Annotated in this window: 45 protein-coding genes and 7 pseudogenes (2 of these 52 running past the window's edge); 27 read left to right on the top strand and 25 right to left on the bottom strand. The window is 69.0% G+C overall.

Going from position 1 to position 57,671, the window contains the following annotated elements; all coding sequences use genetic code 11:
- The 3 genes and pseudogenes from OG390_RS35755 to OG390_RS35745 form a co-directional block, all read left to right on the top strand.
- Nucleotides 1-2,898, top strand: a pseudogene (locus OG390_RS35755) (DNRLRE domain-containing protein) (its annotated part extends 4,037 nt beyond the left edge of the window); the annotation flags it as partial.
- 120 nt (nucleotides 2,899-3,018) lie between these two features.
- A complete protein-coding gene (locus OG390_RS35750) occupies nucleotides 3,019-3,666 on the top strand; it encodes a nucleic acid/nucleotide deaminase domain-containing protein (RefSeq protein WP_406178047.1) in 648 nt (215 codons plus the stop codon).
- A gap of 98 nt (nucleotides 3,667-3,764) precedes the next feature.
- Nucleotides 3,765-4,136 carry a hypothetical protein gene (locus OG390_RS35745; protein WP_406173630.1) on the top strand — a complete coding sequence of 124 codons (372 nt, stop codon included), beginning with the start codon at nucleotides 3,765-3,767 and terminating at the stop codon, nucleotides 4,134-4,136.
- Between the two features lie 355 nt (nucleotides 4,137-4,491).
- Here the strand turns inward: OG390_RS35745 and OG390_RS35740 are convergent.
- Nucleotides 4,492-4,707 (bottom strand): annotated as a pseudogene (locus OG390_RS35740) (recombinase RecQ); the annotation flags it as partial.
- A 215-nt stretch (nucleotides 4,708-4,922) separates the two neighbouring features.
- Here OG390_RS35740 and OG390_RS35735 point away from each other — a divergent pair.
- Nucleotides 4,923-5,141 (top strand): hypothetical protein, encoded by a 219-nt coding sequence (locus tag OG390_RS35735; RefSeq protein WP_406178395.1) that lies wholly within the window; start codon nucleotides 4,923-4,925, stop codon nucleotides 5,139-5,141.
- Nucleotides 5,142-5,281: 140 nt separating this feature from the next.
- Nucleotides 5,282-5,839 (top strand): glycoside hydrolase family 25 protein, encoded by a 558-nt coding sequence (locus OG390_RS35730; RefSeq protein ID WP_406173628.1) that lies wholly within the window; start codon nucleotides 5,282-5,284, stop codon nucleotides 5,837-5,839.
- Here OG390_RS35730 and OG390_RS35725 read toward each other — a convergent pair.
- On the bottom strand, nucleotides 5,813-6,499 hold the full coding sequence (locus OG390_RS35725; RefSeq protein WP_406173627.1) for an HAD-IA family hydrolase: 687 nt from the start codon (nucleotides 6,497-6,499) through the stop codon (nucleotides 5,813-5,815). The genes OG390_RS35730 and OG390_RS35725 overlap by 27 nt on opposite strands.
- Nucleotides 6,500-6,525: 26 nt before the next feature.
- Here OG390_RS35725 and OG390_RS35720 point away from each other — a divergent pair, with 26 nt between their 5' ends.
- Nucleotides 6,526-7,074: an MOSC domain-containing protein gene (locus tag OG390_RS35720; RefSeq protein WP_406173625.1), complete on the top strand. Its 549-nt coding sequence runs from the start codon at nucleotides 6,526-6,528 to the stop codon at nucleotides 7,072-7,074.
- Between the two features lie 90 nt (nucleotides 7,075-7,164).
- Here OG390_RS35720 and OG390_RS35715 read toward each other — a convergent pair.
- Both OG390_RS35715 and OG390_RS35710 read right to left on the bottom strand, forming a co-directional pair.
- Nucleotides 7,165-7,848 (bottom strand): annotated as a pseudogene (locus tag OG390_RS35715) (NADPH-dependent F420 reductase); the annotation flags it as partial.
- A gap of 78 nt (nucleotides 7,849-7,926) precedes the next feature.
- Entirely contained in the window at nucleotides 7,927-8,922 is a 996-nt protein-coding gene (locus OG390_RS35710) for a zinc-dependent alcohol dehydrogenase family protein (protein WP_406173623.1), read from the bottom strand.
- Between the two features lie 101 nt (nucleotides 8,923-9,023).
- Between OG390_RS35710 and OG390_RS35705 the strand changes: the two genes are divergently transcribed.
- Nucleotides 9,024-9,944: an AraC family transcriptional regulator gene (locus OG390_RS35705; RefSeq protein ID WP_406173622.1), complete on the top strand. Its 921-nt coding sequence runs from the start codon at nucleotides 9,024-9,026 to the stop codon at nucleotides 9,942-9,944.
- A 65-nt stretch (nucleotides 9,945-10,009) separates the two neighbouring features.
- On the opposite strand, the gene OG390_RS35700 is transcribed toward OG390_RS35705, so the two are convergent.
- Together OG390_RS35700 and OG390_RS35695 are read right to left on the bottom strand one after the other, a co-directional pair.
- Nucleotides 10,010-10,222 carry an EF-hand domain-containing protein gene (locus OG390_RS35700; protein WP_189188843.1) on the bottom strand — a complete coding sequence of 71 codons (213 nt, stop codon included), beginning with the start codon at nucleotides 10,220-10,222 and terminating at the stop codon, nucleotides 10,010-10,012.
- Nucleotides 10,223-10,270: 48 nt separating this feature from the next.
- The gene (locus tag OG390_RS35695; RefSeq protein WP_406173620.1) at nucleotides 10,271-11,185 is read right to left on the bottom strand and encodes a MerR family transcriptional regulator; all 915 of its coding nucleotides are present in this window, start codon (nucleotides 11,183-11,185) and stop codon (nucleotides 10,271-10,273) included.
- Between the two features lie 81 nt (nucleotides 11,186-11,266).
- On the opposite strand from OG390_RS35695, the gene OG390_RS35690 reads away from it, so the two are divergent.
- The gene (locus tag OG390_RS35690) at nucleotides 11,267-11,905 is read left to right on the top strand and encodes a GNAT family N-acetyltransferase (RefSeq protein ID WP_406173618.1); all 639 of its coding nucleotides are present in this window, start codon (nucleotides 11,267-11,269) and stop codon (nucleotides 11,903-11,905) included.
- Nucleotides 11,906-11,981: 76 nt separating this feature from the next.
- Here the strand turns inward: OG390_RS35690 and OG390_RS35685 are convergent, their stop codons facing one another.
- From OG390_RS35685 to OG390_RS35655, 7 genes are all read right to left on the bottom strand, one after another.
- Nucleotides 11,982-12,590 (bottom strand): ADP-ribosyltransferase, encoded by a 609-nt coding sequence (locus OG390_RS35685; RefSeq protein ID WP_406173616.1) that lies wholly within the window; start codon nucleotides 12,588-12,590, stop codon nucleotides 11,982-11,984.
- 89 nt (nucleotides 12,591-12,679) lie between these two features.
- Nucleotides 12,680-13,867, bottom strand: coding sequence for a YncE family protein (locus OG390_RS35680; RefSeq protein ID WP_406173614.1), 1,188 nt, complete (start codon nucleotides 13,865-13,867; stop codon nucleotides 12,680-12,682).
- On the bottom strand, nucleotides 13,867-14,739 hold the full coding sequence (locus OG390_RS35675) for a polysaccharide deacetylase family protein (protein WP_406173612.1): 873 nt from the start codon (nucleotides 14,737-14,739) through the stop codon (nucleotides 13,867-13,869). Before OG390_RS35675 ends, OG390_RS35680 begins: the two co-directional genes overlap by 1 nt.
- Before the next feature lie 1,007 nt (nucleotides 14,740-15,746).
- Nucleotides 15,747-16,250, bottom strand: a complete 504-nt coding sequence (locus OG390_RS35670) for an ATP-binding protein (protein ID WP_406173610.1) — start codon at nucleotides 16,248-16,250, stop codon at nucleotides 15,747-15,749.
- Between the two features lie 331 nt (nucleotides 16,251-16,581).
- A complete protein-coding gene (locus OG390_RS35665) occupies nucleotides 16,582-17,349 on the bottom strand; it encodes an enoyl-CoA hydratase/isomerase family protein (protein ID WP_406173608.1) in 768 nt (255 codons plus the stop codon).
- A gap of 80 nt (nucleotides 17,350-17,429) precedes the next feature.
- Nucleotides 17,430-18,677 carry an Ig-like domain-containing protein gene (locus OG390_RS35660; RefSeq protein ID WP_406173606.1) on the bottom strand — a complete coding sequence of 416 codons (1,248 nt, stop codon included), beginning with the start codon at nucleotides 18,675-18,677 and terminating at the stop codon, nucleotides 17,430-17,432.
- Nucleotides 18,678-18,856: 179 nt separating this feature from the next.
- A complete protein-coding gene (locus OG390_RS35655) occupies nucleotides 18,857-20,074 on the bottom strand; it encodes an Ig-like domain-containing protein (RefSeq protein WP_406173604.1) in 1,218 nt (405 codons plus the stop codon).
- 151 nt (nucleotides 20,075-20,225) lie between these two features.
- Between OG390_RS35655 and glgX the strand changes: the two genes are divergently transcribed.
- Nucleotides 20,226-22,493 carry a glycogen debranching protein GlgX gene (gene glgX, locus OG390_RS35650; protein WP_406173602.1) on the top strand — a complete coding sequence of 756 codons (2,268 nt, stop codon included), beginning with the start codon at nucleotides 20,226-20,228 and terminating at the stop codon, nucleotides 22,491-22,493.
- Between the two features lie 90 nt (nucleotides 22,494-22,583).
- Here the strand turns inward: glgX and OG390_RS35645 are convergent, their stop codons facing one another.
- The 3 genes and pseudogenes from OG390_RS35645 to OG390_RS35635 all read right to left on the bottom strand — a co-directional run bounded on the left by OG390_RS35645 (nucleotide 22,584) and on the right by OG390_RS35635 (nucleotide 24,599).
- Entirely contained in the window at nucleotides 22,584-22,913 is a 330-nt protein-coding gene (locus OG390_RS35645; RefSeq protein ID WP_406173600.1) for a hypothetical protein, read from the bottom strand.
- A gap of 26 nt (nucleotides 22,914-22,939) precedes the next feature.
- A complete protein-coding gene (locus OG390_RS35640; protein WP_406178045.1) occupies nucleotides 22,940-23,674 on the bottom strand; it encodes an ABC transporter permease in 735 nt (244 codons plus the stop codon).
- Nucleotides 23,675-23,697: 23 nt separating this feature from the next.
- A pseudogene (locus OG390_RS35635) lies at nucleotides 23,698-24,599 on the bottom strand (ATP-binding cassette domain-containing protein).
- A gap of 183 nt (nucleotides 24,600-24,782) precedes the next feature.
- Here OG390_RS35635 and OG390_RS35630 point away from each other — a divergent pair.
- From OG390_RS35630 to OG390_RS35615, 4 genes are all read left to right on the top strand, one after another.
- Nucleotides 24,783-26,729 carry an ABC transporter ATP-binding protein gene (locus tag OG390_RS35630; protein WP_406173598.1) on the top strand — a complete coding sequence of 649 codons (1,947 nt, stop codon included), beginning with the start codon at nucleotides 24,783-24,785 and terminating at the stop codon, nucleotides 26,727-26,729.
- Nucleotides 26,726-28,591: an ABC transporter ATP-binding protein gene (locus OG390_RS35625; protein WP_406173596.1), complete on the top strand. Its 1,866-nt coding sequence runs from the start codon at nucleotides 26,726-26,728 to the stop codon at nucleotides 28,589-28,591. The genes OG390_RS35630 and OG390_RS35625 overlap by 4 nt, the downstream gene beginning before the upstream one ends.
- 208 nt (nucleotides 28,592-28,799) lie before the next feature.
- Nucleotides 28,800-30,731 carry an ABC transporter transmembrane domain-containing protein gene (locus OG390_RS35620; RefSeq protein WP_406173594.1) on the top strand — a complete coding sequence of 644 codons (1,932 nt, stop codon included), beginning with the start codon at nucleotides 28,800-28,802 and terminating at the stop codon, nucleotides 30,729-30,731.
- Entirely contained in the window at nucleotides 30,728-32,485 is a 1,758-nt protein-coding gene (locus OG390_RS35615; protein WP_406173592.1) for an ABC transporter ATP-binding protein, read from the top strand. Before OG390_RS35620 ends, OG390_RS35615 begins: the two co-directional genes overlap by 4 nt.
- Before the next feature lie 177 nt (nucleotides 32,486-32,662).
- Here OG390_RS35615 and OG390_RS35610 read toward each other — a convergent pair whose 3' ends face one another.
- The gene (locus OG390_RS35610) at nucleotides 32,663-32,944 is read right to left on the bottom strand and encodes a hypothetical protein (protein ID WP_406173591.1); all 282 of its coding nucleotides are present in this window, start codon (nucleotides 32,942-32,944) and stop codon (nucleotides 32,663-32,665) included.
- A gap of 266 nt (nucleotides 32,945-33,210) precedes the next feature.
- Here OG390_RS35610 and OG390_RS35605 point away from each other — a divergent pair, with 266 nt between their 5' ends.
- From OG390_RS35605 to OG390_RS35570, 8 genes and pseudogenes are all read left to right on the top strand, one after another.
- Nucleotides 33,211-35,256 carry a M4 family metallopeptidase gene (locus OG390_RS35605; protein ID WP_406173589.1) on the top strand — a complete coding sequence of 682 codons (2,046 nt, stop codon included), beginning with the start codon at nucleotides 33,211-33,213 and terminating at the stop codon, nucleotides 35,254-35,256.
- Between the two features lie 301 nt (nucleotides 35,257-35,557).
- Nucleotides 35,558-37,216: a M4 family metallopeptidase gene (locus tag OG390_RS35600; RefSeq protein ID WP_406173587.1), complete on the top strand. Its 1,659-nt coding sequence runs from the start codon at nucleotides 35,558-35,560 to the stop codon at nucleotides 37,214-37,216.
- 70 nt (nucleotides 37,217-37,286) lie between these two features.
- Nucleotides 37,287-37,790, top strand: coding sequence for a DUF1990 family protein (locus tag OG390_RS35595; RefSeq protein WP_406173585.1), 504 nt, complete (start codon nucleotides 37,287-37,289; stop codon nucleotides 37,788-37,790).
- 390 nt (nucleotides 37,791-38,180) lie between these two features.
- Nucleotides 38,181-38,405 carry a hypothetical protein gene (locus tag OG390_RS35590; protein WP_019888794.1) on the top strand — a complete coding sequence of 75 codons (225 nt, stop codon included), beginning with the start codon at nucleotides 38,181-38,183 and terminating at the stop codon, nucleotides 38,403-38,405.
- On the top strand, nucleotides 38,402-38,812 hold the full coding sequence (locus OG390_RS35585) for a type II toxin-antitoxin system VapC family toxin (protein ID WP_406173582.1): 411 nt from the start codon (nucleotides 38,402-38,404) through the stop codon (nucleotides 38,810-38,812). Before OG390_RS35590 ends, OG390_RS35585 begins: the two co-directional genes overlap by 4 nt.
- Before the next feature lie 993 nt (nucleotides 38,813-39,805).
- Nucleotides 39,806-40,690: pseudogene (locus OG390_RS35580) on the top strand (reverse transcriptase N-terminal domain-containing protein); the annotation flags it as partial.
- A gap of 594 nt (nucleotides 40,691-41,284) precedes the next feature.
- Nucleotides 41,285-42,574 carry a group II intron reverse transcriptase/maturase gene (gene ltrA, locus OG390_RS35575; RefSeq protein ID WP_406170409.1) on the top strand — a complete coding sequence of 430 codons (1,290 nt, stop codon included), beginning with the start codon at nucleotides 41,285-41,287 and terminating at the stop codon, nucleotides 42,572-42,574.
- Nucleotides 42,575-42,687: 113 nt separating this feature from the next.
- Nucleotides 42,688-43,551, top strand: coding sequence for a group II intron maturase-specific domain-containing protein (locus OG390_RS35570; protein WP_406173580.1), 864 nt, complete (start codon nucleotides 42,688-42,690; stop codon nucleotides 43,549-43,551).
- A gap of 302 nt (nucleotides 43,552-43,853) precedes the next feature.
- On the opposite strand, the gene OG390_RS35565 is transcribed toward OG390_RS35570, so the two are convergent.
- The gene (locus OG390_RS35565) at nucleotides 43,854-44,285 is read right to left on the bottom strand and encodes a winged helix-turn-helix domain-containing protein (RefSeq protein WP_406173572.1); all 432 of its coding nucleotides are present in this window, start codon (nucleotides 44,283-44,285) and stop codon (nucleotides 43,854-43,856) included.
- A 309-nt stretch (nucleotides 44,286-44,594) separates the two neighbouring features.
- On the opposite strand from OG390_RS35565, the gene OG390_RS35560 reads away from it, so the two are divergent.
- The 3 genes from OG390_RS35560 to OG390_RS35550 are packed head-to-tail and all read left to right on the top strand — an operon-like array spanning nucleotide 44,595 to nucleotide 47,814.
- On the top strand, nucleotides 44,595-46,322 hold the full coding sequence (locus tag OG390_RS35560; RefSeq protein ID WP_406173579.1) for a replication initiator: 1,728 nt from the start codon (nucleotides 44,595-44,597) through the stop codon (nucleotides 46,320-46,322).
- Entirely contained in the window at nucleotides 46,319-46,507 is a 189-nt protein-coding gene (locus OG390_RS35555) for a helix-turn-helix domain-containing protein (protein WP_406173577.1), read from the top strand. Before OG390_RS35560 ends, OG390_RS35555 begins: the two co-directional genes overlap by 4 nt.
- Nucleotides 46,507-47,814 carry a tyrosine-type recombinase/integrase gene (locus OG390_RS35550; protein WP_406178043.1) on the top strand — a complete coding sequence of 436 codons (1,308 nt, stop codon included), beginning with the start codon at nucleotides 46,507-46,509 and terminating at the stop codon, nucleotides 47,812-47,814. Before OG390_RS35555 ends, OG390_RS35550 begins: the two co-directional genes overlap by 1 nt.
- A 218-nt stretch (nucleotides 47,815-48,032) precedes the next feature.
- On the opposite strand, the gene OG390_RS35545 is transcribed toward OG390_RS35550, so the two are convergent.
- The 5 genes and pseudogenes from OG390_RS35545 to OG390_RS35525 form a co-directional block, all read right to left on the bottom strand.
- Nucleotides 48,033-48,422, bottom strand: a complete 390-nt coding sequence (locus OG390_RS35545) for a hypothetical protein (RefSeq protein WP_406173575.1) — start codon at nucleotides 48,420-48,422, stop codon at nucleotides 48,033-48,035.
- A gap of 514 nt (nucleotides 48,423-48,936) precedes the next feature.
- A pseudogene (locus OG390_RS35540) lies at nucleotides 48,937-49,152 on the bottom strand (helix-turn-helix domain-containing protein); the annotation flags it as partial.
- A 35-nt stretch (nucleotides 49,153-49,187) separates the two neighbouring features.
- Complete coding sequence (locus tag OG390_RS35535) at nucleotides 49,188-49,526, bottom strand: helix-turn-helix domain-containing protein (protein ID WP_103815984.1); 339 nt, start codon at nucleotides 49,524-49,526, stop codon at nucleotides 49,188-49,190.
- Entirely contained in the window at nucleotides 49,523-49,906 is a 384-nt protein-coding gene (locus tag OG390_RS35530) for a type II toxin-antitoxin system RelE/ParE family toxin (RefSeq protein WP_019886780.1), read from the bottom strand. Before OG390_RS35530 ends, OG390_RS35535 begins: the two co-directional genes overlap by 4 nt.
- Nucleotides 49,907-50,562: 656 nt before the next feature.
- On the bottom strand, nucleotides 50,563-50,994 hold the full coding sequence (locus tag OG390_RS35525) for a winged helix-turn-helix domain-containing protein (protein ID WP_406173572.1): 432 nt from the start codon (nucleotides 50,992-50,994) through the stop codon (nucleotides 50,563-50,565).
- 309 nt (nucleotides 50,995-51,303) lie between these two features.
- Between OG390_RS35525 and OG390_RS35520 the strand changes: the two genes are divergently transcribed.
- The 3 genes and pseudogenes from OG390_RS35520 to OG390_RS35510 all read left to right on the top strand — a co-directional run bounded on the left by OG390_RS35520 (nucleotide 51,304) and on the right by OG390_RS35510 (nucleotide 54,497).
- Complete coding sequence (locus tag OG390_RS35520; RefSeq protein WP_406173570.1) at nucleotides 51,304-53,004, top strand: replication initiator; 1,701 nt, start codon at nucleotides 51,304-51,306, stop codon at nucleotides 53,002-53,004.
- Nucleotides 53,001-53,192 (top strand): helix-turn-helix domain-containing protein, encoded by a 192-nt coding sequence (locus OG390_RS35515; protein WP_381947264.1) that lies wholly within the window; start codon nucleotides 53,001-53,003, stop codon nucleotides 53,190-53,192. Before OG390_RS35520 ends, OG390_RS35515 begins: the two co-directional genes overlap by 4 nt.
- Nucleotides 53,192-54,497: pseudogene (locus OG390_RS35510) on the top strand (tyrosine-type recombinase/integrase). Before OG390_RS35515 ends, OG390_RS35510 begins: the two are co-directional and overlap by 1 nt.
- A 194-nt stretch (nucleotides 54,498-54,691) precedes the next feature.
- Here OG390_RS35510 and OG390_RS35505 read toward each other — a convergent pair.
- Together OG390_RS35505 and OG390_RS35500 are read right to left on the bottom strand one after the other, a co-directional pair.
- Nucleotides 54,692-55,111, bottom strand: coding sequence for a hypothetical protein (locus OG390_RS35505; protein WP_406173569.1), 420 nt, complete (start codon nucleotides 55,109-55,111; stop codon nucleotides 54,692-54,694).
- Between the two features lie 28 nt (nucleotides 55,112-55,139).
- Nucleotides 55,140-57,671, bottom strand: partial view of an RHS repeat-associated core domain-containing protein gene (locus OG390_RS35500; protein ID WP_406173567.1) — the 3' portion only. It continues 4,440 nt past the right edge of the window; 2,532 of the gene's 6,972 nt are visible here — the last part of the coding sequence; its start codon lies beyond the right edge, outside the window; its stop codon occupies nucleotides 55,140-55,142.

Genomic DNA, 57,671 nt, shown 5'->3' with positions numbered 1-57,671 from the left:
AACAACGTGACCACGTCGACGGCGCCCAACGGTGCGGTCTCGACTGCCGCGTACGACGACGCGGACCAGGTCACATCGGCCACCGCGCCGAAGGACACCTCCACCTCCGACGAGCGGACGACGACCTACACCTACGACAAGGTCGGCAACCTGAAGTCGGCGACGGAGCCGAAGGGCACGCTGACCACGACGGACCCGGACGACTACGTCACAAGCAACGCCTACGACGCGATCTACCAGCTCACGTCAGTGGTCAACGCGGCAGGCGACACCATCTCCTACGCGTACGACAACGTCGGCAATGTCACGACGGTCGTCGACCCGAAGAAGAACGCCACGTCCGACCCGGACGACTACACGTCGAAGACCGCCTACGACCTGGACCACCGGGTCACGCAGGTCACCGACGCGGCGGGCAACGTCACCGAGCGGGGCTACGACAAGGACTCGCTGGTCACGTCGACCACGGACGCCGAGAACAACACCACCACGATCACCTACGACGAGCGGGGCAAGCAGACCGAGGTCAAGGTCCCGCACGTCGGCACGTCGACCATCACCTATCGGACGACGAAGTACGAGTACGACCAGGTCGGCAACACCACCAAGGTGATCACCCCGCGCGGCACGGAGACGTCGACGGCCGACGACTTCGCCTCCCGGACCGAGTACGACGCGCTGAACCGCCCGGTCAAGCAGTACCAGCCGTACGACCCGAACGACGCCCGCTACAACAAGCCGGACGTCTACACCCAGACGTCGTACGACGCGGTGGGCCGGGTGGCGAAGACGTCGCTGCCGCCGTCGGAGGGCCAGACGGTCCGCAACGACACGACGCACAGCTACTTCGACAACGGCTGGGTCAAGTCGTCCACGGACCCGTGGGACATCGACACCACCTACGACTACAACGACCTGGGCGAGCAGACCAAGCGCACGCTGACCTCGGCCGGCGGGTCCTCGAACCGGACCATGACGTGGTCGTACTACCCGGACGGCAAACTGAAGTCGAAGTCCGACGACGGCGTGCCGGTGGGCAGCGCGGTGGTCCTCGTCGACAACTCCGATACCCAGAACACCTCCTCGACCGGTACCTGGACGAAGGGAGATATCACCGGTCAGCAGGGCTACGACCACGCCACGCATGCGGCGGGCAGCGGCACGGACGCGTTCACGTGGATGCTCAACATCCCGACGGACGGCACGTACACCGCGTACGTGAAGTACCCGACGGTGGATGGCGCGGCGACGGCGGCGAAGTACACGCTGACGCACGCGTCGGGTTCGGTGGACAAGACCGTCGACCAGACGAAGTCGACCGGCTCGTGGGTCTCGCTCGGCTCGTACACCTTCACGCAGGGCAATGACGCTAAGCTGGAGCTGGCCGAGAACAGCGGCGGCACGGTCGTCGCTGACGGTGTGAAGCTGGTCCGCGACAACTCCGGTGAGACGGACGACGAGAAGCACAACTTCAGCTACGGCTACGACGTCAACGGCAACCTGACGTCGATCGACGACCTGTCACCGGGCGCGAAGATCGACGGCTACGCGGTGGCGTACGACGGCCTGAACCAGATCCAGAAGGTCGCCGAGTCGACGTCGGGCACTGAACAGACGTCCACGTCGTACACGTACGACGCGAACGGCCAGCCGGAGACGGTCGACCACCCCGACCAATACAGCAAGTACACCTACGACTTGCGCGAACTGGTGAAATCGGTATCGGTCGGCAAGACTGCGTCGGACGCCTCACCGAAGGTCACGTCGTACACGTACACGCCGCGCGGCCAGAAGCTCCAGGAGACCAAGGCCAACAACAACACAGTCGACTACACCTACTACCTCGACGGTGCACTGAAGTCGACGACGGAGAAGAAGGGCTCCGGCACTCTCGTCTCCTCGCACACCTACGCCTACGACCCGAACGGGAACAGGGCGCAGGACGTGGCGAAGAAGATGAACGCCGACGACCACGCCGCATATCTGTCCTCGACCACGGACTACACCTATGACCCGGCCGACCGGCTGGCGAAGTCGGTGAAGACCGGCAACGGCGCCGGGACGGACACGTACGTCCACGACGACAACGCCAACGTCATCAACCAGACGGTCAAGGGCACGACCAGCACCTACACCTACGACCGCAACCGGCTCCTCTCGGCGAGCACGGGCGGCTCGACGGCGAACTACAACTACGACCCGTTCGGCCGCCAGGAATCGGTGACCTCGGGCGGCGAGATCATCTCCCGGAGCGTGTACGACGGCTTCGACCACGTCGTGGAGTCCCAGAAGATGGACGACACGGGTGCGATGAAGTCCACCACGTACACCTTCGACCCGCTGGACCGCACCGCCTCGAAGACGGCGGACGGCAAGACCACCGACTTCGACTACCTGGGCCTCTCCAGCGAGGTCCTGGACGAGAAGGTCGTCGGCGAGCTGACCAAGTCCTACCAGTACAGCCCGTGGGGCGAACGCCTGTCGCAGGTCAAGCACAACACCGACGGCACGACCGAGGACGGCTACTACGGCTACAACAGCCACACCGACGTCGAGACCCTCACGGACGACAACGGCGACACGAAGGCCACGTACGGCTACACCGCGTACGGCAGCAACGACGACTCCGAGTTCACCGGCATCGACAAGCCGGACGCCGCCGACCCCACGAAGGAGGAGTACAACCCGTACCGCTTCAACGCCAAGCGGTGGGACGCCCAGTCCGGCACGTACGACATGGGCTTCCGCGACTACAACCCGGGCCTGAACCGCTTCACCACCCGGGACATGTACAACGGAGCCCTCGCCGACATAAACCTCGGCAGTGATCCGTTCACCGGTAACCGATACGCCTTCACCGGCGGAAACCCCACCAGCCGCATCGAGCTGGACGGACATGGCTGGTGCGACTGGTGCTCGGACGCCGCGTCCTCCGTGGGCGACTGGTTCTCCGAGAACTCGGACACCTTGAGCGATGCCGCCAGTGATCTGGGCGGATTGCTGCTCAGCGGCGGGGGCATGATCGGAGGCGCTGGCGCCGTGGTCCTGGGCGGTGCCGAGTGTGTTGCGGGCGGGATCGAAACACTCGGGCTCGCTTGTGGGCTCGGCGCTGCGACAGCAGTATCCGGGGCCGGCCTCGCAGCCGCGTCGGCCAAGGGCTTCTGGGACAGCGCCTCCGAACTCGGCAAGGATCTTGGCAACCTCCGCAGTGCAGATTCGGATTCTTCGTCCGGCGGGTTTTCTGCATCCAGTGGAGAGATTTCGTACAACAGCGACGACCTGAGTCGCGCGGCTTTCAATGCCCGTACGAAATCCGGAGTCGGCGATGGGCGAAATGTTGCCGCAGCGTGGGTGGAGGGCCTGGATGAGCCCGTGGTCGGGTTCAGTAAGGGCAAGGTAAACGGCAAGGAATATCACTCGGAGGATGATGTTCTGGCCCAACTCAAGGCCATGAAGATCGACCCGAGTAAAATCAGGGCACTGTACAGTGAACGGCAGCCGTGCCCTGACAAGTGCGACCCCATGCTGGCAAAGGTTCTGGACAACGGAACGCCGATCTCCTGGTCCGTTCCGTGGCATACCAAGACAACAGAGTTGGGACGCTTGATGAACGAGCAATCGAACGAATTGCTCAGTGAGATGATCAGGCGGGCAAAGGGGTACTAGTGGTACCGGAGTGACCGGGCCGTGAATCCTTGGGGTTCGGTGGCAGGAATGTTATTCCTGCCACCGAACCCCTCAGTCGACGGAAAAGGAGATTTGCTGTGGTCAACCGTATGGGTGAAGACGCCCTCCGCCACGTTCAGGAATTGGCTGACCTTGCCGTAGAAGCACTCAAGGCACATGGTTTCAACTTGGCGTCGGAAGGGTCTGGAGGGCTGGTTGTGGAGGTCGATGCGGGCGACGACGAGGCAGGAGGTGTGTACATCAAGTGGAAATCCCCTCTTTCAATTTCTTCGAAGGTGACAGAATTGATCCGATCTCAAAATCTGGAGTCCCCCTTCCTGGCGCAGGCCACCCAGTATTCATCCGGAATGCAGAAGGCCCTCTCGAATGCTCTGTCGCTAAGTGGTTTTCTAGTCGAACTTGAAGACGATCTTCGCCCGTTTGGGATTCGCGTGGTTTCCCGCGGATGACCAATTCCGCCCGACGTGCGGGGACGAGGCCCCGACCTGCGCGACGTCCTGACGCGCTGTCGGCGTGAGGGGAGGAGACGGACGCGCTCTCCGCTACCGCGCGGAAACGGAATTCGGCGCCGGGGACGGGGCCCGCCAGGCATGTAGCTGTTCAGCAGGGGTGACGGATCTTCAGGCTGCTGCGGTGAGGTGACCGGGTGTGAGGGCAGGCGGGAGCCACGCGCCGGTGGTGAAGAACTCCTCCAGTGCGTCTGGATCCGTGGACCGGCGAGCCGGATCCCTACGCCGGCATGTACGACGACTGACCGCTCACAAAGCCCCTGCTCAGTGGTTCCGGTCACCTGCGATGACCGGAACCACTGAGCCGGAACCAGTGGCCGTCCACGTCCAGCACCTTCAGCATCGTCTCCAGCCGGCTGCGCCGCAGATCCACCGAGGCCTCCAAGGCCGGCATGGACAGCGGCCGACCCGCCTCAGCGAGGACCGCGAGGGTCTGGCGTACCTCTCCCTCCGGCGGGAAGGCGGTCTCGGCGAAGTACCGCCAGATCGCCTCGTCCTCCTTCCCCGGAAGCCGGCCTCATTGAGGCTGTGGGCGAGAAGGTCCGCGAAGACGGTGGCCGGATCCGGCGGAGCCCGATCTACGCCGCGCCGCGTGGGTACATGTTCCATGTCCTGCGGCAACACCTACGCCAGCGTGCAGTTGGAGGCCGGCGAGTCGATCGTGAGCCTGTCCAGGGGCTCGGACACTCCACACCGAAGGTCACCCTCGACCACTACGCTCATTTCATGCCCGGCGCTGGACATCGCGGCCAGGACGCCATGGACGCATGGCTGGAGCGAGATCAACTACGGATTCTCCCCCAGGACTCCCCAACAGCCGAGTTGATCAAGAACGTGACGCCGAATCTGCAGGTCAAAAGGGTGATCGCCTCCGGCGCCAGCATGAACGTCAAGTACAAGGAGACGGCGCGGGGCGGGCTGGCGGTCAACATCATCGAGTGCTGAGGCACCGACAAGCCGTCGGACCGCGATCGGTGGCCACCAGAGGCTGAGGTTCCCACCGCGAGCGGGGATCGCGCGTGCCAGGGTGGGGCAGGAATCAACCACAACTCCTGCTCCCCCCACCGGCACTTCAGGGAGTCCCCATGCTGCGCGGCATCGACGTGAGCGCATACCAGTCCTCTTCGTACGACACCGACGGCCTCTCCTTCGTCTTCATCAAGGCGACGGAGGGCCGCTCGTACGTCAACCCGAAGCTGACCGCCCAGGTGAAGACGGCCCGCGACGCCGACTGCGTGGTCGGCTTCTACCACTTCCTGTGGCCCGGCAACATCACGGCGCAGGCGAAGTACTTCGTCGGCAAGGCCCCGGAGAAGGCGGGCGACCTGCTCGCCGTCGACTGGGAGACGACCGGCGACGGCACCCACGCGAGCAACGCGGAGAAGGACCGCTTCCTCCGCAAGGTGAAGGAACTCCGCCCCGATCACCGGGTCGTGCTCTACACCAACCGCAACTACTGGCTGAACGTCGACACCACCTCGTACGCGGGCGACGGCCTGTGGATCGCCGACTACGTGACCGCGGGCAAGCCCCGCATCCAGGCGAAGTGGCGCTTCCACCAGTACACCGCCGACCCCCTGGACAAGGACGTCGCCGACTTCGCCGGCAAGGCGGCGCTAGTCGACTGGGCGGGCGGCGGCTGAGCGCTCCCCGGCCGCGAAGGCCAGGATCTCGGGTACGGCCTCGCGCAGGCTCCCGAAGTGGCGGTGGACGCCGTCCACTTCGGGAGCGTTGACTCCCCACACCGTCATGCCGGCGCGCAGCCCGGCCTCCACTCCCGACGGCGCGTCCTCCACCACGAGACAGTCCGCCGGCTCGGCGCCGAGGAGCTTCGCCGCCAGCAGGTAGGGCACCGGCGACGGCTTGCCCTCCTCCACGGCGGCGGCGTCGACGACCACCTGGGGAACGGGGAGATGGGTCCGGGCGAACCGGCCGCGCACCCGGTGCTCGTAGTTCGACGTGACCAGCGCCCAGCACCCGGGCGGCAGTACGGCGAGCAGTTCCGCGGCACCCTCGAAGGCGGAGTAGACGCCGGTGCGTACGTCCTCGTCCTCCAACTCGTGCAGGGCGGCCAGGCACTCCCGCGGGTCGCGATCCGGGGCGACGGTCGCGAAGGTCTCCATGGGGCGGGTGCGCAGCGCCACGCGGTGGACCTGCTGAGGGTTCAGCCCGTAACGCGTCGCCCACGATCCCCAGACACGGCGCTGGTTGTCCACCGCGTCGATCAGCGTGCCGTCGACGTCGAACAGGACGTACTTTTTGGTGGCGTGCCTTACGGTTTCGCTGGTCACGGACGTGATCATGCCATCAGCCGAGCGGGGAGCAGGACATGGGTGGGACCGTCACAGCGGTCAGCAGCAACGGAACGTACTCGTTCACCAAGCCGAATCGGGAGAGCATCAGGCTGCTCGCCGGGCTCGGGGTGGAGGGGGACGTGCATGCCGGCACGACGGTGAAGCACCGGTTCCGGATGGAGAAGGATCCGTCGCAGGTGAATCTGCGACAGGTGCACCTCATGCACGAGGAGCTGTTCGACGAACTGCGCGAGGCCGGATTCGTCGTCGCTCCCGGGGAGCTCGGGGAGAACGTCACCACTCGGGGGGTCGATCTGCTGGGGCTGCCGGTCGGGGCGCTGCTGCGCCTCGGGGACGAGGCCGTCGTCGAGATAACCGGGCTGCGGAATCCGTGCGCGCAGATCGACAACTTCCGGAAGGGGCTGCTCAAGCAGGTCGTCGGGAGGCAGGACGGGGGCGACGGAGGCGTCGTCCACAAGTCCGGTGTCATGAGTGTCGTACGGGAAGGCGGCGTGGTGCGGCCCGGGGACCCGGTCGAGGTCGAGCTGCCGGACGGGCCGCACCAGCCCCTGCGCATCGTCTAGGGCCTGTCCGACGGATCAGGTCGGAGGGGAGCTGCGACGCCTCATCACCGTCCACAACCTCCCGGGACAGAACACCTGGAGCGCCCGGGATCAGGCTCGGAAGTCCGCCGAGCGCTCCCGGGGTGCCTCGGCGAGGGCCTTCGTCACCGCGTCGAGGCCCTCCTGGAGACCGTAGACCGGGGTGCCGGGCTGCTGGCGCCAGGAGTCGTCGAGGCCGCCGGCATCGACGGTGTCGAAGCCGAGGTCGTCGATGAGGGCGCGGACGACGCGCTTGGCTGCCTCGTCGTCGCCGGCGACCGGGAGGGCCATGCGGTCGGGGGCGCCCGCCGGTCGGGGGCGGTCCAGGATGTCCTGGGCGTAGGTGCCGTTGAAGGCCTTGATGACGGTGTGGCCGATCTGCTGGGCCGTCCAGCGGCTCTCGGTGAGGCCCTCGTCCTCGATCGCGGCGATCCTGCCGTCGCGCTGCTGAGGGTAGTAGTTGCCGGTGTCGAGGACGGCGACACCGTCCGCCGCCTCGTCGAGCAGCCCGGACGGCAGGTCCGGGACCGCCTTCACCGGGACCGTGATCACGACGAGCTCGGCGCCGCGTGCCGCGTCCTCGACCTTGACGGGTGTCGCCCCGGTCTCCTCGGCGAGCGGGGTGAGTGTGTGCGGACCGCGGGAATTGGCGACGGAGACGTCATGACCGAGGGCGGTGAGCCGCCGGGTGAGGTTGCCGCCGATGTTGCCCGCGCCGATGATGCCGATCTTCATGAGTGCCAGGCCCTTCCGGGGTTGATGGTCCTGATGGGGGTCACCAACCCCGGGGGCGCACTGGCTATTCCGGGGTGTACGGCACCCGGGTGACCGCCCTCAGGGTTTCACCACGATCTTGCCGAAGTGCGCGTTGCTCTCCATCAGACGATGGGCGTCCCCGATGCGGTCGAGCCCCTCGAAGACCTCGGCCACCGGTGGCCGGAAGCCGCCGTCGCGCAGGCCCGCGTTCAGGAAGGCCGTGGAGCGGCGGCGGCCTGCCGGCGTCGAGGTCAGGGCGGCATTGGCGTACGTGTGGACGGTGAGCGGCCAGTTCCAGGGGAGTACGGCCGGTCGCTGGTCGAGCCAGCCGTAGACGAGCATCGCACCGCCCTGCGCGAGCGCCTCGCCCAGTGGGCGGAAGCCGGGACCGCCGATCGCGTCGAAGATCACCTCGGCCCCGCGCCCGCCCGTGAGCCGCCGGGCCTCCTTCGGCACGTCCTCGTCGTCGGACACGATCACATGCTCCGCGCCGATCTCGAGGAGCCGACGCTTCTTCGTCTCGGACCGGGTGGTGGCCAGCGGAACGGCGCCGATGCGGCGGGCGACCTGGATCGCGGCGGTGCCGACACCGCTGGACGCGCCGGTGATCAGGACATGGTCGCCGGGCTTCAGTCCCGCGGTCTCGAGGAGCGCGCCATACGCCGTCGTGTACGTCAGCCACGCCGCTGCGCCGGTGACCGCGTCCACCGTCTCCGGGCGCGGCACGACCGCGGTCTCGGGCAGCACGACACGTTCCGCGTACACGCCCTGGGCGCTCATCTCGATGCCGGGTCCGGTCGTCACGGGGTCGCCCACGGCGAAGGCGATGACGCCCTCGCCCACCGCCTCGACGGTGCCGGACGCCTCGTAGCCGAGCCGCGAGCCGGGCAGGGTGGGCTGGTAGTAGTACGTCCCCGCGCGGAACAGGGCCTCGGCGCGGTTGAGGCCCAACGCCTCGACGCGGACGAGGACTTCGCCGGGACCGGGGGCGGGCACCTCGACCTCCTCGATCTTCAGGACGTCCGGGCCGCCGAGTTCGTGAAAGAGCACGGTGCGTGAAGTGGTGGATGGCATACCCATGACGCTAGGAGCGCGATGCGAGACGATCCATGCCTGCAGGTCTCGCTTTCCTGTCCGTTCGTCTCACCTCGGTGCCCACGCGCTACGGTATGGGCATGGACGTACTCAGCGACGCCATCGCCACGATGCGCACCGGGCGCCCGCACTCCTCGCGCCGGGACGAGTACGCGCCCTGGGGAATGCGCTTCGAGTCCTCGGACGGGGCCGGGTTCCATGTGGTGCTGCAGGGTTCGGCGTGGCTGCTTCCCGCGGAGGGGGAGCCGGTGGCGCTCGGACCCGGCGACGTGGCCTTCCTCGCACACGGCCGCGGTCACGCGCTGGCCAGCGGCGTGGACGTACCGTTGGAAGACGTACGGCTGCGGCCTGACGGTACGTGGCCGGAACCTCCGCCTCCACGACCGTTGACCGGCACGTCCACCGTTCTGCTCTGCGGGGCCTACCAGTTGGACCGGGCCCGCGCGCATCCGCTCCTGTCCGAGTTGCCCGACGTGGTCCACCTCCCCGCCCGCGTCGGCGCCCACCGCTCGCTGCGGGCCGCGGTCGAACTGCTCGGCATGGAGCTGGAGGAGCCCCGGCCGGGCTCCGACACGATCGTCACCTCGCTCCTGGACACACTCCTGCTGTATATCCTGCGCGCCTGGTGGCAGCGCGAGCGGCACGGCTCCGGGCACCCCACCGGCTGGTCGGCCGCCCTCGCCGACCCGGCGGTCGCGGCGGCCCTGCGCGCCGTCCACGGCGCCCCGTCGCACCCCTGGACGGTCGAGGAACTCGGTGCCCTCGGCGGCCTCTCCCGCGCAGCCTTCGCCCGACGGTTCACCACGCTGGTCGGCGAGCCCCCGCTCACGTACCTCACCTGGTGGCGCATGACGACCGCGGGCCGCCTGCTGCGCACCGACGACATCCCCCTGCGCCAGGTGGCCCAACGCACCGGCTACACCTCGGAGTTCGCCTTCGCCAAAGCGTTCAAGCGGGAGTACGGGGTGGCACCGGGACAGTACCGCAGGCGCGCCTCCTGAGCGCCGCCCGCACCGCATGACGAAGGGGCGCCCGCCGGATCACCGGGGGCGCCCCTTCGCGGGTGTCACTTGCTCAGGTGGGTCCAGAACTCGTCGAACGAGAGGACCTTGTCGCCGTTGAGGTCACGGCTGGCGATGATGGCCTCCGCCACCGACTCGGTGACGTTCCAGTCGCCGCCCTGGGCGAGGGCGGTCTTGAACTCGGCAGCGGTGATGAAACCGTCACCGTCCGTATCGATCCGCTCGAACTGCTTGCGTGCTTCCTCGATGTCCGCCACCGATCCGCCCCTTCGTAGTGCATTACTGCCATGTGTACGGAGGTCAGATTAACGGGCGGGCCGAGCGCGCAGTGCGGCGACCACCCAGGCGAACTCCGCGCGGTGCGCGGACAGCGGCTCCATGCCGCGGACCAGCGCGTTCAGCTCCCGAAAGCGCGCCATCTCGACATGCGCCGCGGACTCCAGGCGTTCCAGTACGGCCGCCCGGTCGGCGTTGCCGAGCAGCGGGCCCAGCACCTCCTCGGCCTCGGGCGACTCGGGGTCGACGTCCTGCTCCAGCGCCTCGCCCGCGAGCTGCACCAGGCGGCTCATGAACCACAGGGAGGTGCCGGCCGGCACGTCCGGCCCCCGGTCCGCCGCGTTGAACTCGATCATCTTCCGCATACGCCGCCGAAAGCCCTTGTCCTGCAACAGCTCGGCCAGCTCCACCCACGCGTCCACCTGCTCCGGCGTGGGGTCCTCGGGCAGCTCGGCGAGGCCGAACCGCATCCTGGTGCGGATGTCGGGGTCCGCGGTGTCGAGGCCCCCGAAGGTCTCCTCCATGAAGTCGTCGGCGATGCGCTTGCGCTCCGCGGCCGAGAGCCGCGCCAGCTTGTTCATGAGTGTCATCTCCTCCGCGGTGGAACCGCGTCGCGCCACGGTCGACAGCACCGCCCGGGTCACCTTCAAGGACCGGATCTGTGCGTCCAGCGCCACCACATGCGCGGCCGCCACCTCCGCGACCGTCGTCTCGCCCGCCAGCACCTTGCGTACGTCGTCCAGGCCCAGGCCCAGTTCTCGCAGGGTGCGGATCAGCTCCAGACGGGCGACGGACGCGGCGTCGTACAGGCGGTAGCCGCCCGAGGAGCGGGCCACCGGGGGCAGGGCGCCCTCGTCCGACCAGTAGCGGATGGTGCGGACGGACAGGCCGGTGCTCCGGGACAACTCTCCGATGGTGAAAAGTCCGGTGCCGTCGTCGATCATGTCTGGGAGTGTGGGCCTTCCAGTGGGTGGAGACTCAAGGTGAGCACTCAACTCGGTGACTCGAGGTGCGGGGGCGCGGTCGTGGCTGACACTCTGCTGAACATTCTGAATGCGGCGGCTCGTGGTGTCTTTCCGCCTCCCGACGGCTGCGTCACCGTCGTGCGTCAGCATTCCCACCGGGACGCCGGGGTCACCGCCTTCACCGCCCATAACGTCGTCTTCACCGACGAGGATCCCCGGTGGGTGCGCGAGGCGCTGGCCTCCGTCGACTGCGACGCCCTCGCCGCGCCGATGAACGCGCGGTTCCTCGCGGCGCTGATGGAGCGCACGGGGCGGGCGAGCGACACCATCGACGTGCTCACGGTCGGCTCCCCGCTCCCGGGTGAGCCGCCGCTCGAGCTGAAGGAGATCCACGACCCCGACCATCCACGGGTCGTCAGTTCCCGCAGGCGCCGCGACGACGTGCGGGTGTGGGCCACCGAGGGCGGCGTGCTCGTGATGGGGCGCGGGGTCGCCGGCCGCCTGGAGGTCGCGGTCGAGGTCGATGAAGACGTACGGCACCGGGGGCTGGGGCGTGCGCTCGTCACGGCGGCCCGGCAGCTGAGCGGGGGCGAACCGGTGTGGGCCCAGATCTCGCCGGGGAACGCCCGCAGTCTGCGGGCGTTCCAGGCAGCCGGTTACCGTCCGGTGGGGTCGGAGGCGCTGCTCATCACCCGCTGAGCGGGTGATGAGGAAGTGCGGGTGCGTGCCCGCGTCGATCCGTGCGTGCCCGCACTTCCCCGGGATCGCCCGGAGGTCAGTGCCAGGGCTCGTAGTTCGGGTTGCTCTCGCAGTCGCTCATGATCTCGGTCTTGGTCTTCTTGTCGACCGGGCAGACGCCGATGATGTACTGGCTCGCGATGCCGCCGGGGAAGGCGACCTCGACCTGGTCGGCCCACTTGTGGGTGTCGCCGATGGTCTTGTTGACGTCCACGCCGCCCGGGGCGTCGATGTAGTAGTTGTAGCCGGACTTGTACCAGGTCTTGTACAGGTCGTGGTCGTACGTCGTCGACACGTACGGCGAGGGCTGGTTGACGAGGACGTACTGCTCGATGTCGTACTGCCCGTCGACGACGTCCCTCGGGTAGAAGCCCTGCTCGAAGACGGTCGCCGGGCCGCGGCTGTCGCTGCGGTATAGCGTGCCGCAGGTCTTGCGCCAGACCGGTTCGGGGGTGATGCGTCCGATGTCCACGCGACGGTCGGCGGCCGCCTTGATCGGGTCGGCGAACTGGGGACAGGCGGGTGCGGCCGCCTTGGTGGCCGTCTCCGGGGCGGGAGAGGCGGGGGTCGCGGCGGACGTCGCGAAGACCGCCCCGAGGGAGAGGACGACAGCAGCGGCCCGCCGCCGCAGACGAGTTGTGATCATGGGAGCACGATCTCGGTTCCGTAGCGGCGGGTCGGGGATCATCACCCGTACGGCGGCGTGTCATCCGCCGGAGGTCAACTGCGGTCCCGTCAGCGGAAGATGCCCGTGTGGCCGAGCGAGTAGCGGCCCGGCTGCGGGTACACCGCGAGGCCGTGCGGGCCATCGCCGACCGGGATGCGGGCGAGCTGGACGCCGGTGCGGGTGTCGATGGCGTACACCTCGGAGTTGTAGCGGCCGGAGAGCCACAGGACCTTGCCGTCCGCGGAGACGCCGCCCATGTCGGGGCTGCCACCCTGGGGCAGATACCACTTCTTGGTGAGCCTGTTCTGCGTGAAGTCGAAGATGGAGATGGTGCCTTCGCCTCGGTTGGAGATGTACATCTCGCGCGAGTCGCGACTGACGTACAGGCCGTGGGCGCCCTTGCCGGTGGGCAGGAGGGTCGGCTTGGTGAACTTGTCGCCGTCCAGGGCCCATACGCCGTTGGCCATCATGTCGGCGATGTAGAACGTCTTGCCGTCCGGTGAGATCTTCACGTCCTGCGGCATGGAGCCGTGGAACGGCAGTTTCTGCTGCGCGACCACCTTCATGTTCTGCGTGTCGAGCTTGAGCAGTTCGCCGCTGAACTCGCACGACACGATGAAGTAGCGGCCGTCGAGGGAGAAGTCGGCATGGTTGACGCCGTAGCAGTTGACCGGCACGGTCTTCACACGCTTCATGGTGTGCGCGTCGCGGAAGACCAGTTCGCGGTCGAGCGAGGCCATCACGATGGCGTACTTGCCGTTGGGCGTGAAGTAGAGGTTGTACGGGTCGTGCGCGCTGACCGGTTTGCCTGCCTTGCCGGTCTTGGGGTCGATGGGCGTGAGGGTGTTGCCCTTGTCGTTGTTGACCCACAGGGTCTTCATGTCCCATGAGGGGACCACGTGTTGGGGCAGGGCGCCGACCGGGATCGTTCCGATGACCCGGTACGTACTCGGGTCGATGACCGAGACGGTGTTGGACTGGGTGTTGGGGACGTAGACGCGGGCGGGGAAGTCCTTGACCACCGGGGAGAGCCTGTTCGGGCGGTCGGCGGCGTAGACGTCCGTCGGGTCCAGCACAGGGGGCATGCCGGGCAGCCCTTGGACCGCCTTCTTCGTCGGCGGGGCGGGCTGGACGGCGGCTTTGGTGTCAAGGGCCTCGTGCGCTGACCCCTTGGGCTCACTGTCACAGCCCGCGAGCGCGGCGAGGACGGCGCCGGCGATCAGCACGCGCTTGATGGTGGTGTGGTGCTTCTGCATCAGCTCAGCAGCTCCGTGGTGGTGACCGCGTGCAGGCCGCGGCGGTGGAGTTCTTCGAGGACAGCAGGGAGCGCGGCGACCGTGTCCGCGTACCCGAAGTGCAGGCTCACGATCGATCCGGCGCGGACTTCGCCCATGACGTTGCGGGTGACGGCGGGCGCTCCCGGTGAGGTGAAGTCGCGCGAGTCGACGTCGTAGGAGAGCGTGTGCGGGTAGCCCGCGGTGCGAGCGAGCCGTGCCACGAGAGGTGAGGCGCGGGGAGTGCGGGACGGTCGGAACCAGGTGCCGATCGAGCCGGTGAGCCGCGCCAGGCGCTCCGCGCAGCCACGGATCTCCGCGTTCGCGTCCGCCTCCGACATCGCGTTGATGTCCAGGTGGCGCAGGGTGTGGTTGCCGAGGTCGTGGCCGCCGTCGAGGATGCGGTGGGCGATGTCGGGGTGCTCGTCGAGCCAGGTGCCCACCGCGAGCACGGTGACGCGGGCGCCGCCCTTCTCGGCCTCGCCGAGGAGCGCCTTGGCGATGGTGGGATCGCCCTGGCCGTGGAAGGTGAGGGCTACTTGGGGGCGGGTGCGGGGGCCGTGGGTGATCTGCTCGGGCTGCTTGGGGAAGCTGCGCGGGGTGGGGGCGGAGGCTGGGGTCGGGGCCTGGGACGCGGTGTGGGTGGCTGGGGTGGCCGGGGATGCGCTGTGGGCCGCGGGGGATGGCGCTACGGCGCCTGCCGTGGAGCAGCCGGCGGTAAGTGTTCCGGCGGCGAGCGCGACGCCCGTGCGCAGCGCCGTACGTCGATCCGGTGCGGGGCGGGCGGCGTTGTCGTCCTCGCCGGACGACTGAGGGGGGTGCGCGGGGCGCGCGGGCGTGGTCACTCGCACCATTTAAGGGCGAGTTGGCCCCAAAAGCGGCGATTGGCCCGACCGGAGGGCTGCGCGGGTCGCGTTCCGCTGGTGTGTGGGTCGGGGCCGTGCCGGTACATCCGCCCCGTCGCCGGCGGCAGATCGGTCGGGCTTCACAGCTCTGCCTGTCGGCAACCACGTAAGCGACGGGGCATGTGATGTACCGGCACGGCCCCTCCCGTGCGTCGGCGGCTGCGGGTGCGTGGGGAGTGCCGCCCCTTCCAGCCGGGGGCGCGCGTCGCGACTGCGGGCGGGCACATCGGGCCTGCGTGGGCGGCTGCGGGTACATGGGGGCGCGTCGTAACTGCGGATGCGTGGGGGCGTGCGTCGCCGACTGCGGGCGGGCACATCGGGCCTGCGTGGGCGGCTGCGGGTACATGGGGGCGCGCGTCGCGACTGCGGGCGGGCACATCGGGCCTGCGTGGGCGGCTGCGGGTACGTGGGGGCGTGCGTCGTGGCCGCGAGTGCGTGGGACGTGCGTGGGGTAACTGCGGGAGCTCGGGATGCGCCTGGGCGGTTGCCGGTGCGTGGGGGCACAGTCCGCCGGGGGGCGTTCGCAACTGCGGGGTCGTGGGGGCGTGCGTCTGCGACTGCTTGTGTGCTCCCTCCACCCCGGGTGCCCCCCGCACCCCGGCCGGCAAGCCTTCAGCCTGTCCGGCGTTCGAGGACGAGGCCGTCAAGGCCGATACGGGGGTCCGGGGGCGGAGCCCCCGGGTACGGGACGGGTAGGGGCGGAGGGGGCGAAAAACCCGGGGCGCAGCCGGAGGCGTCCGGGTACAGGGTGCGCAAAGTTCCTGCACAGACATGTGGTTGGGCGGGCGGTGCTTTTGGATCAATCGACCGCGTCTGCGATAGTCAGCGGTGCGACCTCCACCCATTGACCCGGGCCATGGTTGTCGCCGGTGCCGCGGTTCACACCCCAATTCGTTCCGCGGCGCCCAGGAGCCCCGGCTGCTCAGCGGCCGGGGTTTCCGCGTGCCGGGGAGAGTTCAGCGGTCGGCCACGCGCATCTCGAACCAGGTGGTCTTGCCGCGGGGCAGGAGATCGACGCCCCAGCGGTCGGAGAGTTTGTCGACGAGGAAGAGGCCTCGGCCGCTCAGGTCCAGCTCCTGGACCGGCATCAGACAGGGCAGGCCACGGGAGGGGTCGCGGACCTCGATGCGGATCCAGCCCCGGCGGCGGCGCATCCGGAGCCCGAAGACGCGGGCACCCGTGTGGCGTACGGCGTTGCCGACGAGCTCGGACACGAGTAAGACCGCGTCCTCCGTCATCTTCGGCGACAGCCCCCAGTGCCGCAGGACCACGACCTGCGTGAGCCGGCGCGCGGTGGCCGCGGACTCCGGGCGGGACGGCAACGGCACCTCCGCCTCTGTCGGATTGCCGAACAACTCCAGCGCCTTGAGCGCCCGTTCGTCTTCGAGCGCAGGCGTCCAGCGCGCCGCGGTCGCACCCCCGTGCCGCCGCGGCTGGTCGATACCCTCCAACCCCGCCATGCCCCCATCATGGCCGCCCAGAGCCCCCTTCGGGGCCGTTCCGAAGGAATACGCCCCCCGGAAGGCATCATTCCGCACCATCCGATCGGCATATGCCGCAGGCAGTTCGGGGGGCATCGGAGCCCGTCCGACCTGCTCATACTGACCGCTTGGGGGCAATCACCAGCGCCCCCCGACAAGCCAGGCTTAAGGCTGCCTTAAGGCTCGCATAAACCGCCCCTTCGGGGGACAACGGGTAAGACATCGCGTCAACTGCAAGTGGATCAGCGGAACTTGGAGAGTGACTTTCGCCGTATCGGCGAGGGGTTCGGGGCCGCCGGGCGCCGCCCGCTCAGAGGAACTTCGCCTTTCCCGGCCCCTCCTCCACGAAGCTCCGCATCCCCCGCTCACGGTCCTCCGTCGCGAACAGGCCCGCGAACCAGTTCCGCTCGATGGCGAGTCCGGTCTCGATGTCCGTCTCCAGGCCCGCGTCGATCGACTCCTTGGCGGCGCGCAGCGCGATCGCCGGGCCCTGCGCGAGCTTCGCGGCCCAGGCGTGCGCGGCAGCGTACACCTCGTCGGCCGGGACGATCCGGTCCACCAGGCCGAGTGACAGGGCTTCGTCGGCCTTGACCATGCGGCCGGTGAAGATGAGGTCCTTGGCCTTGGAGGGGCCGATCAGACGCGACAGGCGCTGGGTGCCGCCGGCGCCGGGGATCAGGCCGAGCAGGATCTCCGGCTGGCCCAGCTTGGCGTTGCCCGCGGCGATGCGGTAGTCGGCGCACAGCGCCAACTCGCAGCCCCCGCCGAGCGCGTACCCGGTGACGGCGGCGACGACCGGCTTGGGGATGCGGGCGACGGCGGTGAAGGAGTCCTGCAGGGCCCGGGACCGCACCACCATCGCGGCGTGGTCCATCGCCTGCATCTCCTTGATGTCCGCGCCCGCCGCGAACACCTTCTCCCCGCCGTACAGGACGACCGCGCGGACGTCCGCCCGGCCCGTGGCCTCCTCGGCGAGCTCCTTGAGCCGGTCCTGCGTCGCGACGTCCAGCGCGTTCATGGGCGGGCGGTCCAGACGGATGGTGCCCACGCCTTCGGCTACTTCGAGATGCACAGTCATGGGAGCAGGTTAGTGGGCGTTAACGCCGACGGGCCGGGTGTGCTGGGTCACAGCGCACCCGGCCCGTACCGGTGGAGCGACTACTTCGTCCAGTCGGACCAGGACATGTTCCAGCCGTTGAGGCCGTTGTCCGGGGCGACCGTCTTGTCGTTGGAGTTCTTCACGACCACCACGTCACCGATGATCGAGTTGTCGTAGAACCAGGCGGCCGGCACCTTGCCGTCGTAGCCGCCGCGCACATCGCGTACACCGATGCAGCCGTGGCTGGAGTTGTAGTTGCCGAAGGCGCCGCCGCCCCAGTAGTTGCCGTGGATGAAGGTGCCCGAGTTGGTCAGGCGCTGGGCGTGCGGCACGTCCTTGATGTCGTACTCGCCGCCGTAGCCGACCGTTTCGCCGTTCATGCGAGTCACCTTGAGGCGCTCGCTGATGACCAGCTGGCCGTTCCAGGTGTCGTAGCCCGGCTTGCCCGTGGTGATCGGGATGGTCTTGATGACCTTGCCGTCGCGCTTGACGACCATCTTGTGCTTCTTGGCGTCGACCGTGGAGACCTGGCTGCGGCCGATGGTGAAGTTCACGGTCTTGGCCTGCTTGCCGTAGACGCCCGGCCGGCCCTCGACGCCGTCGAGGTTGAGGGTGACGCTGACCTTCGTGCCGGCCTTCCAGTACTGCTCGGGACGGAAGTCGAGACGGTCGTTGCCGAACCAGTGGCCCTCGACGTCGACCGCCGGCTCGGTCTTGATCTTGATGGCCTTCTCGACGTCGTCGGGGTGTGTGATGCCCCGCGTGAAGTGGATCGAGAAGGGCATCCCGACGCCGACCTTGGACCCGTCGTCGGGCGTGTAGATGCCGACGAAGGTGTTCTTCGGGGTGAGCGTGGTGAAGGCGGAGTCCTCGGCGGCCTCACGGCCGTCGGTGTCCTTGGCCACCGCGTGCACCTTGTACTTGGTGGCCGAGGCGAGGTGGGTCGAGGGCGTCCAGCTGGCGCCCCCGCCCGTTATCTCGCCGTCGACCGCGTTGCCCTTGGTGTCCTCGACCTCGACCTCGGTCAACTTGCCCTTGGCAGCGGTCACCTTGAGGGCGCCGCTGGTCTTCACATCGTCGGCGCCGTCCTTGGGGGCGATGGTCACGACGGCCTGCGAGGCCTTGGTGTCCGCCGTACTTGAGCCCTTGCCCTTGCCGTCCCCCGAGCCGGACCCCGAGTCCTTGCCCCCTCCACCGCCGCAGGCGGTCACGGCGAGCAGCAGGGCGGCAAGGAGCAGTGCCAGAACCCCCCGCTTCCCGTGTGTCCGCGCGCCAACCGACGCCCCCGATATCGGTCGCCCGTTCAAAGTCGTTCTCCCCTCGCACGGCCTGATCAGGCCCGCACTCCAGCGCGTCCCACGCGCGTATCGCGCTAATTAATCACACGACCTGGAGCGATGGCTCCCCGGGAATGTCACTGTTCAGTCCCAACTTCGGCCGAACGGGGCGCCGCTGGAGTGCGTCGTGCGCGTACCCCCAAATCGGGTTACTTCACCGCGCCCCCCGCTTTCCACTCCTTCCATCCCATGTTCCACCCGCCGAGCCCGTTGTCGGGAGCGACCTTCTTGTCATTGCTGTTGACGACCTCGATGACGTCCCCGATGAGACTGCGGTCGAAGAACCAGCCCGCCGGGCTGTCCGAACTGCCGCCCTTGACGTCCTCCAGGCCCACGCAGCCGTGGCTGACATTGGCGTTGCCGAAGACACCCGGCGCCCAGTAGTTGCCGTGCAGGAAGGTCCCGGAGTCGGTCAGGCGCATCGCGTGCGGGACGTCCGCGATGTCGTACTCGCCGCCGAAGCCGACCGTGCGGCTGTTCATCCGCGTCACTTCCAGCATCTCCATGACGACCATCTTCCCGTTGTACGTCGCCTTCTCGGGGGCCCCCGCCGTGATCGGCACAGTGGCGAGGAGGTCGTCGTCGCGGCGTACCTCCATGGTGTGCGTGGCGGCGTCGACGAGGGAGACCTGGCTGCGTCCGATGGTGAACGAGAAGGTCTTGTCCTGGAGTCCGTAGACGCCGGGGGCAGCCTCGACGTCCCGCAGATGCAGCCCGACCGTGACCTTCGTGCCCGGCTTCCAGTACTGCCGGGGACGGAAGTCGAGGCGGCTCTTGCCGAACCAGTGCGGGCGGACCTCGACAGCGGGTTCGGTGTTCACCTGAATGGCGCGCTCCGCCGCGGCCCGGTTCTGGATCTCCCGGTTGAAGGAGAGCGAGACAATCATTCCGGTGCCGACGGTGGATCGGTTCTCCGGGGTGACGTAGGCGATGAACCGCTCGCCGGGGACGGCCGTCGTGAACGTGGTGTGCCGCGCCGAGCGCCGCCCGCGTCCGTCGAGGGCCACCGCGTCGACGGTGTACTTGGCCGCCAGCGCGACCCGCGCGTCGTCGGGCTTCCAGGTCAGGCCGTCGTCAGTGATGTGCCCCGGCACCGGGGACTCCTGCGCGTCCTGGGACTTGACGACCTTGACGGATTCCAGGCGCCCGTCGGGCACCCACACCTTGATCGCCTCTTTTGGGCGTACGCCCTTGGTGTTGTCGGCCGGCGAGACGCGGATGACGTCCTCGGACGACTGCGGTTTGCCGAACACCTCGTCGAACCCGTCCGAGGTGCAGCCGGAGGCTCCGGCCAGCAGGCCGGCCCAGGTCAGTACGGCGGCCAGCGCGGCCCCTGCGCGCCGCGCGCGCGTCTGTACATGCTTCACAGGGGGCCCAACGACTGTGCCCCTCCGGGGAAACGTGAGTGCGAGCCACGCTCTGGGCAGAACAGTGGGGAGGACGACGCGAAGGGGAGCCGCGGCCGGGACGCCGCACGCTTCTTTCCGGGTCGTTCCACGAGCCGCGGGAGGCTGACCGGTGTCGAGCGCACCCGAGCAGGAGGCAGTCCAGGAGGGACGTGCCGCGGGCGGCGGGCTGCCCGCGCAGCCGGCCCCCGGGCTGAACGGCGCCCGGCGGACGCCCACGCCCGCCGTGTCCGTGTGGCCGGGCGCCCCGACCCCGCTCGGGGCGCGTTTCCGCGTCGGCCCCGACGGCGCCGCGGGCACCAACTTCGCCCTCTGGGCGGGCGGCGCGGAGGCCGTGGACCTGTGTCTCTTCGACGAGCGGGACGGCGAGGTCCACGAGACCCGGGTCCCGCTCACCGAACTCACCCACGAGATCTGGCACGGCTTCGTCCCCGGCGTGCTGCCCGGCCGCCGCTACGGCTATCGCGTGCACGGCCGCTGGGATCCGTGGACCGGAGCCCGCTGGAATCCGGCGAAGCTGCTCCTCGACCCGTACGCCCGTGCCGTGGACGGCGACTTCAGTCTGCCGCCCGAGGTGTACGGGCACGTCCGGGACTGGCCCCAGCAGCAGGTCGCCGACACGGTGCGCGACGACCGCGACTCGGCGCCGTACGTCCCCAAGGGTGTCGTGGTCCATGACGACGACGACTGGTCGGACGACCACCGGCCGAAGACGCCGTGGGCGGACTCGGTCATCTACGAACTGCATGTGCGGGGGTTCACCCGCCTGCACCCCGGGATCCCGGAGGAACTGCGGGGCACATACGCGGGACTGGCGCACCCGGCCGCCATCGAGCATCTCGTGAAGCTCGGGGTGACCGCGGTGGAGCTGTTGCCGGTCCACCAGTTCGCGCACGAGGACCATCTGCTGCGCAAGAGCATGCGCAATTACTGGGGCTACAACTCGATCGGCTATTTCGCGCCGCACGCGGGGTACGCCGCCTCCGGGACGACCGGGCAGCAGGTCGGCGAATTCAAACGGATGGTGCGGGCGCTGCACACCGCCGGCATCGAGGTCATCCTCGACGTGGTCTACAACCACACGGCGGAAGCGAGCGAATTGGGCCCGATGCTGTCGCTGCGCGGTATCGACAACCGGGGGTATTACCGGCTGCAGTCGGACGCCCGCCGGTACGCGGACTACACGGGGTGCGGGAACACGCTGCATGTGGTGCAGCCGCATGTGCTGCGCCTGATCACCGATTCGTTGCGGTATTGGGTGACGGAGATGGGGGTGGACGGCTTTCGGTTCGATTTGGCTGCCGCGCTGGCGCGCTCGATGCACGACGTCGACATGCTGTCGCCGTTCCTCGCCGTCATCGCCCAGGACCCGGTGCTGCGGCGGGTGAAGCTGATAGCGGAGCCCTGGGACGTGGGCTCCGGTGGATATCAGGTGGGATCCTTCCCACCCCTGTGGACGGAGTGGAACGACCGGTATCGGAACGCCGTGCGGGATTTCTGGCGTGGGGCGCTGCCCGATGTGCGGGATCTGGGATATCGGCTGTCCGGGTCGAGCGACCTCTACGCCTGGGGTGGGCGGCGGCCGTACGCCTCGGTGAATTTCGTGACCGCCCACGACGGGTTCACGCTGCGGGATCTCGTGTCGTACGAGCGCAAGCACAACGAAGCGAACGGGGAAGGGAATCGGGACGGTTCCGACGACAATCGGTCGTGGAACTGCGGGGCGGAGGGGGAGACGGCAGACGACCGGGTACGGGCCCTGCGACGGCGGCAGTTGAGGAATCTGCTGACGACGCTGTTGCTGTCGACCGGGGTGCCGATGCTGGTCGCCGGGGACGAGTTCGGGCGGACCCAGCGGGGCAACAACAACGCGTACTGCCAGGACAACGAGATCAGTTGGGTCGACTGGTCCCATCTCGACGATCCCGGGTGGCGGGCCCTGTTCGATCTGACGTCCCGGTTGATCGCCCTGCGGCACGAGCATCCCGTGCTGCGGCGGCGGGCGTTCTTCTCCGGGCGGGCCCATTCCGCCGACGGGTTGCGGGATCTGGCGTGGTTCACCGCGCGGGGGACGGAGATGACGGAGCGGGACTGGTACGCGCCCGCGGCGACGCTGGGGATGTATCTGTCCGGGCGGGACATTCCCGGACGGGACGAGCGCGGGGTACCGGTCGTGGACGACAGCTTCCTCGCCGTGCTGCACGCCGGGGACCGGCCGGTGAGTTTTCTGCTGCCGGGGTCGCCTTGGGCGGAGCGGTACGAGGTGGTCGTGGACACCTCTCGGGAGGAGCAGGGGGCGGCGCCGGGGGTCGTGCACCGGGCGGGGGCGGGGGTCACGGTGCCGGCCCGGGCGGTGTTGCTGCTGCGGGTGGTGGGGTGAGGGTTTTCGCCCCCTCCGCCCCTACCCGTCCGGTACCAGCCTTTCGGCTGCGGGTGGGTGGGAGCTTGTCGCGCAGTTCCCCGCGCCCCTTCAGGGGCGCGGGGAACTGCGCAGTCCGAAATGTCCCGTCGGGCCTTCGGTGGTCTGCTCGGTGGTGGTGCCGTCACCGCCGTCGCCGGTACGGCCACCGCCGCCGAAGCAAGACGGCCCGCGCCGAGAATCGGCGACGGTCCCCCACCACACCTGGAGCACCAGCCCGGCGGCGACCAGGCCGCCGACCGTGTACCAGTCGCCCGGCCCCATGTCGAACAGGCCCCCGGTCGGCACCGCGAGGAGCGCGCCGACCATCAACAGCAGGTACGGCCCCCGGTGGTCGATCGCCGCCCACCGCTGCTCGACTCCCGCCACGTCCTGCTCCATGGGCCCAGTCTCGGGCACGCGCGTACTCACTCCCAGCGGAACCAGCGGCTCGCCGCGCCCGTCAGCAGCAGGATCCACACCGCCAGCACGCCGAGGTGGGTCCAGCTCGGCCAGTGACCGGCCGCCGCCTGGTTCAGGGCCTGTGCGGCGGCGCCGAACGGCGTGCAGCCGACGATCCGGGCGAGCACGTCCGGCATGGCCTGCACCGGCAACCACACGCCCGCGCAGAACATCGCCGGGAAGAACACGGCCGATCCGATCGCGCCCGCGATCTTCGTCGTACGGGACAGCGCCGACACCACCGATCCGAGAGCGAGGGCGGCCAGTAGGGCCAGGAGCAGGGCGAGGACGTATCCGAAGGGCTGTTTCGGCAGTCGTACGTCGAAGCCGAGCCGCCCGACTGCGAGGACGAGCAGCGCCGATGCCAGGGCGGCGCCGCCGTACACCAGCATGTGCGAGGACAGCAGGGCGCTCGGTCGTACGGGCGTGGTGGACATCCGGCGCAGGATGCCGCGTTCGCGGTAGCCGGTCAGGGTCTGCGGCATCGACTGCAGTGCACCCACGATCAGACCGAGCAGCACGGCCACCGGGACGTAGGCGTCGACGGTGCGCAGGCCGCCGAAGTCGTCGTTGGGCTGCCGGAAGGACGGAATGGAGCCGAGGATCACCAGGAGGAGGGTGGGGAACACCAGGATCCAGAAGATGCCGCCGGGTTCGCGGCAGAAGAGCCGGACCTCGGTCCTCAGGACCGCGGATTTCACACGGGGGCGGGTCAGGGTGCTGCTCATGCTGCGGCCTCCGTCAGGTCCAGGAAGGCGTCGTCCAAGGTGGCCTCGGAGACGCGGAGTTGGTGGGCGGTGATGTGGTGGCGGGCGAGCAGCGTGATGACGGCGTTGACCGTCTCGTCGGCGCCGGACAGGGTGATCCGGCCGTCCTTGTGCTCCACCGAGGCGAGCGCGGGCAGCGCGGTCAGCTCCCGCTCGTCCAGCGGCGCCGACGGCGTGAAGCTGATGACGGTCGAGCCCGCCGAGCGACGGATCAGGCCCGCCGGGCTGTCCAGGGCGGCGACCCGCCCCTTGTCGATGACCGCGACCCGGTCGCACAGGCGTTGCGCCTCCTCCATGAAGTGCGTGACGAGCAGGACGGTGACGCCCTGCGCGCGGACGTCCTCGATGAGTGCCCAGGTGTCGCGGCGGGCCCGCGGATCGAGTCCGGTGGTCAGCTCGTCGAGCACTACCAGCGCGGGTTGCCGATGAGCGCGAGCGCGATGAACAGGCGCTGCTTCTGGCCGCCGCTGAGCTTGCCGAAGCGCGTGGTGAGCTTGGCGGTGAGACCGAGGCGCTCGGCGAGCGGGCGCCAGTCGGCGGGGTGCGGATAGAAGGCGGCGTACAGCTCCAGCGCCTCGCGCACGGTGAGCTTGGCCTGGAGTTCGCTCTCCTGGAGCTGGGCGCCGAGGACGCGGCTGGTGGCCTCGTGGTCGGCGACGGGGTCGAGGCCGGTGACCCGGACGCGGCCCGCGTCGGGGACCCGGAGGCCCTCGACGCACTCGACGGTGGTGGTCTTGCCGGCGCCGTTGGGGCCGAGGATCCCGAAGATCTCGCCTTCCTCGACTGCGAGGGAGACGCCGTCGACGACGGCCCGGCCGCCGTAGGACTTGCGCAGTCCGCTGACTTCGATGACTGACATGATCCGAGGGTCCCGGCCAGGCGCCAGGAGGCACATCGCCCATCGCGCTCGAAGCGGCATCAGCCGATCGGTTGGCGCGGCGGTACGACCCCTCGAACGGCCCGGTCCCAGCGCCGTCGAACGATTCAGGTCCGGCCAAAACTCGGTGGGCGCTGTCAGTGCCGAACCGTAGGCTCGCCGGTGATGCCCACAACAGATGCAACGACCAAGGACCGTGCCGACAGCCAGGTCGACCGTACGGGGACCGAGGGCCGTGCCGGCCGTTCGACCGTACGCAATCTGCTGCGCCTGTGGCCGTATGTGCGGCCGGTGCGGGTGCGGCTGCTCAGCGCGGCGTTCGTCGCGGTGGTCGCCTCCTGTACGGGGCTGGTCTTCCCGCTCGTCCTGAAGTGGATGGTGGACGGTCCGGTGGCCGGCCACGATCCGGCGGGCGTCTGGCTGGGCGCGCTGTATCTGCTGCTGATCGGGTTCGCCGAGGCGGGGCTGTTCGGGCTGCGGCGGTGGCTGGTGGCGCGGCCACTGGCCGGGGTCGAGGCGGGGATGCGGGCGGATCTGTACCGGCATCTGCAGCGCCTCCCGGTCGCTTTCCACGACCGCTGGGCCTCGGGTCAGCTGCTGTCCCGGGGCACCACGGACCTCATGCTGCTGCGCATGTTCCTGGCGTTCCCGCTGACGTTCCTTCTGGTCAACGCCGTGACGATCCTGGTGGGCGTGGCCATCATGCTGGCCCAGGAGTGGACACTCGGGCTGGTGCTGCTCGCTCCCGCCGTCCCCGTCGTGATCGTGTGCTGGATCTTCGAGCGGCGCTACTCGGAGGTGGCCCGGCGCTCGCAGGACCAGGTCGGCGATCTGACGACGGTCGTCGAGGAGAGCGTGCTCGGCATCCGCATCATCAAGGGCTTCGGCCGCCATCGCAGCCAGGCCCGCGCCTTCCGCGAGCTGTCCCGCACCCTGCGCGGCACGGAACTCGTCAAGGCCCGGCTTCTCGCCTCCATCTGGGCCGTCATCGTCACCCTCCCGGAACTCGCCATCGGCGCCGCCCTCGTCCTCGGCACCGTCCAGGTCGCCGACGGCCACCTCTCCGCCGGCACGCTGGTGGCCTTCCTCTCGACGGCCCTCGCGCTGCGCTGGCCCATCGACTCCATCGGCTTCCTCCTCGCGATGAGCCAGGAGGCGGCGACGGCTACGGAGCGGTATTTCGAGGTGATGGACGCGGAGCCGGAGCCGGAGTCGGAGTCGGAGTCGGCTGAAGCCGCCCCGGCTGCGGGCCATCGTGCCGTTGGAGCGGCACCCGTCCCCGAGGGAGCGGCACCCCGCGAGCGCCCGGTTGCGCACCCACCCACGCCCAGTCCCGATGCCGGGCCATCGCACGCCCATGCCGGCCCCGGCGGACTGCGGTTCCACGACGTCCAGTTCCGCTATCCGGATGCCCCCGCGGACGCGAGCCCCGTGCTGGAGCACATCGACCTCCACATCCGCCCCGGCGAGAGCATGGCTCTGGTCGGCGCCACCGGCACCGGCAAGACCACCCTCACCGCCCTCGTCCCCCGGCTCCACGAGGTGACGTCCGGCCGCATCACCCTGGACGGCCGGGACGTCACCGCGATGCCCCGCGAGGAACTGCGCGAACTCGTCGCCGTCGCCTTCGAAGAGCCCACCCTCTTCTCTGCGACCGTCGGCGAGAACGTCCTCATGGGCGGGAACGACGACGCAGGCCGGCCGGAGCTGGACCGCGCCCTCGCCGTGGCCCAGGCCGACTTCGCGCACGCCCTCCCGCAGGGCACCGCGACCCAGGTCGGTGAACAGGGCCTGAGCCTCTCGGGCGGCCAGCGCCAACGGCTCGCCCTGGCGCGGGCGGTGGTCGGCCGCCCCCGCTTCCTGGTGCTCGACGACCCCCTGTCGGCCCTGGACGTCCACACGGAGGCCGCGGTCGAGGCCGCCCTGCGCCGCGTCCTGGCGGAGACGACCGCGCTGATCGTGGCGCACCGCCCGTCCACGGTCCTGCTCGCCGACCGCGTGGCCCTGCTCTCCGGCGGCCGCATCGCCGCGGTCGGCACCCACCAGGAACTGCTGCGCACGAACGCCGAGTACGCCCATCTGATGTCAGGCGACGAGGAGGCCAACCGATGACGGCGCCCACAACGACCGCGCCGGACAAGGACAGGGACAGGGATGGGCCGGCGCAGAACCCCGCGGAGTACAAGGACCCTTTCGACCGCGATGTCCTGCCCACTCCGCCGGGCGCGACCGCCGCTCTCCTGCGCTCCCTGCTCGCCCCGCTCAGGGCCCGCGTGGTCGTGACCACCCTCCTGCTGCTGCTCCAGCAGGCCGCGGTGCAGGCGGGCCCGCTGCTCGTCGCGTACGCCCTCGACCGCGCCGTACCGGAGTTCCGGCACGACGACCACGGCCCGCTCATCGCGGTGGGCGTCGCGTACCTGCTGTGTTCGCTGGCCTCCGGCGGACTCCAGTACGCCTTCATCATCGCCTCGGCCCGCGTCAACCAGGACGTACTGCTCGAACTGCGCGGCCGGATCTTCCGCCATGCGCAGGCGCTCAGCATCGACTTCCACGAGCGCTACACCTCGGGCCGGCTGATCTCCCGCTCCACGACGGACGTCGAGTCACTGCGCGAGCTGCTCAGCGAGGGCCTGCAGGAGCTCGTCACGGTCATCCTGTCCTTCGTCTACATCTCGGCGATGCTGCTCTGGCTGGACCTCGGCCTCGGCGCGGTGGCGGTGGCGTCCTTCGTACCGCTGTATCTGCTCATCCGCCTCTACCAGCACCGCGCGGGCCGAATCTTCGCCCTGCGGTCGACCGCGATCGCCGCCGTGATCGTGAAGTTCGCGGAGACGATGAACGGCATCCGCCCGGTGCGCGCGTTCCGCCGCGAGGCCGCCAACGACGCGGACTTCCGGGTGCTCAACGAACGCCACGAGAAGACGAACGGCGACGCCCTGCTGGAGATGGCGCGCTATGTCGTCGGCTCCCGCCTTGTCGCCAACACGGCGGTCGCCGGGATCGTGCTGTGGGGTGCGTACCGGGTGGCCTCGGGTTCGCTGGCGCTGGGTGTGCTGGCCGCCGCGGTGCTCTATCTGCGCCGCCTGTACGACCCCATCGACCGGCTCGGCATGTTCCTCAACTCCTACCAGTCCGCGGCGGCTTCGCTGGAGAAGATCGCGGGCCTGCTGGCCCAGACGCCGACCGTGCCGGAGCCGTCCTCGCCGAAGCAGCTGCCCGCTCTCGCCTCCGAGCACCCCGGCCGCGCGGTCGTCTTCGACGGCGTCCGCTTCGCCTACCGGACCGGCGGCGAGGTCCTGCCCTCCTTCTCCCTCACGCTGCCCGCCGGGCAGACGGTGGCCGTCGTCGGCTCGACGGGCGCGGGCAAGTCGACGCTGGCCAAGCTCCTGGCCCGCTTCTACGACCCCTCACAGGGCCGGGTCCTCCTCGACGGCGTCGATCTGCGCGACCTCTCCGTGCCCGAACTGCGGCGTGGTGTGGTGATGGTGACCCAGGAGGCGTTCCTGTTCTCCGGCACGGTCGCCGAGAACATCGCGATCGGCCGCCCCGACGCGTCCCGCGAGGAGATCGAGCGGGCCGCGAAGGCGATCGGCGCCCACGACTTCATCAGCGCCCTGCCCGACGGCTACGACACGGACGTCCGCAAACGGGGTGGCCGCATCTCGGCCGGCCAGCGCCAACTGGTCGCCTTCGCACGGGCGTTGCTCGCCGACCCGGCGGTCCTCATCCTCGACGAGGCGACCAGCTCGCTGGACATCCCCGGCGAACGGGCCGTCCAGCGCGCCATGTCGACGGTCCTGCGCGGCCGTACGGCCGTGGTCATCGCACACCGCCTGTCGACGGTGGAGATCGCGGACCGGGTACTGGTGATGGAGCACGGCCGGATCGTGGAGGACGGAGGCCCGGCCGAACTGATCGCGGGGACGGGACGGTTCGCGGATCTGCATCGAGCCTGGCGGGACAGTCTGGCCTGAGCAAGGTTTTTGCGCTCCCTCCGCCCCTCCCCGTCCCGACCTGGGGGGGCTGCCGTCCCCAGACCCCCGCATCGGCCTTGGCGGGCTTGCCCTCCCACGCCGGACGGACTGACATCAGCCCCTCCGGCGTTCGAGGAGCGGGGTCCGGGGCGGAGCCCCGGGTCGGGACGGGAAGGGGCGGAGAGGGCGGGAAGAGAAGGGGGAGCTGATGATCGACGCGTACGAGGATCCCGGGACGCCGGACTGTCGTGGCGGCTGGTGGTATCTGTGGTGGCTGGTCACCCGGCAGGCGGGGCGGTCGGCCGCTGGCGCGTTGATCGCCAGCGTGTGGATGGCGCTCCTGGCGCTGACGCCGTATCTGCTGTCCCGTGCCATCGACGACGGTCTGGAGCCGGGCGACCAGTCCGCGCTGGTCGGCTGGACCGCCGCCGTGCTGGGCATCGGGGTGTTCAACGCCTGGCTGGGCGTGATGCGGCACCGCACCATGACCAAGCTCCGGATGGACGCCAACTTCCGTACGGTCAAGGTCGTGGTCGAGCAGTCGACCCGGCTGGGAGCCGCGCTGTCGCACCAGGTCGGGGCCGGGGAGGTGGTCACGATCGGCGTCGGCGACGTGCAGACGATCAGTACGTCGCTGACCGTCGTGGGCCCCGGTCTGGCCGCGCTGTTCACCTACGGCGTGGTGGCGGCGCTGCTGCTGTCGGTCTCGCTCCAGCTGGCCGTGGTGATCCTGCTCGGAGTGCCGCTGATCGCCGTGCTCATCGGACCGCTGATGAGTCGGCTGCAGGGCACGGAGACGGAGTACCGCGAGCGACAGGGCGTGCTGACCGCCCGGATCGGCGACCTCGCCGGCGGCCTGCGCGTTCTCAACGGGCTGGGCGGCAAGGGGCTGTTCGCCGACGCCTTCCGCCGCGACTCGCAGGCGCTGCGGGTGCAGGGGTACCGGGTGGGGTCCGCGACCAGCTGGCTCCAGGCGCTGGGTACGGGTCTGCCGACACTGTTCCTCGCCGTGGTGACATGGCTCGCGGCCCGGCTGGCCGCCCAAGGGGACATCACCATCGGCGAGTTGGTGTCGGTGTACGGCTATGTCGCGGTTCTCGTGATGCCGGTGGCCTTCTTCATCGATTGCGGCTACCAGCTCAGCCGGGGCGTGGTCGCCGCCCGGCGTGTCGCACGGTTCCTGGCCCTGCGGCCCGCCGCCGGACGCCCGGACGCACTGGACGCGCCCTCGTCGCCCGCGGTGCTGCACGATCCGGAGTCCGGCGTCCGGGTGGTGCCGGGGCAGCTGACCGCGCTGGCCGGTGCCCGCCCCGCGGAGTCCGCGGCCGTGGTGGACCGCCTCGGCCGGTATGCGCAATCGGCGGTGACCTGGGGCGGCGTACGGCTCGACGAGATCGCCCTGCCGCAGGTGCGCGAGCGCATCCTGGTGGCGGACAACGAGGCCGACCTGTTCGCGGGCACCCTGCGCGACCTGGTCTCGGGCAGTCGGGCGCACGGCGACGAAGCCCTGGCACGGGCCGTGCACGCGGCTGTGGCGGACGACATCGTCCTCGGACTGCCCGACGGTCTCGACTCGGCCGTCGACGCGCAGGGCCGCAGTCTCTCCGGCGGTCAGCGGCAGCGGGTACGTCTCGTGCGGGCGCTCCTCGCCGATCCCGAGGTGCTGCTCGCGGTCGAACCCACCTCGGCGCTCGACGCGCACACCGAGGCGGCCGTCGCGGCCCGGCTGCGCACCGCGCGCACCGACCGCACCACGGTCGTCACCAGCACCTCTCCGCTGCTGCTGGAGCAGGTGGACAGCGTGTGCTTCCTGGTCGACGGGAAGGTCACGGCCGTGGGAACCCATCGCGAGCTCCTGGACGGGGAGCCGGGTTACCGCGCGCTGGTGGCCCGCGACGCGGACCTGGAGACGGAAGCGGAGGTGGACGCGGCCCCGGAGGCGGACGCGAACCCGGAGACGGACCCGAACCCGGAGACGGACCCGAACCCGAACCCGGTGACGGGCGCGAACCCGGAGACGGACGCGGGCCTGGAGACGGACGCGAACCCGGAGGCGGACGCGAACCCGGAGGCGGACGCGCACCCGGAGGCGGACGCGCACCCGCGGCCCGCCGTCAAGGCCGAGGAGGCCGTGCGATGAGTGCGCACCTGCCGATCGCCGAGCCCGCCGATGTGCGCCGGGCGTCCGTGCGGCTGATCCGGGCGGACGGGCGGGCCTTCGTCGCCGTGCTCGGCCTCAACGTGCTGGCCGCCGGGGCCGGTCTGGTCAGCCCCTGGCTGCTCGGACGGATCATCGACGACGTACGGGCCGGGGGCGGTGTGGACGCCGTGGACCGGCTGGCGTTCGTCATCCTGGTGTGCTCGCTGGCGCAGCTGCTGCTGGCGCGGTGGGCCCGGTATGTGGGGCACCGCTTCGGGGAGCGCACGCTGGCGCGGGTGCGGGAGGAGTTCGTCGATCGGGCGCTGTCACTGCCGGCCTCGGTCGTGGAGCGGGCGGGCACGGGCGACCTGACCGCGCGCGGCACCGCAGACGTCACCGTGGTGGGCAACACCCTGCGCGACGCGGGGCCCGAGCTGCTCATCGCCTCCGCCCAGGCGCTGTTCATCCTCGGCGCGGTCTTCGTCATCGACCCGCTGCTCGGCGGCTGCGGGGTGCTCGGCCTGGTCGGTATCCGGTTCGCGCTGCGCTGGTATCTGCGCCGGGCCCGCACCGGCTATCTCGCCGAGGGGGCCGCCACGTCGGAGGTCGCCGAGATCCTCGCGGCGACCGCGTCCGGCGCCCGCACGGTCGAGGCGTTCGGACTGCAGGAGCGCCGGATCGCCGCGAGCCGGGACGCGCTGGAGACTGCCCGCCGGAAGCGGATGTGGACGCTGTTCCTGCGCAGCGTGTTCTTTCCGGCCGTGGAGATCTCGTATGTCATTCCCGTGGTCGGCGTGCTGATGGTGGGCGGCATCCTGCACGCGCGGGGTGCCATGAGCCTGGGTGTCGTCATCTCCGCGGCCCTGTACATGCGCCAGCTGGGTGAGCCGCTGGACCAGATCCTGATGCGGGTCGAGCAACTGCAGAGCAGCAGCGCCTCCTTCGCCCGTGTGGAGGGCCTCGCACGGGCACCTCGGGCCGTCCCGTCCGGCTCCCCCACCCCGGTGGACGACCGGATCGACGTGACTGGTGTGCGCTACTCCTACGACCGCGGGGGCGAGGTGCTGCGCGGGGTCGATCTGACCGTGCGGCCCGGGGAGCGGCTGGCCGTGGTCGGCCCCTCCGGCGCCGGGAAGACCACCCTGAGCCGACTGCTGGCGGGCGTGGACGCGCCGGGCACCGGCACGGTGACGGTCGGCGGGGTGCCGATCGTCGCGCTCGACCCCGAGCAGCTGCGCCGACAGGTCGTCCTGGTCACGCAGGAGCACCATGTGTTCCTCGGGACGGTCCGCGACAACCTGCTGATCGCCGAACCCGCCGCCACCGACGCCGAGTTGTGGGCGGCTCTCGCCGCGGTCGGCGCCGAGGACTGGGCCGAGGAGCTGCCGGCGGGCCTCGACACCCGGCTGGGCCCCGAGGGCCATCGGGTGGACGGCTCGCGGGCTCAGCAACTCGCCCTGGCTCGGGTCGTGTTGGCCGACCCGCACACGCTGATCCTCGACGAGGCCACGGCGCTTTTGGACCCGACGACCGCCCGTCATACGGAACGCGCGCTGGTCGCCGTACTCGAAGGACGCACCGTCATCGCCATCGCGCACCGTCTGCACACCGCGCACGACGCGGACCGGGTGGCCGTGATGGAGGACGGCCGCCTGACCGAACTCGGCACGCACGACGAGCTCGTGGCGGCCGAGGGGGCGTATGCGGCGCTGTGGCATTCCTGGCACGGGGAGCGACGGCCTTCGGGCGGCTGACGTGCGGCGGGGCCCGGCCGGAGCCTCGTTCGCCCCCTCCGGCGCCGGCCCCGCCACCGCCCTCTCCGCCGGAGACGCCTCCTCCTCGCGCACCGCGGCGTCTCCGCCCTCCAGGACCCCGGCCGACGTCCGCAAATTTCACGAACAGGCCAATCGCGCGCAGAACGAGGAAAGTCATCACGGCGTCGCCGCGAGCACCGCGCCCGTGACCCCCGCCTGCTTCCACAGCTGGTCGAGCCTGCCGTACCGCCGGCCGCTGGTGGACCAGGCCGTGGAGCCGTCCTTGTCGAGGTGGACGCCGTCGCGGGGTCGGTCAGGGTCGCGACGAGCATGCCGCCCGCGAGACCCGCGACGACGTGGGTGCGGACGCCCCCCGAGCGCGTCGTCGACCGTGATGGTCCCGGAGCATGTCGGCGGAGCGAACTCCTCCTCACATGCCGGGGAAGATCCGCACACCATCCAACAAAGGGTTCGTATACCGAACATGACTTCCCGGACAACGAACCATTTCCGGCCAAGTTCTTGATGCGCTCCTGACAGAAAGCGTGATCCCCTGCCACTCTTCCCACGGCTGCTTCACAGCAACCCCACAGCTGTGCCGCTGTGTTGTGCCGCACGACCCCATGCACCTGGTTCCGCGTACCGCCCTGTTCTGCCCGGACGGGTCACCCATCGTCCGGTCTCCCCTGGCCGCGCGACCCGCGGCCACGCAGAAGGAGTCAGTGTTGAGTAGCAGTTCTCCCCACAGACGCACCTCCCACATCACCAAGCGCCGTGTCGCGGGCGTCGCCCTCGTCGGCGTCTCCGCCCTGTTGGCCGCGGCCGTCCAGTCGGGCGCGGCGAGCGCCGCCCCGGAGAAGGCACCTCGGGCCGGCAAGATCAACCCGGGTGCGGTCGCCATGAAGCTCACAGCGTCGCAGCGCGCCGAGCTCATACGCGACGCCAACGCCGCCAAGGCGACCACCGCCAAGGACCTGAGCCTCGGGGCCGAGGAGAGCCTGGTGGCGCGCGACGTCATCAAGGACCACGACGGCACCGTCCACACGCGCTACGAGCGGACCTACGCCGGACTCCCGGTCCTCGGCGGCGACTTGGTGGTCGACACCGCCAAGTCCGGCAGGACCGAGCACGTCTACAAGGCGACGAAGGCCGCTCTCAAGGTCGCCACCCTCAAGCCCGCGGTAGCCGCTGCCGAGGCGGAGCAGCAGGCACTGTCCGCCGCCAAGGCCGCGGGGTCGAAGAAGACCGACGCGGACCGCGCGCCCCGCATGGTGATCTGGGCCGCGAGCGGCAAGCCGGTCCTGGCGTACGAGACGGTCGTCGGCGGCCTTCAGGACGACGGCACCCCGAACCAGCTGCACGTCATCACCGACGCGGCCACCGGCAAGAAGCTCTACGAGTACCAGGGCATCAAGAACGGCATCGGCAACACCCAGTACAGCGGCCAGGTGACCCTGACGACCACCCAGTCGGGCTCCACCTTCACGCTGAACGACGGTGCGCGCGGCGGCCACAAGACGTACAACCTGAACCACGGGACGTCCGGCACCGGCACGCTGTTCTCCCAGACGAACGACACCTGGGGCAACGGCACCACGTCGAATGCCGCGACCGCCGGTGCCGACGCGCACTACGGCGCCGCGGAGACCTGGGACTTCTACAAGAACACCTTCGGCCGCAGCGGCATCAAGAACAACGGCGTGGGAGCGTACTCGCGCGTCCACTACGGCAACGCGTACGTCAACGCGTTCTGGGACGACGGCTGCTTCTGCATGACGTACGGCGACGGGTCCGGCAACGCCGACCCGCTGACCTCGCTGGACGTGGCCGGCCACGAGATGAGCCACGGCGTCACGTCGAACACCGCGGGTCTCAACTACTCCGGTGAGTCCGGCGGTCTGAACGAGGCGACCTCCGACATCTTCGGCACCGGCGTCGAGTTCTACGCCAACAACTCCTCCGATGTCGGCGACTACCTCATCGGCGAGAAGATCGACATCAACGGCGACGGCACCCCACTGCGCTACATGGACAAGCCGAGCAAGGACGGCGGCTCGGCGGACTCGTGGTATTCGGGTGTCGGCAACAAGGACGTGCACTACTCGTCCGGTGTCGCCAACCACTTCTTCTACCTGCTGAGCGAGGGCAGCGGCGCCAAGGTCATCAACGGCGTCAGCTACAACTCGCCGACCTCGGACGGTCTTCCGGTCACCGGCATCGGCCGCGACAAGGCACTGCAGATCTGGTACCGGGCGCTCACCACCAAGTTCGTCTCCACCACCAACTACGCGGCGGCCCGCACCGGCACGCTCGCGGCGGCGGGTGAGCTGTACGGCACGACGAGCGCCGAGTACGCGGCGGTCCAGGACGCGTGGGCCGCCGTGAACGTCGGTTCGCGGTCGGGCGGTGGCGGCGGTGGCGGCACCTCCTTCGACAACTCCACCAACGTATCGATTCCGGACAACGGCGCGGCGGTCTACTCCTCGGTCAGCGTCACCGGCATCAGCGGCAACGCGCCGAGCAACCTCCAGGTCGGCGTCGACATCAAGCACACCTGGCGCGGTGACCTGGTCATCGACCTGGTGGCCCCGGACGGTTCGACGTACCGCCTGAAGAACTCCAGCTGGTCCGACTCGGCGGACAACGTCATCGAGACGTACACGGTCAACGCCTCGTCCGAAGTCGCCAACGGCACCTGGAAGTTGAAGGTCCAGGACGTCGCGAGTTACGACACCGGCTACATCGACGACTTCAAGCTGACGTTCCCGTAGACCCCTCGCTTCCCGCAGGGCAACAGGACAGGGCGCCGTCCCGGAGGTTCAACTCCCCGGGGCGGCTCCCTCTTTGCGCTGCCAGGAGTTTGCGTCGACTCCCCTTTGGCGCAGATCGGCGCCCCGCGTCCGCACCGCACTGTTCACCCAATGATCGACTTTCGGCCAAGGTCGTTATGGACTCCTGACATGTACGCGCCCCAGATGACACTCTTCCACCGCACGGCTCACCCGCACCGCAACTTCACACTTCCGTTCGGCTACCCCACGCCGTTCGGTCGCCCCCACAAAAGGAGCTTGCGTGACCCCCCTCTACGCGCGTCACAAGCGCACCACTCTGGCCATAGCCACCGCTGTCGCGGCCGGAGCCCTGCTCACCACCGGTATGACCACCGGTGCGTCCGCCCAGACCGAGCCGACCCCGTCCGGCACGACGACCCTCGCCGGCGCCCCGGTCCAGCTGTCCTCGGCGGCGCGTACGACCCTCATCCAGCAGGCCCAGGCCGCCAGCACCGAGACGGCCAAGGAGATAGGCCTCGGCGCCAAGGAGCAGCTGGTCGTGCGCGACGTCCTCAAGGACGCCGACGGCACCGTCCACACCCGCTACGAGCGCACGTACAACGGCCTCCCGGTCCTCGGCGGCGACCTGGTCGTCCACCAGAAGCCCGGCAAGACCCAGAGCGTGACCAAGGCGACGAAGGCCACCATCAAGGTCGCCTCCCTCAAGCCGCAGATCGCCGCCGCCAAGGCCGAGAAGCAGGCGCTGACCGCCGCGAAGTCCGCGGGCTCGGGCAAGACCACCGCCGACAAGGCGCCCCGCAAGGTCATCTGGGCGGGCAGCGGCAAGCCGGTCCTCGCCTACGAGACCGTCGTCGGCGGTCTCCAGGACGACGGCACCCCGAACGAGCTGCACGTCATCACCGACGCCGCGACCGGCAAGAAGCTCTACGAGTACCAGGGCATCGAGACCGGCACCGGCAAGAGCCTCTACTCGGGCACGGTCAGCCTCAACACCGCCCTGTCGGGCTCGACGTACCAGCTGTACGACACCACGCGCGGCGGCCACAAGACCTACAACAAGTCGCACCGCACCAGCTCGTCGGCCGGCACCCTGTTCACCGACTCGGACGACACCTGGGGCACCGGCGCGGCCTCCAGCTCCTCCACCGACCAGACCGCGGCCGTCGACGCCGCCTACGGCGCGCAGGAGACCTGGGACTTCTACAAGAACACCTTCGGCCGCAGCGGCATCAAGAACAACGGCGTCGCCGCCTACTCCCGCGTCCACTACGGCAGGGCGTACGTCAATGCGTTCTGGGACGACAGCTGCTTCTGCATGACGTACGGCGACGGTGAGAGCAACACGCACCCGCTGACTTCCCTGGACGTGGCCGGCCACGAGATGAGCCACGGCGTCACGTCCAACACCGCCGGCCTCAACTACAGCGGCGAGTCCGGCGGCCTCAACGAGGCCACCTCGGACATCTTCGGCACGGGTGTGGAGTTCTACGCCAACAACTCCAAGGACGTCGGTGACTACCTCATCGGCGAGAAGATCGACATCAACGGCGACGGCACCCCGCTGCGCTACATGGACAAGCCGAGCAAGGACGGCGGTTCGGCGGACTCCTGGTCCTCCGGCGTCGGCAACCTGGACGTCCACTACTCGTCCGGCGTCGCGAACCACTTCTTCTACCTCCTCTCGGAGGGCAGCGGCGCCAAGACGATCAACGGGGTCAGCTACAACTCCCCGACGTCCAACGGCTCCACGGTCACCGGCATCGGCCGCGACAAGGCGCTGCAGATCTGGTACAAGGCGCTGACGACGTACTTCACGTCGACGACGAACTACAAGTCCGCCCGCACGGGCACGCTGAGCGCGGCGGCGGCCCTGTACGGCTCCAGCAGCACCGAGTACAAGGCGGTGGCCGCGGCCTGGTCCGCAGTCAACGTGAGCTAGCTCTCCTCAGTCGAACGACGGCGGTACCCGGGGCGAAGGCAACCCCGGGTACCGCCCTACGCTGTCCCCCATGCCCTACACGTACGAGGACGTGGGCGCGACCCGCGAGGACCGCTGCCCACCGGGCTTCCACCGACTGCATGTCCGCTCCCGCATCGGCGAGGGCGAGGCCGTCTTCCGCCGCGCCTCCGATGCCCTCATGAGCTGGGAGATGCACCGCGCCCTGGGCGTCGGCATCACCTCCGACGCCGACAAGGCCGCCCCCGGAGTCGACGTCACGGTCGGACTCGGCCCGATCAAGGCCCCCTGCCGCGTGGTCTGGACGGCCGAGGAACCCCGCCGCACCGCCTGGGCCTACGGCACGCTTTCCGGCCATCCCGAGTGCGGCGAGGAGTCCTTCGTCATCACCCGCACGGGCGACGGCACCGTCTGGCTCACCATCACCGCCTTCAGCCGCGCGGCGAAGTGGTACGCCCGCGCGGGTGGAGCCGCCACGAGGGGGCTCCAGCACGCGTACGCCCAAAGGTGTGGAAAGGTACTGCGCCGGTTGTGCGCGGGCTTTGAGGAATCCTGAACCCATGCGCCGGGCTCCGCTCGCACCACTCCGAGTGACGGCCGCTTCCGGGGGAGCCAGGGGGCAACTGCGGCCTACCGGTGGCCGCCGACATGCGCGACCGGCACGACGTGGGCCTGCGGGAGATCGACCGGGCCCTGCGGGACCTTGAGTGCGTCGACCAGCGGCTTATCGCCAGCGAGCACATAGTACGTGTGCTACGCGACCCCTCCTCACCTGCGTTTTCGCAGGTCATCGGCGGTTTCGTGCTCCGCTGACGTCCGTGGCTGTGCCCTGGCGTCCGTACTTTTTGCCGTCAGCGCTGCCGTCAGAGGTGTAGACCACAACGAAGCAGCGGGGCGGCCCGGCAACTCCTGGGCCGACGGCGGCTGCGGACCCTACACTGAGCGCATGACCGTACGCGAGGAAGCACACCGGCTGCTCGACGCGGTGCCGGAGGACCGGCTACCCGACGCCATAGAGCTGCTGCGGCAGTGGGCGGAGGTGGAGCGCGGCGAGCGCCCCCGCCGCCGGTTCCGCACGACAGGCGTCTTCGACGGCGAACCCGACCTCGCGGTCCGCTCCAAGGAGATCGTCCGCGACGCCTGGGCCAGTGAGGAGCCCCGGAGCGCGTGATCGTCATCGACACCGGCCCCGTGGTGGCAGCCGCCAACCGCAAGGACGACCACCACCTGCAGTGCGTCGACCTGCTCCAGAACTTCCCCGGCCCGCTCCTGCTGCCCGCCCCACTGCTGACCGAGATCGGCTACATGCTCGCCAGTCGTGCCGGGGCCAAGGCGGAGGCCGATTTCCTGCGCGACGTCGCGGACGGCGTCTACGAACTGGTGCCCGTGACCTCCTCCGAGGTCAGCCGGGCCGCCGACCTGGTCGAGCAGTACGCGAGCCTGCCCCTGGGCACCGCCGACGCCTTCGTCGTAGCGGTCGCCGAGAAGTACCGCGCGGTCAACATCGCCACCCTGGACCGCCGCCACTTCAGCGTGGTGCGCCCGAGCCACCTCCCGGCATTCACTCTGCTGCCGTAGCCGGGCCGCCGCGCTGACGTGCCCGATCGCGCAGGGGTCGGCGGGACCTTGGACCGGTGTCCTGTCCGGTATTTCCCCCGGCGACCCGTTCGCCGGGCAGGCCGTCCTCGGGCGTCGGGGCGGGGTCGGTACGCTTGCCGGTCCGGCGGCGCGGAGACCGGGCGGGGAGGGGTCTGCCGACGGCGGGCCGCCGGGGGCATCGCTCCCCGCTGGGGCGGGCTGGCCGCCGCCCTCGGCGGGCCCGTGCGACGCCACGTGCAGGGTCGGCCCCCTGGGCGGCCCGGTGTCTGCGATCCGGCCGTAGGACGGTCGTAGGCGACAACTTGCTGTGCGACGTGAGGTCGCATTTTCCGAAGTGAGGTGGATTTCGTGGAGAGGCTCTGACAAAGGAATTTCCTCCGAATCAGTGTCTGGATTCGTCCCCGCACTCACATGCGTCGCTGGCAACGGCGGGGTGTGAAGCTGAGCGTTCACGCCCAAGGGGCCTCGGCCATCGAGGGCCACAGGCAAGGGGAAGGCTGGACGGGCGAACACGCGTGAACTCCTGGTTGATGCCTCGTGATATCGAACCCTGGGATGGCTGGTCTTCGCAGGGAAGGGCCCGGTGCTGCAAGGCACCAGCGGCTTCCGGTGCAAGCAACATCGGAAGTAGGACACCGACGGCCCCGGGGTATAGGGAGCGCCCACCCCAGCCGCATCTTCGAAATGCGGAACACGGAAACCCTGACGGGGTCCGGAGGAATCCGGTAAGCCGACCGTAAGGAAGGCCCAACTCCCCGGCAGGAACAGGATGGTCCAAGAAGCGAACGCCGGTCGGCCGAAAGGTCAGGGGAAACCGGGTGGCGGCCCTCTCCGCCCGCCGCCCGCCATAACTCGCCGGATACGGGCCCTGGTGGCCCGGCCCGAAAGGGCGCCCACGTGGACCAGGTGAGCCTTTGAAGCCCTACGCAAAGGCGCCGGAACCAAGGGACAAGTTAGATGCCGGAGGCGCGCATGAGCAGCACAGTGGCGTGGACCGCCCGCGCGTCCGAGGTGAACGGACCCGAAGGCTATTCGCCCACACGAACCTGGCACAGCGTTGACTGGGCCGCGTGTGAGCGGAATGTACGGCGGCTGAGGCAGCGGATTTTCAAGGCATCGCGGGAAGGGGACCTGAAGAGGGTCCGGAACTTGCAGAAGCTCATGCTGCGAAGCCGCAGCAACACGCTGGTGAGCGTGCGGCGGGTGACGCAGCAGAGCAGGGGGCGCAAGACCGCTGGCATCGACGGAGAACGTGCCCTCACACCGGCGGCGCGGGCCAAACTGGCAGCTCACAGCCACCGGTTGGCCACTCCGTGGAAAGTTCAGCCGGTCAAGCGCGTGTACATCCCCAAGGCGAATGGGAAGCAGCGCCCGCTCGGTATTCCGGTCATCCGTGACCGGGTGCTCCAGGCCCGTGTGAAGAACGCGCTGGAGCCCGAGTGGGAGGCCAGGTTCGAGGCGAGATCGTATGGGTTCCGCCCCGGACGTGGCTGCCAGGACGCGATCTGTGCCATCCGGGCCTCCACGCGGGACCCCAAGGCGAAGCGCCGTTGGGCGCTGGACGCGGATCTGGAAGGGGCGTTCGACCGCATCAGTCACGATCACCTGATGGCCATGATCGGGCAGTTTCCCGCCAGGAATCTGCTCCGGGGCTGGCTGCGGGCCGGCGTGATGGAGAACGGCCGTTGGGCGCCGACCGAGGAGGGCACTCCCCAGGGCGGCGTCGTGAGCCCTTTGCTGCTGAACATCGCCCTGCATGGGATGGAAGAGGCCGCGGGATTCCGCTATGAGAACCGCAAGGGGCGGGAGACCAACACCGCCCCGGGAGTCCCCGTGTTGGTGCGGTATGCCGATGACTGTGCGCCACGAACACAACAGGAGGTTCTGATGTAGACGGAAGCTCTTGACGTGGTGCTGCACTGGTGATGGAGGTAGGCCCTCCGGGATCGCCCACACAGGGGGAGATCTCAAATCGCCGCAGGTTGCTCCGGTGAATGAGCCGGGGTGATGAGCACTGCGGAAAAGGCGCACGAGATGCGTCAGGTGCGTGCCGAGAAGGCGAACGCGAGTGAACCACTGCTGAAGTGTCGTAAGCGTATGAGTGGTTGCCGAAACCGGGGTCCAGTTGTTGCCCCGGGACAAGTCTGGCGGGTTCCTGTATTCCTGGCCAGGTGGCGGCCCGGCATGAAGGTGGCGCGAGCTCGGTGACAGGCACCAGTGCGGAACGTGGGAACCCCTCGCCGCGATGCTGCCGACGGTCAAGTTGAAGGCCGGTTGGCGATAAGGGAGAACCCCAAGCAGCTAAAACTGTGAGGGGCTGAGTACCGATGCGTGGCAGGGGGACGGACCGCCTCGTAGTAGTGATGAAGTCCCTGTAATGGGGATGGAGCGAAGGGGGCGGGTTGTCCTGATCTTGTTTGGTGGTCAACCGGTATGTCCGGGAGGAGCCAGGTGAACGGATCAAGGCCGCAGGCCGAGGTCAAGTCGTTCTATATTTCCAAGTCGATGGTGTGGGAGGCGTATCTGAGGGTCAAAGCCAATCGGGGTGCACCCGGGGTGGACGGCGTTTCGATCGAGCAGTTCGAGCAGAACCTCAAGGGAAATCTGTACAAGCTGTGGAATCGTATGTCGTCTGGCTCGTATTTCCCTCCGGCGGTGAAGGCCGTGGAGATCCCCAAGGCGGGCGGGAAAGGTGTCCGTGTGCTTGGGGTGCCCACTGTGGCTGACCGGATCGCCCAGACGGTGGCCGCGATGTATCTGGAGAGGCGGGTGGAGCCTGTGTTCCATCCGGACTCCTACGGGTACCGGCCGAGGCGGTCTGCGCTGGACGCGGTGGAGACGTGCCGGCGGCGTTGTTGGCGGAACGACTGGGTGGTCGATCTCGACATTCGGGCGTTCTTCGACAGCGTGGACCATGAGCTGATGCTCAAGGCCGTCGAGCGGCATGTTGACGCAGACGGGAAGTGGGTCCTGCTTTATGTCCGGCGGTGGCTTGTGGCGCCGCTGGCGAAGGCGGACGGTTCGGTGCAGGAAAGGGATCGCGGGACTCCCCAGGGGTCGGCGATCTCGCCCGTGTTGGCGAATCTGTATCTCCACTACGCGTTCGATGAGTGGCTGGGGCGGGAGTTTCCGCACATCACGTTCGAGCGGTATTGCGACGATGCGGTGATTCACTGCCGCAGCGAGCACCAGGCCCGCCGCGTGCGGGACGCGCTCGCAGCGAGATTGGCGCAGGTCGGCCTGGAGTTGCATCCCGGCAAGACGCGCATCGTGTATTGCAAGGACGCTGACCGACGCGGCTCGTTCGAGCACACGTCGTTTACGTTCCTCGGGTACACGTTCCGGCCGAGGCTGGCCAAGAACCGGTATGGGAAGCACTTTGTGAACTTCCTGCCCGCGGTCAGCAAGGAGGCGATCAAGGCGATGGGCAAGGAGATGCGTTCCTGGCGCATCGCTCAACGCAGTGACAAGTCCCTGATGGACCTTGCACGGATGTTCAACAGCGTCGTGCAGGGATGGATCAACTATTACGGACGCTTCTACAAGTCCATGTTGTATCCCCTTCTCCGGCGCATCAACCGCATGTTGGTGGGCTGGGCTTGTCAGAAGTACAAACGACTACGCCGCCGGGAGAAACGCGCGGGAGAACTACTGGCTGGCACGGCCCGCCGGTATCCCAACATGTTCGCCCACTGGCGGTTCGGCCTCAAACCTGATGGCTGGGCAATGGGAGCCGTGTGAGCCGAGAGGCTCCCGCACGGTTCTGCGAGCGGCGGCGGGTGAGATTCCCGCCGCCGACTCACCTCGTGGTGTTGTGCCACAGCAAGGAGGAGGCATATCGGGCGAAGGAGGATTTGACGGCCTGGCTTGCGCCCAGGGGTCTGCGCTTCAACGAGGCCAAGACGCATGTGGTCCACCTCGATGAGGGGTTCGACTTCCTGGGATTCACCGTGAAGCGACACGGGGACAAGCTGGTCATCAGGCCGAGCAGGGCAGCGTGCAACAAACTCCGGAAACGGCTGAGAGCGGACGCGCGCGCTCTGCGTGGCGGTCCGGCCAAGGCCGTTGTCCACGCGTTCAACCCAGTAGCCAAGGGTTGGAGTGCGTACTACCGGAGTGCGGCGTCCTATCGGGCCTTCTGCTCGATGGACTACTACATGTTCACGCTGCTCTACAAGTGGGCGAAGCATAGTCACTCGAATCGTTCGGGGCTGTGGATTAAGCGCCACTATTTCGGCCGGTTCAACAAGTCCAGGCGGGACAACTGGGTATTCGGCGACAAAGCCAGTGGCGCCTACCTCCAGAAGTTCGCATGGACTGCTTATGCCCGCCATGTCCCAGTGAAGGGGGCGGCGTCTCCGAACGACCCGGCCCTGAAGGGCTATTGGCGGGCGCGTCGCCGCATCAAAGCGCCGCCGCCGATGGGGAAGACGAGTCTGCTCCTGGCGGCGCGGCAGAAGGGCGTGTGTCCACTCTGTCGTGAGGCGTTGATCGAAGGAGCCGAATACGAACCGGACAATGTGCGTGAGTGGATTGCCTGGTTCTCGGCGTCGAGGAAGCTGCTCAACAAGCACCACCTCGTTTACCGGAGAGACGGCGGTACAGACGCACGAGCCAACCTCCGCCTCGTGCATGCTGATTGCCATCGTCAGCATCATGCAAACGACGGAAATCAGACCGTAAGTTCACGTCCCGCGAAGCCCAAGTGGCTTGCTTGAGCCGGATGCGGTGAAAGTCGCACGTCCGGTTCTGAGGGGGCCGGGGCGCAGTGATGCGCTCCGGCTACCCGACGTGCGACGCGCGAGGGCTCCACGCCCACAACTTAGCTCCGGCGGCACCAGGTTGGGCCCAGCTCGCGCCTTGGCCCGGCCACCCGCTGGCACCCAGGACGGGCGTCGGCTGCTTGCCCGACGGTGGGCCGGTCGGCGATGTTCGGCCGGTTCAGACGGGCGGGTGCCGCCTTGAACCTCGTAGAGAAAATCTGAACGCACCGCCCTGCCCAGCGTCCCGGCACGGCGGGTCAGTGGCCCCGCTCGCCGCCGTCCGACTCCAGTGCCTCGACGCGGCCACGGAGGTCGGCGATCTGCCGAGCGGCCTCGGCCAGCGCACGTTCCAGCGCCTCGACGCGGGCCGCCGTCCCGCCGGCGGGGGCGGTCGCCTCCGGGCCGTCGAGGTCGTCGGCGGGGTGGTCGTAGTGGGCGACGAAGGCGCCTTTGCCGGGGCGGGAGACCGCCCATCCTTCCTGCTTCAGCAGGGTCATGGCCTTCTGCACGGTCAGGCTCGACGCCCCGAACTCCCGCATCAGCACGGCCTGCGTCGGCAACGGATCCCCCGCGCCGAGTCCGCCGGAGCGGATCCGCTCACGCAGAGCCTCGGCGATCACCTCGAACGTCAGCTGCACCCCGCTGCCTGCCGGCCTCCGCCCGCGCCGCCCCACCACCACGCCGGTCACCCCCGCTTTCCACGCCCTCTACCAGCGAAATCCGGCCCGCCCAAACCGGGAAACCGCCCCCACACTACCCGCGTCCCACCACCCACCAGAAAGGAATCAGGAGGGATGCACTTGAATGCGCCCGTGAGGCGATGTTAACGTCACGCACCCGCCGGTGATCACCACCGCGCCCCGCCGACCAGCCCCCTGGTCCGGCCCCCGCGCCCAGCTTCGAGGCGCCCCGTTCCCCTGTGAGCCGACAACTTCGGCCTGCCCACGCCGCCCCGCGCCGTACCGCTTCCGCGCTCCCGCCGAAAGGCTCCGTTCCGCATGCCCGCACAGCTCCAACTCCTGTACTCCACGAGCGTTCCAGCCGCCTCGCTCCCGTCGTCGGCGTTCACGACGCCGACCTGCCCGGCGGACGTCACCGCCTCGGCGGCAGGGCGGTCGGCGCTGGAGCGCCGCGCCAGGCTCACCGCCAAGCTGGCGAAGCTCGCCGCCACCGGCCAACTCGCACCCCTCGCACGGCAGATAGCTGGACTCGGTGGCTGCGCGCACCCGATCCGCCTGAACGGGCACCGCACCCGTCTGGACAGCGAGACCGGCGAGATTCTCGACCACTTCGACTCCGGCCGACTCCCGGCGGGCGAACTGCTGGTCCGCTGCGGCAACCGCCGCGCCACCCGCTGCCCCGCCTGCTCCACCGTCTACCGCTACGACACCTACCAGCTCATCGCCGCCGGCCTGCGCGGCGGCAAGACCGTCCCCACCAGCGTGGCCGCGCACCCGCGCGTGTTCGCCACCCTCACCGCACCCGGCTTCGGCCCCGTCCACAACCGGCCCGACACCGGCAACTGCCACTGCGGCCAGCTCCATGCCGACGGCGACCCGCTCCTCGGCACGCCGCTCGATCCCGACCGCTACGACTACACCGGCGCGGTGCTGTGGAACGCGCACGCCCCGGCCCTGTGGGCCCGCTTCACCATCCACCTACGCCGCGAGATCGCCAAGGCCGCCGGCCTCACCCAGCGCGCGCTGCGCCACCACGCCACACTCTCCTACGCCAAGGTCGCCGAGTACCAGAAACGGGGCCAGGTCCACTTCCACGCCGTCATCCGCCTCGACGGACCCACCGGCCCCACCAGCACCCCGCCCGCCTGGGCCACCACCCAGCTCCTGGACCACGCCGTCCGCGCCGCCGCCACACGCACCCGCGTCCACCACGAAGGCAAGCCGCCGAAGCAACCGCAGCCCGCCGGGGACGGCCCCGCGTCCCCGCCCCAAGACTCAGATCGGGCCGGGCGGCTGGTGTTCCGGTTCGGGCGGCAGATCGACGTCCGCGCGATCCGCAGCACGGACTTCACCGGCGGCGGCCCGGTCACCGACCGGCACGTCGCCGCCTACATCGCCAAGTACGCCACCAAGGGCGCCGAGACCACCACCGGCACCCTCGACCACCGCCTCCGCCTCCTCGCCGAACTCGCCACCCACGACATCACCGACCACGCCCGCCGCATGATCCACACCGCCTGGCACCTCGCCACCAGGCCCCAGCACGCCCACCTCCGCCTGCGCCAATGGGCCCACATGCTCGGCTTCCGCGGCCACTTCTCCACCCGCACCCGCCACTACTCCACCACCCTCGCCCACCTCCGCGCCGAACGAACCGCCTGGCGAACCGGCCGACCCGACACCCAGACCCCAGCCCCAGCGTCGGCTGAGATGCAGGCCAGTCAGACAGGCGGCAGTCCGGTCGGTGACCGCGCCGAACACTCCACCGACCTGGCCGCCGGTCACCGTCCCGGTCACCGCAACATCGCCGGTCAGCGCGTGGACTCGGACACGACGCTGGTCATCTCCCACTGGCAGTACGCCGGAACCGGACTCCTGCCCGAACTCGCCCACCTCGCCGACCTCCTGGCCGCAAAACGGCAGACCCGACCCGAACAACCGACCCGAGCCCGGCGCTCGAAGCGCTCCAGCGACCGCGCCGGTCACCCCGCCGGTCACTCCACTGATCGGCTCACCAGTGCTGTCCGGACGGGGGCCCTCGCGTGACCGCCGGTACCGAACTCCTCACCGTCCCCCAGGTCATGGAACGCCTCCAACTCGGCCGCACCACCGTCTACGACCTCATCCGCACCCGCCAACTCGCCTCCATCACCCTCGGCCGCGCCCGCCGCATCCCCGCCCACACCCTCACCGACTTCATCCACACCCGCCTCGACCAGGAAGCCGCATGATGACCACACCCCGCGACACCCCCGCCTCCCGCCGCAGCCGAGCCAACGGCGACGGGACCGTCTACCAGCGCAAGGACAGCCGGTGGGAAGCCGCCGGATACGTCCTCGCCCCCGGCAACATCCGCAAACGCGTCCGCGTCTACGGCAGCTCGCGCACGGAGGCGCTGGCCAAACTGACCGAGAAGATCGCCGCCAGCAACCGCGGCCTCCCCGTCCCGTCCACGCAGGGCAGCCTGGCCGCGTACCTGACGTACTGGCTGGAGAACGTCGCCGTCCACCAACTCCGCGAGAACACCCACACCCGCTACGCCGCCGTCGCCCGGCTCTACCTCATCCCCGGCCTCGGACGGAAGAAGCTCGCCAAGCTCACCGCCAAGGACGTCCGCACGTGGCTCAACCAGCTCCGCACCATCTGCCAGTGCTGCGCCCGCGGCCTCGACACCGCCCGCGACCAACGCCTCTGCTGCGCCGCCGGAAACTGCTGCTCCAGGCGGCTCTCGCCGCTGACCCTGACCTACGTGCACTCCGTACTCAAGTCCGCCCTGGAGCACGCGGTGCGCGAGGAGGAGATCCCGCGCAACGTCGCCCGCAACGTCCGTACCGGTACACCTCGGCCCCGCCGCTTCGAACCCCTCACCACCGAGGAAGCACGCGAGTTCCTGGCCGCCGCCAGCGGTCACCGGTTGCAACCGCTGTTCGAACTCGCCCTGCACACCGGCCTGCGTAAGGGCGAACTCCTCGGCCTGCGCTGGGAAGACCTCGACCTAACCGGTGGCACCGTCAGCATCCGACGCACCCTCCAACGCACCAACTCCGGCGGCCTGACCGCCCTCCCGACCAAGACCCAGAGCTCCGAACGGCGCATCTCCCTGCCGACGCCATGCCTGCGCTCTCTCGAACAGCACCGCGACCGGCAGCGCCAGGAGCGTGAAGCGGCGGGGACGGGCTGGAAGGACAGCGGCTACGTCTTCACCCGACCCGACGGAGCCCCGATCGAGGGAGCCACCCTCACCCGGCACTTCAACACCCTGCTCCGTCAGGCCAGGCTCCGCCGCATCCGATTCCACGACCTCCGCCACTCGGCGGCGACCCTCCTCCTGGAACAGGGAGTGGAACTCGTCGTGATCAAGGAGCTGTTGGGGCACGCCCACATCGGCGTCACCGCCACCGTGTACGCCCACGTCCGCCTCCGCCTCCAGCGCGACGCCATCGACCTTCTCGGCCACGCTCTCCGCAACCCCGCCGAGATCACCGGCAAGCCCGACGACGGCGACGAACCACCCCTCTGCGCAACCCCAGTCTGCTGACGTTGCCGTCAACTACTGCCGTCAGACACCCCAGAGGCCCCACCGGGACATCATTCCAGTGGGGCCTCTGGGGTTATCGCTGACCGTTATCGACAGGGAATCCCCCCGCCGGGCGGCCAAGCTTCGCGTCAGAGATCAGTTTTCGACTTGGAGAGACGGGAAGTTCGCCGACACGACCTGCAACCGCTCCGTCAATGGTTGACCATTGATAGATCTCGCTATTTCTTCGAGACTGTCGAAATGCCACCCGATGCCAGGGAGAATATCCGGACAAGCGCCTTCCGGACATCCGAGTCTCGATCGAGACGTTCCAGCGAATCGAACCTCGCCGGATCAAGATCGATGGTGGCAATTCCGCCTGCATTCTCGCCACTCGTGGTCGAGAACAGCAAGAGACATCGGTAGGCCCGCACAGCCCCTGCTCTTTCCTCGCGCATCAGCGAGTGAAGGAACACGGCCTCTTCCTTGACTTGGCTGCGGAGTGCATCCACTGAGCTCCACCGCGTCGCCCAGCCTTGGTCCTCCGCCTCCAACTGGATCTCCAGCAGCGTATTGAAATCGATCCGGCACACCCGGAAGTCGGGGTCGGTCGAATAAATCATGGACATCAGACGCGCTACTCTCCACCGTAGACATCGATACGGATTGGCGTATCGGGGTCGAGACGCCCGTCGTTGACCCTTGTCCGAATTTCATCTCAGCGATGATGACCGCCAAGAATCGTCCCGTCGCGTGACACGAGAATTCCGTCTCCCTTGGGGGCCTTATTGACCCCGTCCAAAAGTTCTTCCTCGCTCAGGTACTCGTGATACCACTGCGATGCCGTGTCCCGAGTCTTTTGCCCCTCGGTATATTTGCCGAGATCACCGGCCTTCTCGTAACGCGTTGAAATAGTGGGACCGCATCCCGGACCGGTGTTGTGAACAAGCACCGGCGTCTCGCCCGCGAGTACATAGTACGTGTGCAGGCCAGGCCGCTCCTACCTGCAAGTTTGCTGGTCAGCGGGCGATTTGACAGTCGCCGGATGTTCGTGCTCGTGCGCTGGAGTCTGCTGGCGTTGCCGTCACTACTGCCGTCAGCGGTCTACACCGCCTGGGGAATTCCAGGAATTCCGAATGCGTGTCAAGCGGCTTCGTCGTGCGGGGTGAGGCTGATGGTCAGGTCGGCGCCGAGAGCCTGAGCCAGGCGGCGCAGGAGGGGAAGCGTGGGCACGGTCCCGCCGCCTTCGAAGCGGGAGATCTGCGGCTGCTTCATCCCGCACCGCTCGGCCAGCTCGGCCTGGGACAGCCCGAGCTCGATGCGTCGGTTGTGGACGAGTTGTCCAAGCTCACGGGCGAGCGCGGAAGGCGGGTCCTGCATGGTTCCTCCCCGCCTCAGGCCGCTGGGGCGACGATGGTGACGGTGGGCTCGTCTCCGCCGGCGAGGTGCACGTCCACCGTGAGGTCCAGTGCGCGGGCCAGGCGCATGATGACCGCGATGGGCGGCAGCTCGGTTGCCGTCTCGATGCCTTCGATGTCATCGACGTCGACGTGCATGCGCTCGGCGAGGTCGGCCTCACTCAGGCCCAGCTGCTTACGCCGGTCGTAGACGGCCTTGCCCAACGTCATGGCGAGGCCGGCCTCTTCGTAGACCCGGTCGTACTCGGGGTCGGCGTCCAGGTGTTCGCCCAGCAGCTGGCGGTGGCGACGGGTCCTCCATTCGCTGTGGTTCATCGGTTCTCCTTGAGGTTGCGGCTGTAGAGGTCGTGCTCAGCGGCGGCTTCATGCTCTGCCTCGCACAATCGCTGTGCGGCGTGGGCGCGGTCCACTTCGGCCTGCTCGCGCATCTTGGTCTTGCGGAACACGGTGAGCAGCACGACACGTCGGCCGGGCGCCAGCCAGTAGGTGATCCGCTGATGGGCATCGCCCAGGCGGAAGCGCAGCTCGCGGAGCTTGCCGCCCAGGTGGCGGGAGTGCGGTTCGTCGAGGGTGGTGGGCTGCTCGGCGAGCAGGTCGGCGACGCGTTCGGCCTGCTTGTAGTGATGGGCGGGAATGTTCTCCAGCCACAGCCGCACCTCCGGCTCGATCTCGATCGAGTACCGCCCACTGTCCATAGCGCCGATGATATATCGCACGGGGTGCGAGAGCGCGACTTCGTAGCTCCGGTCGTGTGCCGTCGCCGCGACCGCAGCACCTCCAGCGTCGCACACCCCCGTGCTCCCCCCTTCGTCCTGATGCCACGGCGCCGCCCGCAAACCAGCGGCAACCTGCCGAGGCGGGGTAAGGGGCGACTTCTTTCGGCAGGATCGGGCCCGGGCGGGAGAAGCAGAGTACGGCCGGGCGGGTGCGTCGCCCAGTCTGGCGGCGCGGGGGCCGGGGCGGGAGGGGTCGGTCTGCCACGGGCGGCCGGGAGCTCGCTCCCCGCCGGAGGCGACGCTGGCCACCGCCCTCGGCGAGTCCGGCGGCGGGTGTGAGGGTCGGCCCCCTGGTCGGCCTTTGCCTGCGATCCGGCCGTAGGACGGTCGTGGGCGACAACTTGCTGTGCGAAGCGCGAGGACTCCACTCCCACAACTTAGCTCCGACAACACCAGGTTGGGCCCCGCTCGCGCCTGGGCCCGGCCGTCTGCCAGCACCTCGTGCGGGCGTCGGCTGCTCGGCCGATGGTGGGCCAGTCGGCGATGTTCGGCCAGCTCAGACGCGCAGGGCCCGCCTTGAACCTCGTAGAGAAAATCTGAACGCACCGCCCTGCCCAGCGTCCCGGCACGGCGGGTCAGTGGCCCCGCTCGCCGCCGTCCGACTCCAGTGCCTCGACGCGGCCACGGAGGTCGGCGATCTGCCGAGCGGCCTCGGCCAGCGCACGTTCCAGCGCCTCGACGCGGGCCGCCGTCCCGCCGGCGGGGGCGGTCGCCTCCGGGCCGTCGAGGTCGTCGGCGGGGTGGTCGTAGTGGGCGACGAAGGCGCCTTTGCCGGGGCGGGAGACCGCCCATCCTTCCTGCTTCAGCAGGGTCATGGCCTTCTGCACGGTCAGGCTCGACGCCCCGAACTCCCGCATCAGCACGGCCTGCGTCGGCAACGGATCCCCCGCGCCGAGTCCGCCGGAGCGGATCCGCTCACGCAGAGCCTCGGCGATCACCTCGAACGTCAGCTGCACCCCGCTGCCTGCCGGCCTCCGCCCGCGCCGCCCCACCACCACGCCGGTCACCCCCGCTTTCCACGCCCTCTACCAGCGAAATCCGGCCCGCCCAAACCGGGAAACCGCCCCCACACTACCCGCGTCCCACCACCCACCAGAAAGGAATCAGGAGGGATGCACTTGAATGCGCCCGTGAGGCGATGTTAACGTCACGCACCCGCCGGTGATCACCACCGCGCCCCGCCGACCAGCCCCCTGGTCCGGCCCCCGCGCCCAGCTTCGAGGCGCCCCGTTCCCCTGTGAGCCGACAACTTCGGCCTGCCCACGCCGCCCCGCGCCGTACCGCTTCCGCGCTCCCGCCGAAAGGCTCCGTTCCGCATGCCCGCACAGCTCCAACTCCTGTACTCCACGAGCGTTCCAGCCGCCTCGCTCCCGTCGTCGGCGTTCACGACGCCGACCTGCCCGGCGGACGTCACCGCCTCGGCGGCAGGGCGGTCGGCGCTGGAGCGCCGCGCCAGGCTCACCGCCAAGCTGGCGAAGCTCGCCGCCACCGGCCAACTCACATCCCTGGCACGGCAGATAGCCGGACTCGGTGGCTGTGTGCACCCGGTCCGTCTCACCGGGCACCGCACCCGCCTCGACAGCGCGACCGGTGAGATTTTCGACCACTTCGACTCCGGCCGGCTCCCGGCGGGCGAACTGCTGGTCCGCTGCGGCAACCGCCGCGCCACCCGCTGCCCCGCCTGCTCCACCGTCTACCGCTACGACACCTACCAACTCATCGCCGCCGGACTACGCGGCGGCAAAACCGTCCCCACCAGCGTCGCCGCACACCCCCGCGTGTTCGCCACCCTAACCGCACCCGGCTTCGGCCCCGTCCACAACCAGCCCGACACCAGCCGCTGCCACTGCGGCCAAGTCCACCCCGACGACGACCCGATCCTCGGCACCCCGCTCGACCCCGACCGCTACGACTACACCGGCGCGGTGCTGTGGAACGCGCATGCCCCGGCCCTGTGGGCCCGCTTCACCACCCACCTGCGGCGGGAGATCGCCAAGGCCGCCGGGCTCACGCAGCGGGCCCTGCGGGACCACGCCACGCTCTCCTACGCCAAGGTCGCGGAGTACCAAAAACGGGGCCAGGTCCACTTCCACGCCGTCATCCGACTCGACGGCCCCACCGGCCCCACCAGCACCCCGCCCGCCTGGGTCACCGTCCAGCTCCTCGACCACGCCGTCCGCGCCGCCGCCACACGCACACGCGTCGCGCATGAAGGCCAGCCGCAGCAACCCGCCGGGCACGCGCCCGGCATCCGGGAGGCCGGCCAGGGCAATCGGCCGGTGTTCCGGTTCGGGCGGCAGATCGACGTCCGCGCGATCCGCGGCACGGACTTCACCGGTGGCGGCCCGGTCACCGAGCGGCACGTCGCCGGCTACATCGCCAAGTACGCCACCAAGGGCGCCGAGACCACCACCGGCACCCTCGACCGCCGCCTCCGCCTCCTCGCCGAACTCGCCACCCACGACATCACCGACCACGCCCGCCGCATGATCCACACCGCCTGGCACCTCGCCACCAACCGCCGGCATGCCCACCTCCGCCTGCGCCAATGGGCTCACATGCTCGGCTTCCGCGGCCACTTCTCCACCCGCACCCGCCACTACTCCACCACCCTCGCCCACCTCCGCGCCGAACGCACCGCCTGGCGCCTTGGTCGACCCGACACCCAGACCCCCGCCTCAGCGTCGGCGGAGACGCAGGCCGGTCAGACGGGCGGCAGTCCGGTCGGTGACCGCGCCGGACACTCCACCGACCTGGCACCCGGTCACCGCAACATCGCCGGTCAGCGTGTGGACTCGGACACGACGCTGGTCATCTCCCACTGGCAGTACGCCGGAACCGGCCTCCTGCCCGAACTCGCCCACCTCGCCGACCTCCTAGCCGCAAAACGGCAGACCCGACCCGAGCAACCGACCCGAACCCGGCGCCCGGAGCACTCCGGTGACCGCGCCGGTCACCCGGTCGGTCACTCCGCTGATCGGCTGACCAGTGCTGTCCGGGCGGGGGCCGTCGCGTGACCGCCGGCACGGAACTCCTCACTGTCCCCCAGGTCATGGAACGCCTCCAGCTCGGCCGCTCCGCCGTCTACGACCTGCTCCGCACCCGACAGCTCGCCTCGATCACCCTCGGCCGCGCCCGCCGCATCCCCACCCACGCGCTCACCGACTTCATCCGTACCCGCCTCGACCAGGAAGCCGCCGCCTGATGACCACACCCCGAGACACCCCCGCCTCCCGCCGCGTCCGCGCCAACGGCGACGGAACCGTCTACCAGCGCAAGGACAGCCGCTGGGAAGCAGCCGGATACGTCCTCGCACCCGGCGACACCCGCAAGCGCATCCGCGTCTACGGCACGACCCGCAAGGAAGCTCTGGCCAAGCTCACCGAGAAGATCGCCGCCAGCAACCGCGGCCTCCCCGTCCCGTCCACGCAGGGCAGCCTGGCCCTATCTGACGTACTGGCTGGAGAACGTCGCCGTCCACCAGCTTCGCGAGAACACCCACACCCGCTACACCGCCGTCGCCCGGCTCTACCTCAACCCCTGCCTCGGCAAGAAGAAGCTCGCCAAGCTCACCGCCAAGGACGTCCGCACCTGGCTCAACCAGCTCCGCACCACCTGCCAGTGCTGCACCCGCGGCCTCGACACTGCCCGTGACCAGCCCCGCTGCTGCGCCGCCGGGAAGTGCTGCGCCAGGCGGCTCTCGCCGCTGACCCTGACCTACGTGCACTCCGTGCTCAAGTCCGCCCTGGAGCACGCGGTGCGCGAGGAGGAGATCCCGCGCAACGTCGCCCGCAACGTCCGCACCGGCACACCTCGGCCCCGCCGCTTCGAACCCCTCACCGCCGCGGAAGCGCGCGAGTTCCTGGCCGCCGCCAGCGGTCACCGGTTGCAACCGCTGTTCGAACTCGCCCTGCACACCGGCCTGCGTAAGGGCGAACTCCTCGGCCTGCGCTGGGAAGACCTCGACCTAACCGGTGGCACCGTCAGCATCCGACGCACCCTCCAGCGCACCAACACCGCCGGCCTGACCGCCCTCCCGACCAAGACCCAGAGCTCCGAACGGCGCATCGCCCTGCCGACGCCGTGCCTGCGCTCCCTGGAACAGCACCGCAGCCGACAGCTTCAGGAACGCGAAGCGGCAGGCAACAGCTGGCAGGACATCGGCTACGTGTTCACCCGACCCAACGGTGCCCCGATCGAAGGGGCCACCCTCACTCGGCACTTCACCGACCTGCTCCGCCGTGCCAGGCTCCGCCTCATCCGATTCCACGACCTCCGTCACTCGACGGCTACCCTTCTCCTGGAACAGGAAGTGGAGCTCGTCGTAATCAAGGAACTCCTCGGCCACGCCCACATCGGCGTCACCGCCACCGTCTACGCCCACGTCCGACTCCGCCTCCAGCGCGACGCCATCGACCTCCTTGACCGCGCCCTTCACCACCCCGCCGAGATCACCGGCGAGCCTGACGACGACGGCGAACCGCCCCTTTGCGCCGCGCCCGTCCGCTGACGTTGCCGTCACCTACTGCCGTCAAACGCATGCGAGGGGCCGCTGGATTAATTCCAGCGGCCCCTCGTATGTTCACCTTACGGGAAAGCTAAAGAAGCCGCGGACGCTAACCGCTAAAGGGGCGGCGACTGCCCTCCTGTATAGCCCAGAAATTTCGGAGTCACGCTTACCGAAACTCCTTTGCGGCGAACTAACTAAAAGTTGAGTACACTCGCGGCCGCCTCGACTTCTTCGGGTTCGTAACCGGTTCGAAGGAACAACTCACGGGATCCCAGCGCCATCACGACCAGCCGCGTCAGCTCATACCACCGCTCAGCGATCCGCGACGGAAGAGTTACCCGAACCTCACGGGGTGAAATATCACCCTCATCGGCTTCCCCCTCGGGGACTGCAAGCTCAGCAACGGATTCCGCCTCGTCGCCGCACAGCAAGATGCGCACTCTCGAAGCGTCTGGGACACGGGTATCCACCGCACGGAGCATGGCGGTCAACTGCTGCAGGTCAGTCGCTGTGCATCCAAGATCCGATAGTCGAGACTCCTGGAAGTTAGGCAACTGATGCGTGACCTGGAAGAGCACTTCGAATTGGTCAACACTCAGGACGATCTCGCGCACCGATGCACCAGCTCCGCACCGGCTCTCGTCATCTGAGGACATTATCGAACCAGTCCTTTCCACCCTTGGGGGTGAATACGGTTCCGCCGTCACCGTCTTCGATTACAACCGACCGCTTATCGGGGTCCCAGTAGCCGACTCGCCCATTACGGAGATATCTGGTCTCAACATTGGGGACGTGCCCATTGATCACACCGTCGACATAGTAGGGAAGCGCCTTTTCGTCGACACCTCGAACGAAATGTGTTCCGTCCCCATCCGGACGAATAGCTTCACCGTTCGCATGCTTCGCGATGTTCTCGGATATTTCATCTACCTCGGGGCAGCCACCGGAATTATGAACGAGGACCGGCGTAGCCCCCGCCAGCACATAGTACGTGTGGACGCCGCTGACGGTCAGGTCGTGGGTTATCTGCTGCTTGGTGAAGTGGCGGGCGGTGGCGATCTTGGCTTCGTGGCCGTCTTCGGTGCGCAGCGTCATGCCAGGGCGCAGGTCGCCCCCGTCGACCCAGGTGTGCTCCGAGGGCGACCAGAAGGGGTGAGTGATGGTCGCGATCAGAGAGTCGCCGGACGTCTTGCCGCTGGGTGCCGTGATGGCCAGATCGACGAATTCCTTGTCGTCCTTTGTGACGATGGTGTCGATGACTTTGTGCGCACGGGTCTTACCAGTTTCCGGGTCGGTTGTGACGACCTTTTCCCCGACCTTGATTTCCTCGATGTGCTTGGTACTTCCGTCCGCGAGGAGAACGTTCGTCCCGGAGACAAAGCTGTGGCAGTTGCCCGCTCGCGTTCGAAGTCCTCTCAGTGCGAATGCCGCCTCACCTGCCAGCAGGATTGGAACAGTTTCGACGGCGTCCTGGTGCGACTCGAAGGCGCCCTGATCGATGCCGCACTCCTTGGCGTGAACGACGCAGTAGGTGGCGGCTACTTTCTTGGCTTTCGCCAGGTTGTGCGTGTTCATCCAGACGGTGGCGGCATGTTGACATGCGAGGCGCCCGAAGCATGCAATCGCGTCACGCCCGTCGTCGCCGACGGGAGAGTCCCAGTAGCCGCCGCCATCGGTACCGTAGCCGTACGCAATCCACTTCTGGTTCAGCCAGTCGCCGTCATTTGCGTGACTGCCCTGCGGAAGGAAGGACATGAGTTCCGCAGGCGACGTGACGGTCTGGCTATCACCTGTGCTGTCAGAGGTATCAGACGTACCACCGCCACCACTGCAGTGACCCTTGTGACAACTGCCGGCGCTGGGATCGTCCGGGTTGATTGGCCCATCTGTAATGATTTCACCGGATCCATCACCCTTTGGTACACCGACACCACACTGGTCAGCCATGCACAGCCCGCTGGGATCTGCCGAGGTCACCGGTGAGTTGTCCGCGTAACTGTAGCCATTGAGGCTCTGGGCGTCGGACGTGGCGAGGATGGGGTCGACGCTGAGGAACTGGCCGATGGTCGGGTCGTATTCGCGGGCGCCGATGTGGGTGAGGCCGGTGGTGGTGTCGCGGGTTTTGCCGAGGAAGCCCTTGTCGTCGGGCCAGGGGCCGTAGGCGGGGGTGCCGCGGTCGGCGCCGAAGGGGGTGGTGTAGCGCTTGGTGAACGCCTGGGTCGTGTCGGCGCCGATGGCGAGGCTGGAGGTGCCGTGGTGGTCACCGGCCAGGTAGGACAGCTTCTCCGAGCCGGACTCGTTGGAGCGCATCGCGACCGTCATGCCGCCGGAGGCGTAGTAGCGCTGGGCCCAGGTGGTGCCGTCGGCGCGCAGGTGGAGTTCGGTGGCACCCGCGTACAGGACCCGCTCCCCGTTTCCGGTGGTGCGGATCAGGAGATTGCCGTCCGCGCCGTAGAGGTAGTCGGTGGAGGTGCCGTTCTCCGTGAGCTTGCTGAGCTGGCCCTCGTCGGACCAGGTCAGGTCCTGGGTGCCACCAGCCGCCTGGCCGGGGCGCGTCTTGGTGTTGCCGGTGGTGTCGTAGCTGTAGGTGCGGTCCGGGCTGGTGCAGTCCGTCTTGGTGGTGGTGCCGGTCAGGGTGTGCGGCTGGGTGGTGGAGGTGTAGCAGTAGGTGGTCTTGGTGGTGCCGCTGCTCTTGTGGGCCGTTTCGCTGGTGCGCTGTCCGGCGTCGTTGTAGGTGTAGCTCGACCAGTAGGGGGCCGGGCCCGACAGGCTGGAGGCGCTGCGCGCATCGGAGCACTTCTGCGAGGAGGGTGTCCAGGCCTGGGTCAGGCGCTGGTGGCCGTCGTAGGCGAAGCACTGGGTGTCCGCCGTACTGGTGCCGCCCAGGGTGGTCGGGTCGCTGATCGCGGTGACGTTTCCGGCTTGGTCGTGGGTGTAGTTGAGGTCCTGCAGCATGTACGGGTGGGTCTGGTCCGTGACATGGCTGCGGGTCAGGCGGCCGGTGCCCTCCTCGTAGGTGTTGGTGACGTAGAGGTACTTGTTGCCGGTACCGCCGGTGCCCAGCGTCAGCTGCTCGGGCTGGCCCAGCGCGGAGTAGGAGACATCATCGAGGTAGCCGGTCGACCCGCCGATCTCGGTGAGGTCGCCCAGGCCGTCGTAGGTGAAGCCGATGAT

Source organism: Streptomyces sp. NBC_00996, from assembly GCF_045162675.1.
GTDB lineage: Bacteria > Actinomycetota > Actinomycetes > Streptomycetales > Streptomycetaceae > Streptomyces.
This window is presented reverse-complemented; position numbering and strand designations above follow the sequence as displayed.

Bases quoted from the DNA above. Each gene is read 5' to 3' on its own strand.
- OG390_RS35750 (WP_406178047.1), top strand. From the start codon at position 3,019: ATGATCGGAGGCGCTGGCGCCGTGGTCCTGGGCGGTGCCGAGTGTGTT.
- OG390_RS35735 (WP_406178395.1), top strand. From the start codon at position 4,923: ATGCCCGGCGCTGGACATCGCGGCCAGGACGCCATGGACGCATGGCTG.
- OG390_RS35730 (WP_406173628.1), top strand. From the start codon at position 5,282: ATGCTGCGCGGCATCGACGTGAGCGCATACCAGTCCTCTTCGTACGAC.
- OG390_RS35725 (WP_406173627.1), bottom strand. From the start codon at position 6,499: ATGATCACGTCCGTGACCAGCGAAACCGTAAGGCACGCCACCAAAAAG.
- OG390_RS35720 (WP_406173625.1), top strand. From the start codon at position 6,526: ATGGGTGGGACCGTCACAGCGGTCAGCAGCAACGGAACGTACTCGTTC.
- OG390_RS35710 (WP_406173623.1), bottom strand. From the start codon at position 8,922: ATGCCATCCACCACTTCACGCACCGTGCTCTTTCACGAACTCGGCGGC.
- OG390_RS35705 (WP_406173622.1), top strand. From the start codon at position 9,024: ATGGACGTACTCAGCGACGCCATCGCCACGATGCGCACCGGGCGCCCG.
- OG390_RS35695 (WP_406173620.1), bottom strand. From the start codon at position 11,185: ATGATCGACGACGGCACCGGACTTTTCACCATCGGAGAGTTGTCCCGG.
- OG390_RS35685 (WP_406173616.1), bottom strand. From the start codon at position 12,590: ATGATCACAACTCGTCTGCGGCGGCGGGCCGCTGCTGTCGTCCTCTCC.
- OG390_RS35680 (WP_406173614.1), bottom strand. From the start codon at position 13,867: ATGCAGAAGCACCACACCACCATCAAGCGCGTGCTGATCGCCGGCGCC.
- OG390_RS35675 (WP_406173612.1), bottom strand. From the start codon at position 14,739: ATGGTGCGAGTGACCACGCCCGCGCGCCCCGCGCACCCCCCTCAGTCG.
- OG390_RS35670 (WP_406173610.1), bottom strand. From the start codon at position 16,250: ATGGCGGGGTTGGAGGGTATCGACCAGCCGCGGCGGCACGGGGGTGCG.
- OG390_RS35665 (WP_406173608.1), bottom strand. From the start codon at position 17,349: ATGACTGTGCATCTCGAAGTAGCCGAAGGCGTGGGCACCATCCGTCTG.
- OG390_RS35645 (WP_406173600.1), bottom strand. From the start codon at position 22,913: ATGGAGCAGGACGTGGCGGGAGTCGAGCAGCGGTGGGCGGCGATCGAC.
- OG390_RS35630 (WP_406173598.1), top strand. From the start codon at position 24,783: ATGCCCACAACAGATGCAACGACCAAGGACCGTGCCGACAGCCAGGTC.
- OG390_RS35625 (WP_406173596.1), top strand. From the start codon at position 26,726: ATGACGGCGCCCACAACGACCGCGCCGGACAAGGACAGGGACAGGGAT.
- OG390_RS35620 (WP_406173594.1), top strand. From the start codon at position 28,800: ATGATCGACGCGTACGAGGATCCCGGGACGCCGGACTGTCGTGGCGGC.
- OG390_RS35615 (WP_406173592.1), top strand. From the start codon at position 30,728: ATGAGTGCGCACCTGCCGATCGCCGAGCCCGCCGATGTGCGCCGGGCG.
- OG390_RS35610 (WP_406173591.1), bottom strand. From the start codon at position 32,944: ATGGTGTGCGGATCTTCCCCGGCATGTGAGGAGGAGTTCGCTCCGCCG.
- OG390_RS35595 (WP_406173585.1), top strand. From the start codon at position 37,287: ATGCCCTACACGTACGAGGACGTGGGCGCGACCCGCGAGGACCGCTGC.
- OG390_RS35590 (WP_019888794.1), top strand. From the start codon at position 38,181: ATGACCGTACGCGAGGAAGCACACCGGCTGCTCGACGCGGTGCCGGAG.
- OG390_RS35560 (WP_406173579.1), top strand. From the start codon at position 44,595: ATGCCCGCACAGCTCCAACTCCTGTACTCCACGAGCGTTCCAGCCGCC.
- OG390_RS35550 (WP_406178043.1), top strand. From the start codon at position 46,507: ATGACCACACCCCGCGACACCCCCGCCTCCCGCCGCAGCCGAGCCAAC.
- OG390_RS35545 (WP_406173575.1), bottom strand. From the start codon at position 48,422: ATGTCCATGATTTATTCGACCGACCCCGACTTCCGGGTGTGCCGGATC.
- OG390_RS35535 (WP_103815984.1), bottom strand. From the start codon at position 49,526: ATGAACCACAGCGAATGGAGGACCCGTCGCCACCGCCAGCTGCTGGGC.
- OG390_RS35530 (WP_019886780.1), bottom strand. From the start codon at position 49,906: ATGGACAGTGGGCGGTACTCGATCGAGATCGAGCCGGAGGTGCGGCTG.
- OG390_RS35520 (WP_406173570.1), top strand. From the start codon at position 51,304: ATGCCCGCACAGCTCCAACTCCTGTACTCCACGAGCGTTCCAGCCGCC.